Source organism: Agrobacterium vitis (genome assembly GCF_037039395.1).
Lineage (GTDB): Bacteria > Pseudomonadota > Alphaproteobacteria > Rhizobiales > Rhizobiaceae > Allorhizobium > Allorhizobium vitis_E.
The window spans coordinates 115344-173014 of the sequence record NZ_CP146245.1 but is presented as its reverse complement, the minus strand read 5'-3'; the positions used below and the strand labels follow the sequence as shown (position 1 = coordinate 173014).

Below are 57671 nucleotides of genomic sequence, written 5' to 3'. Positions count from 1 at the left end.
CCAAAGCGCCAGGCGCTCGATTGCCAAGGCGTCGCCGGCCGGATCGGCATCGACCAAATGTAGGCCGGATATCATCGCCTGGGCTTTGGCGGCGGGCATACCGACACGCACCCCGACCTTGAAGGCCGCCGCGTCGACTGCGGCCACGGTGCGTTTCGATCCGCTGTGGGAGACGACAACGACCGGTGTTGCAGGCAAAATTCCGGGATCGGCGCGCCTGATCCTGTCCGTCGCGAGCGTGGGGAGAAAGACTGATACGACCCGTGGCATCGCAGGCACCTATTTCAATTTCTGCAGCCTCGCCGGCTCTCGCTCTGATTAGTTCGGCCAGCCAGCGCGCCCGCCCGATGCCCGGCACGGGAAGCGGCTCGGAGGGCAAAACGCTGATGCGCCACCGTGTCGTTGCTGCCGTCGGCTGTCCAAAATCGGCAGCCTCCGCTGGACGCCGCCATCGTCGAAGTGCAATGCCAAGCGTGCCTGAGGCCTCGGCCGCCAGCTGCAAGCGCCGCGAGGCTGTCATCGGCAAACGCACCAGTTCGGCGACGACCGCGCCAAGCCCGCCAAACCGAAGACCCTCCTCGAAATTCGTGAGCACATCCTCTTCCCGGTCGGCCTCGACATAGATCACCCGATCATGATGGAGGCCTGCTTGTGCCAATGCCGGCGCGAACAGATCCGGCCGCGCCAGGCACCAAAGGATGTCGCCCTTGGTGCGCGCTACGATCCCCGCGACGAACAGAGCGGCGGCGGCACCATGGACCGCGTCGGCGCCACCACCAGCCACTTCGTGCAGTGCACCGCAGGCAAGCCCCCCACCGGGAAGCTTTGCGTCGATCTCGGCTATTCCGAACGACAGCACCCCGCCCTTGCGCGCAGCTCCGCCCTCAAGCCGCCGGATGCGGTCCTGAAGTTCGGAAATGACGGGGTTGGCGGCGGTGACTGGCATCGGTTTCCTACGTCAATAGTGCATTTGCATAGCCACAAAAAGCTGATATGTTCTGTTTTTGTTCTTTAATCGGCGGTGAGTCAACGGGCAAGAATCGGGTGGACTGCGGCCAGCATCACGAGACGGCTGTTGCTCAATCGATTCATCAAGCAGATTCAATTCGATGCTGAATGTGACGAAAAATATCGTAGATGAGAAAATAGAAATATGGCCGGCCTGCTGACGCTCAGAGATTTCAAGGGACCGGTGATTACCGTCGAATGCAAGCCGTGCGGGCAAGAGGGCGAGCTTGATCGCAAGGCGCTGGTGAAACAGTTCGGCGCCAGCATGCGTTTTGTCGATCTTCGCCGTCGCATGGCAATGGGTTGCGACAAGATGCACGGTTCTGACGGGCAGGATAGATGCGGGACGGGATTTCCCTGTTTGCTGGAGGCGGCCGTGGTTTTTGAGCCGCAAAAGCCCACGTGATCGCTGGAGATTTCAAAGATTGATTGCGTTCCGAAGGGGTCGGAAACTTCGCCTTGACCAGCATTGGATAGGAGGACGGGTAGTGTGCAATCTCTATAATGTGACGACCACGCGCGACGCGGTTCTACAATTTACAAAGGCGTTCCGGGATCGAGCCGGCTGGAATGAAGCCTCCTTCGATGTTTATCCAGGCTATCAGGCGCCGATTGTCCGCGTTGCCGAGGACGGACAGCGCGAGATTGCCCGGGCGACTTGGGGAATGCCGTCGCCGCCGGCCTTTGTGAAGAATTACGACCCCGGCGTCACCAATATTCGCAATGTGAGTTCGCCGCACTGGCGGCGGTGGCTCGGCCCAACCAGCCGCTGCGTCGTGCCGTTCACCTCCTTTGCCGAACCGGATCCAGCCAGCAAGATTGAGGGCGGGCGCGTGCCGAACGCCTGGTTCGCCGGCAATGAAGATCGGCCGCTGATGTTTTTCGCGGGCTTCTGGACGCCCTGGAAAGGCGTACGGAAGGTCAGGGATGGCGAGCAGGAATACGAGCTGTTTGGATTTCTGACGACCTCGCCCAACGAGATTGTCTCGCCGATTCATCAAAAGGCTATGCCGTCCATCCTGACTACGCCTGAAGAAGTCGAGACCTGGCTGACAGCACCGTGGGATGAAGCCCGCCACCTACAGCGTCCGCTCCCGGGCAACATGCTGGTGATCGTGCCGCCACAGGCCAAACCGAAGCCGGACGAGGAAGGTCTGTTGCTTTGATTACCAGCACCCTGCACGACCAAAGCAGTCAGATTCCTGTTCACGAAATGCCGGTTTACCGTCTGGGAACTGACGGAAAGGGTGGCGTGCAACCCGTGCGCAAAATCGTCCATGTCGATATGGATGCCTTTTATGCCTCGGTCGAGCAACGTGACAATCCGGAGCTGCGCGGAAAGCCATTGGCCGTCGGTGGATCCGCGGCACGTGGCGTTGTGGCGGCCGCAAGTTACGAGGCCCGTGTCTTCGGCGTGCATTCGGCCATGCCGTCGGTGACCGCCAAGCGCAAATGTCCGGACCTGATCTTTGTGCCTCCACGGTTCGACGTCTATAAGGCGGTTTCCCAGCAAATCCGCGAAATCTTCGCCGAATACACGCCGCTGATCGAGCCACTGTCACTCGACGAGGCCTATCTCGATGTCACGGAGAACTTGAAGGGCATGGAAATCGCCACCGAGATCGCGCTGGAGATCCGCGCCAAGATCAAAGAGGTCACCGGTCTCAATGCCTCGGCCGGCATTTCCTACAACAAGTTCCTCGCGAAAATGGCAAGCGATCTGAACAAGCCGAATGGACAAGCGGTCATCACCCCGAAGAACGGACCAGGTTTCGTCGAGGCCCTGCCCGTGAAGAAGTTCCATGGGGTCGGGCCGGCCACCGCCGAGCGGATGAAACGGCATGGGATAGAGACCGGCCTTGATCTCAAGTCGAAGTCCCTCGCGTTCCTTCAGCAGAATTTCGGGAAGTCCGGTCCTTATTTCTACGGCATTGCCCGTGGGGTCGATGAACGCCGGGTGAGACCCGATCGCATTCGAAAGTCTGTTGGCGCCGAGGACACGTTCGTTGAGGACATCGACGATCTCGATCTGGCCAAAGCCGAGTTGCGGCCGTTGGCCGAGAAGGTCTGGCGCTATTGCGAGGCGCACGACATCACGGGAAAGACGATCACCGTCAAAATCAAGTATTCGGATTTCAGCCAGGCGACACGCAGCCAGACAGTGTCGGGAGCCGTCTCGGGCATCGACCAGATGCTGGAAATTGCGGAGTACCTCCTTGCCTCGGTGTTCCCGTTCAAACGTCCAGTGCGGCTCCTGGGGATCACCCTGTCGTCCCTTAACACGGAAGAAAGCGGGCAAGAACCGCAGCTAGCTCTCGGGCTCTGATCAGCAAGTCCGCAAAACGAAAAAGCCTGCCGCGGGAGGAGGTGCGGCAGGCTTTCCGAAAAGAACCGAACAACGGCTGGGAGGAGGAGTGCCGCTGTTCCGACAGACGCCCCTTGAGAGAAGGAGTGGGCCGTCTGAATTCGAAGCTCTGCGGGAGGAGGTGCATCACTTCGATGAAAACCAAGATACCCATTCTCGCCGCACATTAAATAGACTTTGCTGCAGTGCAGCTATGCGGAAAATGCACGGCCCCTTCCTAACGAAAGAAATCTCCAGCGCAGCGCCTCGCGGCGGTCAGACACAAAAACGCCCGCGTCATCGGCGGGCGTAGTGTCATTCAGGATGGGCAGGAAAACGTCGCTTAGCGAGCGACCGACTGGCGGGCAACGCTGTGGATGTCGGCACGATTGATGCCGAGGTCCTGCAGCTCACGCGAGCTCATGCGGCCAAGTTCGGTAACGGTCTGACGGTACTTGCGCCAGTTGTTGAAGGAGCGTGCTACGTTCATGATGATCCCCTTTCGTGAGGTCACTTGACGCCAGCAACCTCGCTTCGGTTCCAACGTCGTTTCGATGATTGGAATATAGGCCCTTGGACGCCCGTCGATAAGGCACAAGGTCTCAGGTCGGCCATGCGCTCAAAGCATGGGTCCAATCAGAGATGAGCTGAAGGGGCTATCAGGCCCGGAACCGGTCGAAGGCAGTGAGGCGTTTGATTGGAGGATCTGCGTCTGGATAACGGTAGATTTCAGCCCTGAGATAGCGAAGCTCATCATCGAGCGCTTCTTCCCCAACCTCGATCCACCAGGATTTGGGACGGCCGTCGCTTCCATCCGACCAGCGATAGCCTCGCGCCTTCAGGTGGTCCTTCATGTCGAAGGGGCTGTTCTCAGCAAATATCCGGACACGCGACCGTTGGCTTGCTTCGTAGAGTTCCGCGAACGCGGTGGAAGCCGATCCATCAGCCTCTCGGGCGAGGACCTCCAGGAGCGCGAAACAGTCATCGACCGCGCGATGACCATCATGGAAGTAGCCCGCCTGCCCGATCAGGTAGCCGAGCTTGGTCCCTTCATATCCCCTCGACGACCAGTCGATCTCGGAGTTGGAGCAGGCCCAGGCCTTACCGGAGAACAGATCAGAAAACGCCTCGCAGAATGGCCGGTCGAAACCGGCATTGTGGGCGATCACCAGATCCGCTGGTTCGATCAGCGCCTGCAACGCAGTCATATCGACTGACTGCCCGGTTACCATATCATTGGTGATCCCGGTGAGCCTGGTGATTTCGGCGGGAACGGAGATGGTCGGCTGCTGAAGCCCACCATAGATGCCGGTCACGTCACCAATGCTACCTGTCGCATCGAAGGTGAAAGCGATCACGCCAATCTCGATGATCTCATCCTTGCGCGCATTGAGGCCCGTGGTCTCGGTGTCGAGAATGATGCCCTTGAGGGAGTATTCCGGACGCGGGAATGGCGCAATCGTCCGCGGCACGAGTTTCGTGAGGATGCGGTAGCGGCCCGTCTGTGAGAGATGCTGGACCATCTCCTCTTCACTCATGGAGACGGTAGGTTGTTCGGGCTTGGCGTGTTTGGAAATGTCACGCTTGACCACCCGGTCGCGCGAAACCTCTTCCGAAAACATATCGAATTGTTCTGCCATTCTTGCTGTCATCAATCCTGCCGCCGGTTCCCACCCTTCAAAACACAGCAGGATTGTTAGATCAACCATGTTGGTGCCGGGCATCGTCAGTAAGCCAGACGGTCACCGGCGATACGGCGCAGTTCGTTGTGACTGCCCTCGGATGTCACGAAAGCGCCCAAACTGGAAATGGGCATACCAGCTGTAGCGAGCAGCGCGAAAGCCGTTCGCCTCCCGCAAGACCGGTTAAAAGGGTTGCCGCAGGAGGTTCAGCATAGCGACTGCAACGCTGGAACCGGGACCGACAGCCCCCGGTGCGCGGGTCCGCTTCAAGAGGTCTGCCGCACCGATGTTCGCAGATATTCTGTTCGCGCTGTTGTTCGATGCACCCCTCCATTCATACACGCAGCGCATCGATGACGGCGCGCAGGCCGGCCGACAGGTATTTCCGCGTCGGGTAATAGAGATAAAGCCAGTCCTCGGGCGCACTCCAGGATGCCAGGCATTCGACAAGGCTGCCATTCTCGATATAGGGACGCGCCCGCTCCTCCCAGACATAAGCCAGCCCCACGCCCGAAAGCGCTGCCTCGACCATCAGCTCATGGTCATCGAGCGACAGAGAACCGGTAGGCTCGAATTCGATGATCTTGCCTGCACGACTGAACTCCCAGGCGTATGGCTTGCCGCTTGGATAGATGTTGCGGATACAGACATGGTCACGCAGATCATCCGGGGTTTTGGGGAGCGGATGACGCTCGAAATAGCTTGTTGAGCCCACGACGGCAAACCGCAGCCGGGGCTTGATCTTCACAGCCGTCATGCCATCGCGCAGGCTTTCGCCGAGACGGATGCCAGCATCGAACCCCTCCTCCACAATGTCGACAAGCCGATCGGTGGCGACGATTTCCAACTGGAGACCAGGATTTTCTGCGATCAGCGGGCCGATGACCGATCGGAAGACGAACGGCGCGACCGAATTGGGCGCGTTGATCCGAACCTTGCCGAACGGTGTGTCCCGAAACTGGTTGAGGGCATCGAGCGCCGAGCCGATCTCGCCGAAGGCGGGCGACAGTTGCGCAAGCAGCATAGCACCGGCATCGGTCAGCGACACGCTGCGGGTTGTCCGGTTGAGCAGACGGATACCGACGCGTGCCTCAAGATTGCCCACCGCATGGCTAATCGCCGAAGCGGTCACCCCGCGCTCTTCGCCGGCCCGGCGAAAGTTGCGGTGACGGGCAACCGCATCGAATGCCGCCAATTCCGAAAGATCCGTGCTGCGCATTGTTAAATCTCACTCATCATTGAGAGGAAGATTATCTCTCTAATCATGATCGTCGAAAAGGTCCAGATTTCTCCTCGCAAACCGGCGCTGGTACCGGACCAGACAGGAGACAAGACAATGGCCGACTTCATTCCTCCCGCCCGCAACACGGCATCGCCCTTCTCTGACATGCGCGGACATCACGTTGCCGTTCGCACGCCGGACCTCGAAACCGCCAAACGCTGGTATGTCGAGAAACTCGACTTTCGCGTCGTTGCCGAGTGGGACTATGCCGACGAGCAGCTTGCCTATCTCGCACCTGCCACCGACGACCATTTCTATGTGGAAATCCTGGGTGGCGGCGATCCGGCGCCGGCGGAGGTCCGCCCTTATACCGATCTCGGCGACAGTCTCAAATATGCGGGCTACCACCATTTCTGCCTGAATGTCGCAAGCGTTGACGCCACCGTCGAAGAACTGCGTGCGCGCGGCGTCACTATCGTCACCGAGCCGTTCGAGCTATTGGCGATCAACCGCCGCCTCGCCTTCTTCTGCGATCCCTTCGGCAATCTGATCGAGCTGGCAGAAGTCCTGCCGTGACCCTTTCCCACCCGGTTGGCCATCCCGATATCGCGGTGGCCAGCCCCCCTCCCTTATGTCATCGAAAATCAAGGAACGTCCTCATGAAAATTTGGTTCATCACCGGCGCCTCACGCGGCTTTGGCGCCCTCATCACGACGCGTGCTCTTGCACAGGGCGACGCCGTCGTCGCCACCGCCCGCAATCCAAAGGCGATCACCGAGCGGTTCGGCGAACACCCCAACCTGCTTCCGGTCGCCCTCGACGTGACCGACGACAAACAGGCGACTGCAGCGGTGAAAGTCGCGATCGATCGCTTCGGCCAGATCGATATCCTGCTTAACAACGCAGGTTTCGGATTGATGGGGGCTGTCGAGGAGGCGACGGTATCCGAAATCGAGGCTGTCTATCGCACCAATGTCTTTGGTCTCCTCAATGTGACCCGGGCCGTTCTGCCCTCGATGCGCCGGGCGCGTTCCGGCCGCATCCTGAATATCTCATCGATCGGAGGCTATCGCGGCGCCGCTGGCTTCGGTGTCTACTCCTCGACGAAATTTGCCGTCGAGGGCCTGAGCGAAGCCCTTCATGACGAACTCGCGCCACTTGGCATCCACGTCACCGTCGTAGAGCCGGGCTATTTCCGCACCGACTTCCTCGATAGCTCTTCCTTGTCGGTAAGCGGCAATATCATCGGCGATTACTCAGAAACTGCCGGCAAGGTGCGCACGATAGCAGCCGGCGTCAGCCATAACCAACCCGGCGATCCACAAAAGCTGGCAGAGGTCCTGATCGCCTTCACTGACGCCCCCAATCCGCCGGTGCGCCTGCCGCTCGGTAGCGACACGGTCGCCGCGATCGAGAAAAAGCACGCGCATGACGCCGCCATCCTCTCAGAATGGCGCACCGTCTCGGTGTCGACCGACTTCGCCGTTGGCTAATGACGACGCTCGTCTGGTTAAACTTCGTCCGATGGGAGGTCGCCTTCAAGGCCTCCCATCGCCTTGACGGGAATCGAACTTTCGGTTCCAGTTGTTTCGGTTAAGCCTTTGATCTGCAAGCCTGCTACAGCAACTGGGCGGCGAAAGTTTATTATAGAAAATAATCACACCATTCGGCGTTCGCGAAAGAAGGTAGCTCTCACACCCCATAACTTGAAAACTCGCCCTGGCGCCCGAGGACATGAAAATGCCCGGCATCAGTCGTCCTCCACGAACACTTGATCGCGCTTGGAACGTATCGACGGTAGGAGCGCTAGGATTACGCAGACCAGACCCAAGCCGAGCAGCGATGCAGCGATCGGGTTTGTGACGAACACCGTCGCGTCGCCGCGGGAGATGATCATCGCCCGCCGGAGATGCTCCTCGAGCAGCGGCCCCAGAACGAATCCCAGCAGAAGGGGTGCCGGTTCGCAGCCCACACGGATCAGCACGTAGCCAAGTATGCCCGAGACGATGATTGCATAGACGTCGAAGGGGTTGTTGTTGATGGAATAACATCCAATCGAGGCAAAGATGACGATGGCCGGAAACAGCATGCGGTAGGGAATGGTCAGCATCTTCACCCACAGCCCGATCAGCGGCAGGTTGAGGATCACCAGCAACAGGTTACCGATCCACATCGATGCGATGATGCCCCAGAACAGCGCCGGCTGGCTGGTAATGACGTCCGGCCCCGGCGTGATCCCCTGCAGGATGAAGGCGCCAACAATGAGTGCCATGACTGGATGGGCCGGAATGCCGAGGGTAAGCAGCGGAATGAAGGACGTCTGAGCCGCTGCGTTGTTGGCGCTTTCGGGTCCCGCCACGCCTTCGATCGCGCCATGGCCAAATTCGGCCGGATTTTTCGACAGGTTCTTCTCGACCGAATAGCTGGCAAAGGACGCCAATACGTGACCGCCGCCCGGCAAAACGCCGAGAAGCGAGCCAAGCGCCGTTCCCCGCAATACAGGGCCGATAATCCGCCGGAAATCGTCTTTCGTCAGCCAAAGGTTCGTGACGTGTTTCACCCCGATTTCGCGCGTGTGTTCGTTCTGAAGGTTGCGGAAGATTTCGGAGACCCCGAATATTCCAACAGCAATCGAAACAAAGTTGATCCCCTGCGACAATTCCAGGCGACCCAACGTGAAGCGCTCCTCGCCCGTATAGATGTCCTGGCCCACCGTCCCAAGCAGCAAGCCGATGACGATCATGCCCAGCGCCTTCAGGACGGAACCGTGAGCGAGTGAGATCGAAACGAGCAGCCCGAGAACGATCAGGGCAAAATATTCCGGCGCGCCAAATTCGAGCGCGATGGAGGCAAGCGGCGGAGCCGCGATCGCCAACAGCATAGTTGCCACGCAGCCTGCGAAGAAGGATCCGAGCGCCGCGGTTGCCAATGCCTGGCCGGCACGCCCCTTTCGGGCCATCTGATAGCCATCGATCGCTGTGACAGCGGAAGAACTTTCCCCCGGCAGGTTGATGAGGATTGCTGTTGTGGACCCACCATACTGGGCGCCGTAGTAGATGCCCGAAAGCATGATCAGGGACGTTACCGGGGAGAACGTAAACGTGATCGGCAGAAGCATCGCGATCGTCGCTGTCGGCCCGATGCCGGGCAATACGCCAACGAGCGTGCCGAGCAGTACGCCAACGAAACACCAGACGATGTTTATCGGCGTGAGAGCCGTTTCGAAGCCAAGGGCAAGATTCGAGATCAGATCCATCATGGTGAGCACCTCATAGTCCGAAAACCGGCCCGAATGTCGGAATGGCAACTGCCAGCCCGACCTTGAAGACCAGATAGCAAAGAGTGGCGATGACGGCGGCCATCATAGCCGCCGATACCAGCGAATTTCGGCGGGACGCGAGTGCCGTCATGAACGTGCACAGCAGGACGACGGGTACGAGCCCAAGATTGCGGGCTCCGGCGCCAAAGATGGCAAGTGCCAGACAGATGAGGACCAGTCCGCGCCAGGGGACGGAACCATCTGTCGGCTGCGGCTCACTGTGCAAGCCATCAAGGCCGATGACGACGCCCAGCGCACCCAATACGAAAGCAAGAACCACCGGGAAGAAGCCCGGCCCCATCTGTGTCGCGGTTCCGAACTCATATTGTAGGCCCTGCGCGGCGAAAGCGGCTGCGATGGCGATGAATATGCCACCGGCAATCAGGTTTTTCCGGGCATGCTTTTCGAGTATAGCCATGGTTTCCTCCCCTCTGGCCCCTCTGACGGTGTTCCGTTCAGATGATATTCGATCCTGCGATTGCGTTGCATACGGCTTCGGTGACTTGGCTGGTGTTGGCGGTGCCACCGACATCGGGGGTCAGGATGCCCGCTTCGGTCACGCGCTCGACGGCGCTCATCAGCCGTGCGGCGGCGTCGCGTTCACCGAGATGCTCGAGCATCTGCGCGGCAGTCCAGAAAGTGGCGATCGGGTTGGCGATACCCTTGCCGGTAATGTCGAAGGCAGATCCGTGGATCGGCTCAAACATTGATGGGAAACGGCGCTCCGGGTCGATGTTGGCCGTCGGCGCAACCCCGAGGCTGCCAGCGAGAGCACCAGCCAGATCCGACAGGATGTCGGCATGCAGATTGGTCGCCACGATCGTATCCAACGTCTCCGGCTTCAGCGTCATGCGCACCGTCATTGCATCAACCAGCATCTTGTCCCAGGTGACATCCGGGAACTCCGTCGCCACTTCGGCCGCGATCTCGTCCCACATCACCATGCCATGGCGCTGGGCGTTCGACTTGGTGACGACAGTCAGCAGTTTACGCGGGCGCGCCTGGGCCAGCTTGAAGGCGTAGCGCATAATGCGGGTCACGCCGACGCGGGTAAAGATCGCCACTTCCGTTCCAACCTCTTCCGGAAGGCCCCTATGGGCGCGGCCGCCATGGCCGGAATACTCGCCTTCGGAATTCTCCCGCACGATGACCCAGTCGAGATCGCCTGGACCGCAATTGCGCAAGGGCGGCGTGATGCCGGGCAGGATCTTCGTCGGGCGCACATTGGCGTACTGGTCGAACCCCTGGCAGATCGGCAGGCGCAGGCCCCAGAGCGTGATATGGTCGGGAACGTCAGGGGCGCCGACCGCACCGAAGAAGATGGCATCGAACTTCTTCAGCTTGTCCAGCCCGTCGGCCGGCATCATCACGCCGTGTTTCTTGTAATAGTCCGAACCCCAGGCGAAGGTCTCGGTATGGATCTTGAAGTCACCGCTGCGCTGTTCCAGCGCCTCCAGAACCTGAAGACCCGCAGCTATAACCTCAGGACCAATCCCATCCGCAGGGATCGCTGCAATCTTGTATTCACGCATGGGAAGTTCGCTCCTGTTCAAGGGCTAGCGCTCAAGGTTCAAGCGCCGGACGCATGGCCCGTGGCCACGACGAATGATGGATCGGCGGCTTAGTCTCAGCCGCCGACCAAACCGAGGTTACTTGCCGCTTTCGCTGATCAGCTTCGTCAGTCGCTCGACTTCAGACGCGAACTTCTGGTCAAGCGCCGCCGGTGTCGCCAGATCTTCCGATACCGGTGCGGTTCCAAGGCTCGCAAAACGCTCGATCACGACCGGATCCTTGAGTGCGGCGCGCAACGCTTCCGCAAGCTTGCTGCGGATGGCTTCAGGCGTTTGCTTGGGTGCCCAGAGCGCATGCCAAGCACTGAGCTCGAACCCTTGCAGGCCGCTCTCTTCGACGGTCGGAAGATCTGGCAGCACGCCAATCCGCGCCTTCGTTGTCACCGCATAAGGATGAACCTCACCGGCCTTGATCTGGGTCGTGGTGTTGGTCGTCTGGTCGCAGGCGAGATCGATGCGGCCTCCAATGAGATCGGTCATTGCGGGGCCCATGCCCTTGTAAGGCACCAGAGTGATCTTGGTGCCGAGCGCGTCTTGCAGCAACCTGCCGCAGAGATCGGAAACGGCACCCGTGCCGGCGGTCCCGAAGGTGACGGCAGGCCCGTTTGCCTTCACATAGGAAACGAGATCGGTGAACGTCTTCGGCTCGAAGTCCTTCCTGCCGACGACCGTCATCGGGACCTCGGTAATCAGCCCGACGCTCGAAAAGTCTTCGATCGGCTTATAGGTCAGGTTCGGGTAGAGCGCAGCGAAGGTGGCTACCCCGATATGGTAGAGCAGCAACCGGTAGCCATCGGGGTCCGCCTGAGCCACTGTTGCGGCACCAAGCGAGCCGCCGGCTCCGCCCATGTTTTCGATCAGCACCTGCTGGCCAAGGGTCGTGGACATCGACTGCGCCACTAGGCGCGCCACGGTGTCACTCGGTCCACCTGCCGCTGCAGGCACCACGATTGTGATGGGTCGATCAGGATAGTTCTCCTGCGCCAGCACCATTTGGCTGGACATGGCAAACAGGACACCTGTGAGGGACAATTGTACCTTTTTCATCGCGCTTTCCTCCCTGAGATCGCGAAGGATGCCTCCACATCCTTTTCCATGCTACCTTGCATGCAAGCTTACATTTATTGATGCGCGCCCGTTTGTCAAGCTCCAGGAGAGCGGCTATAACGAGCCTTGAAACAACGACAGGCAGTTCATGATCAAGACGATCGACATTCCCGGAGCCGCGCCTCGCGATCCGGCCACAGAACAGAATTCAGCAAACGCCGACATTAACGGTTCGGGTCGGGTTTCTGCCGCCTATCTCGCCATCAAGGAGGCGATACGCTCCAACGCGTTTCCCCCTGGGTACCAAGCCGCGGAAATTGAAATTGCGCGTCAGCTCGGCATGAGCCGAACCCCGGTGCACGAAGCCATGGCGCGACTGCAGGAAGACGGACTGGTCCGGATACTTCCCAAGAAGGGCATAATCATCTGTGCCCTGTCTCCTGCGGACATTGAGGAAATCTACGAAGTCATCACCGCGCTCGAGGGTGCAGCGGCAGCACGGCTCGCCCGGCTGCCGATGGAGGAACGAGCGCCCGTCATCCAGCTTCTGAAGGCCGCCACAAAGCGGATGATTGAGGCATTGGCGGACAACGACCTTCCACGATGGGCTGTGGCAGACGAGGATTTTCATCAGGCCCTCGTAATAGAGAGCGGAAACAGCCGCCTCATGCGGATGGCGGGGACCGTCGCCGATCAATTGCATCGCGCCCGCATGTTCACCCTCAACCTACGCCCTTTACCGCTGCACTCGGCCGGTGAGCATGCGGCAATCATAGAGGCAATCGAGCAGGGTGATGGGGATGCCGCAAGCTGCTCCGCGCGGCTGCACCGCAAACACGCGCATGACGCATTGATCCCCCTTATTGCTCGATACAACCTACGCAATCTCTAGGTTGTCGGTTGCGGCGATCTGCACAACACGAAGATTGTTGGTGCTGCCCCGTTGCGCGAATGGGAATCCCGCCACGATGACAATGTGATCGGAGGGACTTGCCAGCTTTGCTTCCTGCACCGCCTGTTGCGCATGAATCAGCGACGCCTCATAGGTGTGGACATCTTGTGATCGTACGCCGACCACCCCCCAGAACATGTTGAGCCGGCGCGCGACTTGTTCGGACGGAGTGAGAGCCAGAATTGGCAATGCGGGTCTGGCACGCGAAATCCTGGCCGCGGTTGTTCCGCTCGATGTGTAGGCAACCACAACCGGCGAGCCCAGGGCCACGGCAACATTGGCAGCCGCGGTGGCAACCGCGTGCGGCGGTGACTGAGCGACATCGGGCTCCGTTGCCTCAAGGATTGGCCGGTAGTGCTTGTGCTTCTCCGTCTTCTCGATGATCCGGTTCATCATTTCGACCGCCTCCACCGGAAAGGCGCCTGTTGCGGACTCAGCCGAAAGCATGACCGCATCCGCCCCATCATAGATGGCACCGGCAACGTCCGAGGCCTCAGCACGCGTCGGCGTTGGCGAACTGACCATCGAGTCGAGCATCTGTGTGGCGACAATCACGGGCTTGGCCGCTAGCCGGCATGCACGTATGATTTCCTTCTGCTTGCCCGGAACGTCCTCCGGCGGGATCTCAACGCCGAGATCACCTCGCGCAACCATAATGCCGTCCGAAAGCCTGACAATATCCTCGATGTCATAGAGGGCGGACGGCTTCTCGATCTTGGCAATGAGGCCAGCCCTGTCTCCAACGAGGGACCGGGCTTCGATCATGTCGCGTGCCCGCTGAACGAAAGAGAGTGCGACCCAGTCGACGCCAAGCTCAAGCCCGAATTCCAGGTCCTCACGATCTTTCGCCGTGAGCGGGGAAATGTCGAGGATCGCGCCGGGCACGTTGACCCCCTTGCGGTTAGACAGGGTTCCTCCATTGATGACCTCGCAAACAAGCCGCCCGTCCATCACTTCCATGATCCGGACCTTTACTCTGCCGTCGTCGATAAGGAGGTCCATCCCGGGCACCGCCACCTCGAAAATCTCCCGATGAGGTAGCGGAATGTCGTTCATTCCTTCGCCACCCTCACGGCCAAGGACAAATCCGATCGTGGATCCACGTGCGAGATCGAGCCTGCCATGTGCCAGAACTCCGATCCGGATCTTCGGACCCTGAAGATCCTGCAGCACGGCGATAGCAGCATCATGCTCCTGCTCGAGAGCTCGGATGTTCCTATAGACTTCCGCGTGATCGGCCCGGGCACCATGGCTGAAATTCAGGCGGAACGTATCGACACCGGCGAGAAACAGTGAGCGAAGCATGTCGGGCGAACTTGACGCCGGTCCGACCGTCGCGACGATCTTTGATCGCCGGTTGTTGCGTATGAACATGTCCAAACCTAACCTATGAGAATTGCGCGGATGTCGTTGACGTTCGTAAGCGTTGGGCCTGTGACCACCAGGTCGCCGATGGCCTTGAAGGCCGTGTAACTATCATGGGCAGACAAGGTCGCCCGTGGATCGATACCAGCATCGCGCATTCGGATAAGACTGTCCGGCGCGACCAGCGCACCGGCAGCATCCTCGACACCGTCGATACCATCAGTATCACCGGCGATGGCCCAGATGCCGGAAGCTCCCTTAAGGGCAACCGCAAGGCTTAGAAGGAATTCCGTATTTCTTCCACCTCGCCCGTCGATCATGCCACCAAGGGAAACAGTGCCCTCACCACCGGACAGGATGATGGCAGGTGCTGCTACAGGCAGGCCCTTGTCGCGCGCGGACAGCGCGATGCCCGCCATGACACGCCCCATTTCGCGAGCCTCACCTTCCAGGGCATCTCCGAGGATAAGTGGACACAAGCCGGCATCTAGCGCAGCCGCGGCGGCCGCATCGAGCGCTATCGAGGGGGCAGCAACCAGCCGAATCTCGCCTGCGACCTCCTCTGCCTTAGGCGTCTCGTTGCCTTGCACCAGCACTGCGCGCGCAGACTCGGGCAGGTCAATGCCGTAGCGGGCGACGATGGCTGCTGCGTCTGCCAAGGTGGTCGGATCCGCGACCGTTGGACCCGAGGCGATCTCCGATGGATCATCACCCGGCACGTCGGAGATGACCAGTGTCACCAGTTTTGCTGGCAGTGCTGCGCGGGCCAGACGGCCTCCCTTGATAGCGGAAAGATGCTTACGGACGGTGTTCATCTCGGAGATGGTAGCACCGCTGGCAAGCAGCGCCTGATTGACCGCCCTTTTGTCGGCCAAAGTCATCTTGCCCGCAGGCGATACAAGCAATGACGAACCGCCGCCGGAGATGAGAGCCACCACGAGATCGTCCGGACCAAGGCCCTGAACCGCAACGAAAATCTTCTCTGCAGCCTTGATGCTCATCTCATCCGGGACGGGGTGGGAGGCCTCCAGGATTTCGATGCGTCCCGCCGGAACGGCGTGGCCGTAGCGAGTGACCACGATGCCCGAGAGATCGACATCGGGCCAGGCGGCGTCGACCGCAGCCGCCATCGCAGCCGACGCCTTGCCCGCTCCCACCACAACGCAGCGACCTCTGGGACGCTCTGGGAGGTTGTTGACAACAGCTATTTTCGGATCCGCGCTGGCAACGGCTGCGTCGAAAATTCGACGCAGCACCTGGCGAGCGGACACATCGTTCCAGGTCATTCTGCAGCGGCCATCTTCAAGATATTCGATCCTGCGATTGCGTTGCATACGGCTTCGGTGACTTGCCTGGTGTTGGCGGTGCCACCCACGTCAGGGGTCAGGATACCCGCTTCGGTCACGCGCTCGACGGCGCTCATCAGCCGTGCGGCGGCGTCGCGTTCACCGAGATGCTCGAGCATCTGCGCGGCAGTCCAGAAAGTGGCGATCGGGTTGGCGATACCCTTGCCGGTAATGTCGAAGGCAGATCCGTGGATCGGCTCAAACATTGATGGGAAACGGCGCTCCGGGTCGATGTTGGCCGTCGGCGCAACCCCGAGGCTGCCAGCGAGAGCACCAGCCAGATCCGACAGGATGTCGGCATGCAGATTGGTCGCCACGATCGTATCCAGCGTCTCCGGCTTCAGCGTCATGCGCACCGTCATTGCATCAACCAGCATCTTGTCCCAGGTGACATCCGGGAACTCCGTCGCCACTTCGGCCGCGATCTCGTCCCACATCACCATGCCATGGCGCTGGGCGTTCGACTTGGTGACGACAGTCAGCAGTTTGCGCGGGCGCGCCTGGGCCAGCTTGAAGGCGTAGCGCATAATGCGGGTCACGCCGACGCGGGTGAAGATCGCCACTTCCGTGCCGACCTCTTCCGGAAGGCCCCTATGGGCGCGGCCGCCATGGCCGGAATACTCGCCTTCGGAATTCTCCCGCACGATGACCCAGTCGAGATCGCCTGGACCGCAATTGCGCAAGGGCGGCGTGATGCCGGGCAGGATCTTCGTCGGGCGCACATTGGCGTACTGGTCGAACCCCTGGCAGATCGGCAGGCGCAGGCCCCAGAGCGTGATATGGTCGGGAACGTCAGGGGCGCCGACCGCACCGAAAAAGATCGCATCGAACTTCTTCAGCTTGTCCAGCCCGTCGGCCGGCATCATCACGCCGTGCTTCTTGTAATAGTCCGAACCCCAGTCGAAGGTTTCGGTATGGATCTTGAAGTCACCGCTGCGCTGTTCCAGCGCCTCCAGAACCTGAAGACCCGCAGCTATAACCTCGGGACCAATCCCATCCGCAGGGATCGCTGCAATCTTGTATTCACGCATGTCTTTTCTCCACTTTGAGATTTAACGATGTTGGACCGGGGCGACTTTGCCCCCGTTTTCCGGTGCGGTATGCGACAACACGAGCGTCACGATCGCGGATACGACCAGCAGGCCGGCGACGAAGTAGAGCCCGCCCGCAAAGCTGCCCGTAGTGTCTTTGATCCAGCCGATCATCGAGGGACCAACGAAGCCGCCCAGGTTACCGATCGAGTTGATGGTAGCGATACCGGCTGCGGCCGCTGGTCCTGACAGGAAGAGCGTGGGCATGCTCCAAAGCGGCGGCTTCGAGCAGCTGATGCCGATGTTAACGAGCGTCAGCGCAATAAGGACGGTGAAGACGCTTGTCGCACCCGTGGCAAAGGCAAGCCCGACGGCGGCAAGCAGACACGCGCCAACCACATGCCAGGTCCGTTCACCGGTCTTGTCGGAATGACGCGCCCAGAGAACCATTGCAACAACTGCGAAAATGCCCGGTACCGCGTTGATAAAGCCGACCTGAAGGGACGATAGGCCGAACTCCTTGATGATCTGCGGCGCCCAGATGCCGAGGGTGTAAAGGCCGGCGGACGTACCGAAATAGACAAGGGCGAGCGCGATAACCCGAATGTCAGCGAGCCCTGCAAGAATGCTGTGGCTGGCCTTGCCCTTTGCGGCCTGCTCAGCGTTCATCGTCTTCACAAGCCAGTTGCGCTCATCTTCCGAGAGCCACTTGGCTTTTTCCGGACGGTCGGTGAGGTAAAAGAGGACGACGACGCCGAGGATGACCGCAGGAGCGGCTTCAATCAGGAACATCCACTGCCAGCCGGCAAGACCGAGGAAACCATGCATCTCCATGAGCGCTCCGGAGATCGGCGAACCGAGGACGGTCGAAAGCGGGGCTGCGGCCATGAAAATCGCTGTCACTGCCGCACGTCGGCGAGCCGGAAACCAAAAGCTCAGGTAAAGGATAATCCCCGGGAAAAAGCCCGCCTCGGCAACGCCGAGAAGGAAGCGTAACGCATAGAAACTTGTTGTTCCCTGTACGAACGCCATGAGGCCGGACACGATCCCCCAGGTGATCATGACGCGGGCAATCCAGATGCGCGCACCGACTTTGTTGAGAATGAGGTTGGACGGAACTTCGAACAGGAAGTAGCCGACGAAGAAGATGCCTGCTCCGATACCGAAGACAGTCGAGGAAAATCCAAGGTCCTCGTTCATGGTCAGTGCGGCGAAACCGATATTCACCCGGTCCAGGAACGCTACAAAATAAAGTAGCATGATAAATGGCACGATGCGCAGAGTGATTTTGCGCAGAACGCGCGTCTCCAGGTCGCTGTTCATAGCGAACTCCTCCCAATGATCCGTTGGGCGCACCTCCTGCGCCTTCGGGAAAGACGTTAATTCGTACTTTCCTCCCAAGCGACAATGCTGTAATTATATAATCAAATGATATAAAGGCATGTCATGGAACTGGAACAATTAAAATGCTTCGTCGCTGCGGCCGAAGAACTGCATTTCGGTAGGGCTGCACAGAAAATGGGAATGCTGCCGGCATCGCTGGGACGGCATGTAAGACTGTTGGAGGAGTCCCTCGGCACTCGCCTCATGTCACGGACAACCCGAAGTGTCGCCCTGACCGAAGATGGAGTCGCCTTGCTAGAGGAGGCGAGGCCCCTTCTCCATCGTCTCCAGACACTTGCGGAAGAGTTTCGATCAAGGAGAACTGAGCAGGCGACCGTGCTCCGCATAGGTGCGATAGACAGCGCTGCAGCAGGTCTTATACCGCCGCTGCTGCATGATTTTCGGGAGCGATTCCCCAGGATCATCACGCAACTTGTCGAAGACAAGTCGATACGTCTCATTCCAAAACTGATTGCCGGGCGTCTGGATATCGTCTTTATTCGACCTCGAGATGGACTGAACCGGAACCTGGTCGTTCGCACCCTCACGCAGGAAACACCCGTTATTGCACTGCCTGTCACGCATCCGCTCGCGAACCGCGAGCGGATCTCCGTCGATGAACTGCGCGACGAGCCCCTCATCGTGCCAGAGCGCCGCTCTCGCCCCCACAGCTATGACCTGACCATGAAACTTTTCGAGGACGCCGGACTACACCCGCGCATAGCCCAAATTGCTGACGAGAAACAAACGATTATCAACCTCGTTGCGGCAGGAATCGGATCTGCCATCGTCCCACGCTGGACCGCGAAACTCGCGGTATCCGGGGTGACTTTCGTTCCCCTCATGACGGTTGGCGGCATTTCACTCCGGAAACTGCCTCTTGCCGCAGCCTGGGCAAAAGCTGTTCGTGATCCCGGACGCGACCAGTTGCTGGAACTTCTCGACGCAAATGTCGACCGATATGCCGAGCAGGCGTAGGCTCGCCCGCCTCTTCATACCGTCTGTCTGCACCCGATAGAGAGGCGGGCGCCAACCTCTGGTTCCTCTTCGCTCTTGATGGGATCCGAGCCGCCGACCCGCTGTTCAGCACTGCCAAACTATTGAAAAATCTTGCTCCCGCTTGTCAACGAGCGGATCAAAGGGATTTGGGTTCAACGAGAGGAGTAAGATCCACTGCGTTGCGGACAGCGCTGCTCGCGTCTAAGGTGCAACCACATCCCCTCTCACACGAAAGCCGCAAGTGACCACCTCCATTGTTCTCGGCAAAGACCTTCCGCCCCTGCCCATGGATTTGCTCACGGCGAGAGATCATGGCGAAGTGTTGTTCATTGTCGGCGCCGGAGCCTCTTACCCGGCCCCCTCCTCACTTCCGGATTTCGGCGGTTTGGTCGCAGACATCTACGCGGAAGTAGATCCCGCGATGAGCGGACCACTCGCGGCCGTGCAGAAGAAGGGCGGCCCTAGGTGGGACACCGTGCAGGATCTTTTAACCCACCAGCAGCGCACGGAGCTAAAGTTTTTTGCCCAACACGAATATGATGTTGTTCTTGGCATGCTGGAGCGTCGCATTGATGGCGACCCGAGCAAAGCCAGTACCCTTCGGCGGGCAGCGCAGACGGTGCTAGACCGGACGGTCGAGCCTAACCCCCTGCACTCGGCCCTCGTGCGTCTTGGCCAACGCTTCGGGCAGACGCTGCTAGTGACGACCAACTTCGATCGTCTTCTTAGCATAGCCGCTAAACGCGAAAAATATTCAGATTCCGCCTTCGCCCTCGGTGAGATTCCAAACCCCAGCCGAAACACTGAATTTGCAGGAATTCTGCACATCCACGGAATGCTGCCGCTCAAAACGCAAAGGGGCTCGGCGCTGATACTCACGGACCAGGACTTTGGCGACGCATATCTCAGGCGCCATATCGTCACATCCTTTCTCTACGACGCAGCCCGCATCTTTCACCTAGTTCTAGTCGGCTACAGCGCCAATGACTCCCCCGTGCGCTACCTACTGAACGCTATTGCCGCCGACGAGAGGCACTTCAATGACCTCAAGCCTCGCTACGCGTTCGTCGGTTGCGCAGCGGGAGATGACCGCACGGCGATCGAATGGCAGTCGCGCGGTATTACGCCGATACCCTACGATCGAGCCAATAAACATAAAGCCTTGACTGAGGTTTTGTCACGGTGGTCGGAGATCATCCCGGACAAGCGCAACACGGCGCGCGTGCAAACGTATCTGAAAACCGTTGCCAAGCTGGATCCTGATGGGCCAGACGGGGTCGCAGCCCAATCCTTCCTTCGATACTACATCAGCCGGTGCAACCCAAGCGAACAAGCAGAACTTGCGCGGCTCCTTGCCTCCTGCAAGGCATCACCGAAATGGCTCACGACGATGAACCAGGTGGTTCGCGATGCGCCGAGGAGACGTTAAGGTGAGAACACCGCGATTGTCGGATAACGATGCAATCATCGCGCAGAACACGCGCGTGTTTGCGATGGAACGTCTCGAAGACGGCGAATTCCTCGAATGGGCGCTCGCGTTGCGGTACGATCAGCTGGCGGAACGCGCTGCCCTCAAGGACCTTCTCGAGTTCCGCGTCGCAGATGTTGCAGAACCATACAGGCAGGCTTGGGTTTACCTACTCGAATATTGGGACGATTCAACGACTGACGGTGCATATGATCGGCTGCTTCTTAAGCGAGAGCTGAAATCAGGCGCCTCTCCATCTCAAATGATCAAGCTCATTACCGAAGCTGTTCGGCCGCGGATAAAAGTCGAGAGCGGCCAAAAATACGAAGCGTTCGGCCGCAAGCGCGCAAAGCATCCCAAAACCGTCGGAGATATCTTCTGGGTTTCGATTGATGGCGCGGAGCGGCTTACCCCCGAAGAGATTGGTTTGGCGGACATCAACGACCGCGACTTTCTCTTCGAGCTGGCGACCGCGCTAAACGCTGTTCTGCTCGCTGGGCTTAACCAAGCGCGGCGGATCGGGATGATTGCTAGCGATGCGGACTCGACGGTCTGGCTCGTGCATCGCGTCTATTTCGTGCCCGCGGGTCAGTTTGCTGAAGGGGGAGGAGAACCGGACCGCTACAGTAAAGGGTTTGCACCGACCACAAAGCTGCTTTACGCGGTTTTCGAACGCTTGGGCGAGATTGATCGTCCAGCTGCACTGCGGGTAATGGCAGTCTGGGATGCCGATCGCTGGAAACTGTACAAGCGGCTTTGGGCAGCTGCTGCCCGAGATGAAGCCGTCGTCAGCGGCACCGAGGTGGGTCAATTCCTGGCTTCCTTGGACGATACCGAGTTCTGGTGGACGGATGCGTTTCCCGAGTTTGCGGAACTCCGTGCAGTCCGATGGTCTTCGCTTCCCGATGATGTGATTGCGCCAATCGAGCGGCGGCTCGTCAATGGCGAACCGATTGCAAGACTGAAAAAAAGAATGGGAAAAGACAACGCCAAAAGAGCGGTTGCGCGCAGGAGCGTCACCGAATTGCAGCGAATTAAGGCTGGGGGCGGTCATCTTTCGATACCGACGGAAGCATGGCTAGCGAAGACTCTTCTTCAGCACCCCCGAGAAGGTGACGTGGCCTCCGTCACGGAGGGCTTCAATCCTGGCGTTAGAACATTGATCGACGATCGAAGCGGCGATCCAACCTTTGGAGATGTTCCTTCTGCAAAACTTGTTGACGAACTTGCGCGTCATCTGAGTGACGAAGGATGGGAAAGCAAAAGTCGCGCGGCTTCAGACTTCATTGGACGGAATCCTGATCTGATTCTTGATCTTCTTGCCGAAGCGCCGAAGTCGCTGGCTCGTGAAAAGGTGTGGCAGGCCTTCGGCTATGGTTTCAGGCCCTCCGATCTGAATGTTACGATCGACACGGCAAGCCCTGAAGACAAAGAGCTGATCCCCGTGGCCCTCAAAGCCTGTATCGAGATTGCGCGTCTAGACGAGGCGACGATCGAAAACGCGCTACAGGGGCTCACGTCCTGGATGTCGAACTGGGACCGGCTATTGAGTGGCGAGGACGATCTCATCCGGGCGTGGTTGGCTCTTTGGCCCACCGCAGCTAAAAAGACGAACCAGAGCGCCGAAAAGAATGTTCCCCTGCGGGACCGCAGCTACTCTAGCGCTGTCGGCAATCTCGTTTCTGCTTTTATGCGAGCGTGCCCGAGCTTCAAGAAAGACACGAAACCGCTGGCTGACCCACCATGGCGCGACGCGTTGGCCGGCATCGAACAGACGAAAGGCGAAGCGAAGCTACAGGCACAATATCAGTTGCTCAGCAGCTTCAATTACTACTGGGCGGCCGACGAAGCTTGGTCACGAGTGAATCTCCTTGAACCTCTGATCTCGGCGGCTGGTGCGAGTATCGAACTCTGGCATGGTTTCGTCCATAGTCGCTTTCTGCCTCCGAAAAACGTCCTGGAAGAGTTGGGACCGCACATGATCGCCGCGGCGGCAGGAAACGAATTGCTGGACGAAGCTCGGGGCTCGCTCAGCCAGCGGGTGGTGTTTTCGACGATCATTGATACGCGCGACGGCCAGAAGCTGACAATTCCCTCTCACCTGACGCAGCAGATGCTGCGTATCGGGGGAGATCCGGTACGAACCCGTGCGCTTGATGCGATGAAAAACTATCTCAAGAACGACGAGGCGGAGCCAAAGGATGCCGGTGAAAGATTTGGGCTAGTCAAGAAGCTCTTTCAGGAAATTTGGCCGAAAGAACTGACGCTCTCATCTCCGATATTATCGGACGCGTTCGCCGATTTCCCGGCGGCAGCCGGCGAGAACTACGCTGAGGCCGCGGAACTCATTCTGCCGTACCTTACACCTTTTCAGTGCTGGTCGCTCTGGGACTACGGCATACTAGACCGCAGTGCCGATGAGCGAACGATAACGGGTATAGAATCTGCAAAGGATGCAGGGGCTTTGCTATCAATATTGGATAAAACGGTTAGTGCCGAGGATGCCGCCATCATCCCAAATGGGCTCGACAAAGCGTTAAAGCACATCGCTTCGAAGAGCCCGCGTCTTGAATCGGACATTCGGTTCCAAAGGTTGCTAACGCTATCCCGCCGGTAGATCTTGGAAAAGTTCGGCGTTCGCACAAGAGATCTGGTGGCGATGGGATGCAAACGACTGCAACGCGGCGCGAAATGTCGGATCACATTTCAATCCAGAGGTGGTCAATCCTAATCGGTTGAAGGCCTGATCGACGAACGTGGTTCGACTGCAATGCAGCCACACGTTCGGGGTCGTAACTCTGGATCAACGCGAGTTTATCTTCTGCGGACCATCCGAGCGTTGGCTCAGCGACCATTGCATCAATCCAAGCATCTATCTGCCGAACCCAGTGATGGACATCGCCATCTTGAATATAGCCGATCATTGCCGCCCGTGAGTGAGCCGCACCGTGGTGACCCGCCTTGAAGCGTTGAACTCCGCCAGTGGAAGTGTACTGGCTGATCAGGTACTCGCGCTCATCACGATCGATGCCTGGTGGAGTTGGCAGCCGCTTGCACTCAATTGGAAGCAGAGTCTGGTATTCGTTGTACTCACGCCCCGCTAACCAGATGATCTGGCCTCGCGGCGCGGCGACCAGATCAACCGCGCGTCTCGCATCAGTGTCGTCTGGCTCTTCACGGCGGAACTGGAGAATATCCCAGCCCGGAGAGTGACGGGTCAGGCTGTTCAGCCTTGCGCACAGCTGTGCCGTCAATCGAGTTTCACCATGAACGGATTCCCTCGCAGGATCATCTCGCCAGGCGGGTAATGCGGCAGCAATGAACTCAAGAAGGGACGAAAGCCACTCGCCGGTAACCTGAACATCGGCATTAAGAGCGCCGGCTTGACTTGAATACTCCCCGTTTTCAGCCAGCATATCAGAAACCTTGAGCCCTTAGATCGGCGAGCATATCGTCAGCGTCGCGCAACGCTACAGAACGTGTCCAAAACCGGTGACGGTCCGGCTTCAACAGGAAGACGAAGTTGCGATCATAGAGCCTCATCACCCTTGCAATCGTAAGCCCGGACTGCCGGCGCTCATGCAATAACTCATCCAGCTTCAGATGAAGCTCTTCCGCGCCCGACCAATCGACGGCACCATCGCCGAAAGCATAGGCTTTGCAGATAGCTCCAGCCCAGTGATAGCTATGCAACGACCGCAGCGGATTGCGCCGATAGACGGTATTTACTTGCCCTGCCAAAATCTTATCGAACGAAACAAGGGCCTGCTCCGGAGCCCTGCGCATCAAGGCTGCGTCTGTCCCGCGACGAATGAAATCGCGCTGAAACTCAACGATATCCTCGGCAATGATCCGCTCATTTTCGCTTAGATCCAGGTCGTGATCTGCGGGATAGGGGAGGGACAAAATATCCGCGCTCAAAATCGCCGTGGCTCGCTGGACGAACAAGCTTGCACTCACGCCTGCAACGTAAGCTTTTAACACGACACGCTCTTTCTGCAGCCACGACTCGACCGCCCTCAGCTGGGACAAGTCGTTTCGGCCAGAAGCTATGCCGACGATACGATGCTTATAGGCGAGGTAATGACCTTCCCAAAGCCCGTGATGAAGGTCTTCGTTTTCTTTGATCAAGAGATAAGGCGGCGTAAATCTTCGCGCGGTTTTGGTATCCTTGATTGGCCGATCGGGAACAGTAGCGATTGCCTCGGTGTCAATACCGTTCTCCGAGAGGGCCTCCGTCGGCAGGAGGGGTTTGCCCACCAAGTGATCGGCCGGCCTTGAGATCCCTTTCAGACCAGCGATATAACCTTCACCGAAATCCCATCCACGTTCAACTGCGTAGTCGCGCAGCGTAGGGAACGTCCGCAACCGTTCAATCAAGACTCTTACGCGACTTCCGCCTAGCAGGTTTGCGCGCCAGACGTCGCCAGATGCACCAATGTCCGCACTCCTAAGCCAATGAAGATCATAGTAATCAATATCGAAGCCCTGTTCAGCGGTCGCTCTGCCGTTACGGCGAAACACAGCATGTAGCAGCTTGCCGTCGGGGGTCGCCTCTTGCGCTTCAGCTAAAACCACAACGATTTTCGGATCCGCCTCGCCTTTTTTGAACAGTCCTCGAACCGAAACGAAATCCAGAATTTCTCGTACACGCCAATTCGCGAAAAAGCGTTCTCGGAATGGAGAAACGTTTTGATTGTAAAGAAATCCCGCTGGCTCAATCATCGCCAATATGCCGCCGGGCCGCAAAGAAACCATCGCCTCATGCAGGAAAAGGTAGGCAAGTTGGTTGTCAGCTAGAGCGCCGTAGCGTTCACTGTAACGCTTGTACGCGCGCTTCGCACCCTCAGTGGTTAGAGAAGACTCGAACGGAGGGTTGCCAACAATCACCGCGACGTTGTCTTTGAAGAGACCTTTCTCTTGGGCCTCGAAGAAACAGCTTCCATGCAATGACACACCGTTCAATTGCGGAAACAGCTTGATGCTTGCTCGGATCTCCTCGGGGTCAAGCGCGTCGCATAAGCTCAGGCATAGGCTGAACGCAGCGAGCTCGACCGCGCCATCCTCTAAATCGATACCGTGTATACGAAGCAACAATTGTCGGAGCGTACCGACGTCTGGCTTTTTCCAGCCGTGGCGCGATCGCCAATGAAGGACAAGCCTCTTATATGCTTCGACAAGAAAAACACCCGAGCCACATGCCGGATCGAGCAACACGCCGTCGCTCGCCATAAGCTCATCCAACCTATCCCAGCTGAGCGCCTCTTCGAGCATAAGCCGAACGAGTGCAGGCGGAGTGTATATAGAACTCGCGGCGTCTTTGACGAAGAGCTGATAGATATTGCTTATGAGCTCTACGGGCAGGTCCCGAAACGAATAGAGCCGCCAAAAATTGCCTTGCCCGTTCTCATCCTCGTATCCTTGCACAAGCTTCGCATAACGAGATAAGTCCACGCTGCTCTGCAGCGCAACGCGTTCGTCGTCCTGCAATCGGAAGACATGTCCGTTAAACCGCGCCTCCAGCATCTCCAAGAGCCTTATCAATGCCGGAGCGCTAGCTAGCACCTGAAAGAAATGCTCCGCGCCAGGAAGCACTTTCCCGAAATCATCGGGAAGCAAGACCGACCGTTCCTCCAAATATGCGATCAACAAGGTAAGGATAAGCAGCCGGCGGCGCAGTTGTGCATCGAGGAGATGGCTATCTGTAAGCTGACCAGCCAGCACACGCACCCCAGCGACCAGCTTGCGATGTGCTGACTTTGTCGCCGAGAGCATTAACTCGCAAGCTTCAGGATCGTCCCAGATGGCGCCGTTGCGAATCTGTTTCGCATCCCACCAGATATCCGCCGCGGTGATTTCGGCACCCAACTGGAGCGTTCGGATAGGATTGCAAACGGGGACATCGTCAGGCCCTAAGAAGTCCGGCGCATGCGCGCACCTGAACAGCTGGATCAGTCCAGGTCCAACCCGATACAGCAGCGGAACGCCCCCCCAGCTCCAAAGACGTTTATGGAGCTCGGCGAATTGCTTTTCGTCAGGATGATCTTTTGCGTCGAATATTAATGCTTGAGCGATAGGAGGACGGCCGTTTCGCTGGGCTTCGAAAAACACGGCCCGAGCACCGTAGCTGAGAGCACGCTCGATTACTGCGACGACCTCTGGCAGGTGGCTCGTCGCATCAAAATCTCTAACAGCGACCAACCCCTCAACGGGGGAGAGTGTCGTTTTCACCGATGGCAAAAAGCCACTCAGCCGACTTTGCAGCGGCTGTGTCAGCGACCGGCGTCATGACCGCACCGTAAGTACGTCGCTGCGCGGTGTTTGGCGGAGACGATCAAGCACCTTTACGCCTCATCTTAACCAGCTCGAACCCTTCTTTCAGGAGGTCCGTCATCGTGATTCCATGAGCAACGGCGAAGCCCTTGAACTCCCGCTTGAAATCATCGCTTACTTTGAAATTGAGAGACTTGCTATCCGCGTCAGTCACGTCGCGAACTTTATCTTTGTCTGCCTGAGCCAATCTTGACACCTCATGCAAATAGTTCGCGCAGCCATCGGATTTGACCAGTATAATGATTTCCAGCTTTCCGACAAGCGGGATTTATTGAATTATGGAAAGCATGAAATAAAGATTTCTTTATTGCTGAACCATTGCCGCTTTAGGTCACGAAGCCACTTCCATATTGGCGCCTCGATAGGGCCATCAAATCACTCCCCATGCCCGAAACCTCCCCCTCCCCGTCATCTCCCGCAGACCCAGCTCCAAAACAATCCGCCGCGCCGCCTGCGGAGTCACCTCAAGCGTCTTCGCCACCATCCCGGCCGACACGAGCGGTTTCGCCATCACGAGCTCGACCAGCTCCGGCAGCTTTGAAGACGTCCGGCGTCCGTCCAGCTTCCGCTCCAACATCGTGCGCGCCAACGCCAGCCGGTCATGCTCTTTCAGACCGAGCTCGGCGGCCGCGATCAGGCCGTGAGCAATGGCGAGCCACCGGGTCTCCCGATCACGGTGCCTGCGCCGATCGACGGGAATGGTTTTGAGGCCGAGATTAATGGCGGCGAGATGGGAGCCCGACGTGATGCCGGCCTGGCGCAGGATGGAGGCGGCAAATAGCCGGCCGAGCCAGGGCGCATGCTGCAGCACGGCCAGCTCGTTCCAGGCATCGAGGGCGACGATCGCCTGCAGCGCCGCCGGCAAGTTTTCGGCCTGCCGCAACACAGCGCGCCATTCCTCGATCCGCGCGTCCTCGTCCCAATCGAGATCATAGATCATCGGATCTTTCTCTTGGCCGCCGCCACGGCCAGGCCGCGTTGCGTTCTCGATCGCCGCCTCCGATCGGGCCAAAACTGCATCGATGGCGGCATAGTCGATGCCGGGAAGATTCTCGATGTCGTCGATATCTTCCCCCTCCCCTTCCGGATTAATCGCGGCCGCGGGCCGAATGACGCCGGCCGTTGTTGTCTCGTCCCCGCCGCCCGACCCGATATCCGAGGTTTTCCGCAGCGTCCGGATGCCATCGGGGGACAGCGCCCAACTTGGTAGCTGTGAGGCAATGCGCCGGCGGGTGCGCAGGACATCGCGGGCGATGGTGAGTTCATGGGAGGGTGTGCGAATATCGCGGGTGGCGTCATGGAGGACGAGATCTTCGAGATGGACGAGTTCGCCGTCGATCCACAGCGAGGCGCAGGCATCGGTGAATTGGCTGCGCTCAATCCATCCTTGGCCGACAGGTGAACGGGCGATGCGCTCATCCAGACGCGCGAGGGCGATACCAGTGTCGCTTTTACTTTGCGATTTCAAACGGCAGAACGTCATACGTCTGTTAGAGTTAGCGCGCAAAAATAGCCCCGATTGTCGCTAACGATTTCGATGGGCTGTGCATGCCAAAGCCATTTCAAAATTGTGGAAGCAGCTGTGGCCCATCCCAGGCAGACTGGTTGAAGGCACGCCGGACAGCCCGAGAGCTTGACCGGGTCTTGGATGCGGGACGAGCTAAGAAAGACGCGATTGTCAGGGCGGCGGCTGAACTTCACCTGACGACCCGACAAATCTATAATCTCTTGGCCCGATATCAGGCTGAGCGAAGAATAACAGCATTATTGCCTCGGCTGCCTTCCGAGCGACGCAAGCGGCTATCGGAAACGGCGGAAGACATCATCCGCACGACGTTGCGCGACCAGTGGATGGTACTTGAAGCACCACCTCTTGCGCCGGTCGTTGCCGAGATCCGCGCCCGATGTGAGGAGGCGGGGCTCGCAGCTCCCTCCTATGTGACGATTTCCCGGCGCATCCCGTCGTTGTTCTCGGCCGAAGAGATCGCCAAAAAGCGATCGGCCAATCCAAAGCATCTGATGCGGCTGAAGCCACGGCCAGGTTATATTCACGCGCCGAACCCGCTCGATGTCTGCCAGATCGACCATACCCCAACCGACATCAATTTCGTGGAGGTGGTCGACAACGGCGGCGTATTTGTCGGCCGCCCGTATCTGACGATTATAACCGATGTCGCGACGCGTGCCATTTTCGGCTTCTGCCTTACCCTGGAAAAGCCATCGGTGTTGTCTGTTGCGCTCTGTCTGGCGCAGGCGATCTGCCGAAAAGACGCATGGCTTACATCGCGTTCCATTGAACATGCTTGGCCGATGTTCGGCCGTCCGAAACTTCTGCTCACAGACTCCGCGATGGAGTTCAAGGGCAATGCATTTCAGCTGGGCTGCGACGATTACGGCATTCGCATTCGCCATAGGGACCGCGGCAGAGTCCATCAAGGCGGTGTCGTCGAGCGGCTTTTGGGCAAGCTCAATGGGGTGCTGTCCACCTATCCCGGTTCTTCAGGGCGTTCTGTGGCCGACCGCGACGGATATCCGTCGGAGCGGCGTGCATGCCTGAGCTTTCCCGAACTGGAACGCTGTATAGCACTGGCGATCCTCGATCATAACCGACAAGAAAACTCCAAGACGCTTAGAGTACCCATCACGGAATGGCTTTACCGTAGCGCGGGTTTGCCAGAGCGGATGGACGCGCCGGAACAAGTACTTTTGTCGTTTCTACCCAATGCGGAGCGGCAATTGTCTCCGCAGGGCATCAGCATGTTTGCACTGCATTACTATTCGCCTTGGCTCGGCTCCCTCGTCCCAGAGCGCGACCGGCTGGGGAAGCTTGAGGTTCGATACGATCCCCGTGATATCACCCATATCTATATTCGTGATCCGGAAACCCGATCGTTTCGATCAGTCGAACGACGTGATGGCCGGCTCGAGCCGATGACGCTCTGGGAACATGATGCTGATCGCGCGCAGTTGCGAGCTGCCAATCACCGCTCGAGCATAGCGAAGGTGGTTCTGCGCCGTGAAATTTCTGCCATAGCCGATGCTGCCAAGCTGTCCAAAAAGGAGAAGCGCGACGCCGTTCGCAGGGCGCATGCGGCTTCAGCCGAAAAGCCATATTCGACAAACGGCTCCGAAGAGACTTCGGCCGACGGAAATCACCCAGTACGGCAAAAGAAACGGCTGCCGGTGGAAGACTGGTGAGCGCCATGTCTGATCATTTATTTGACCATGTACGTCCCATCCTTGATCTGAGAGATGATGAGCGTGTCGCCTATATGCGGGCTCCGAGGTGGATAGGCCATGACATCGCGAGAGACAGCCATCAACGGCTGGCCGACTTGGTAGCCCGACCCGTTTCACTGCGAACCCAGGGTTTAATGCTCATAGGCCCGTATGCGAATGGGAAGACCATGATCGCAGAGCGGTTCGCGGTCGAACACTTGCGCGCCTCCTCGAACCAAAGGGTGTGGATCGTTCAAACGCGCGAGGGAGCAGGGCTCGGCCATCTCTACGCCAGTATCCTTCAGGCCTTTCAAGCGCCCGGTGGCGACATCTGGAGTGTTAGCCGGAAGGCGGAGCAGTTGGACCACTTGCTGGCGAGCATCAAACCCAGGGTGTTGATATTTGACGAGTTCCACAATGCTCTGCGGGGACGATCCCGCGACGTTGAAGGGGTGTTCGCCTTTCTCCGCCGGATTGGCCGGCAATACGATATCTCTCCCGTTCTCGTCGGCGAGGTCGCCATCTACGATTTCGTCAACGCCACAAGCGAGATGGCAACTCGCTTCGAGCTGGTCCCCATCCCGAGATGGCAATATGACGAAAGCTATCTGATGCTTCTGGACAGCCTCGAAGCGGCACTGCCTCTGGCGAAAGCCTCCGATCTGTCAGATGAAACATTGGCTCGACGAATTTTCAACCTATCGGAAGGTTTGATAGGCGAGGTTGTCTCCGTTGTGACCAAAGCTGCCGTAGCGGCGCTCCGCTCGGGGGCAGAACGCATCACCAAAGCCGGTATCGATGAGCTTGGCTACATCCCCATTTCGCATCGACGTAACGCGACGTTGCGAAAGCAGCTGATTTGACTGCAAGAGAAACCAATGCTCCGTTCATCGAAGTCGGTGAGCGCTATCGCGATGTGGTTTCGGCACGCTGGCCCATCACGGTTACGCCACAGCGCGACGAGCTATTGTCGAGTTGGCTACACAGGCTTGCCTACGCCAACGGTGTGCCAGGGCGTGCTTTCGCCCGGGTGCTTGGCCTCACACCTGAGATGTGGTCGGCCAGACTTGATTTGAAGCGTTCGATCACCCTGGCAGATCAGCTGCGGCAGTATGCAGATATTACGCCAGAGCAACTCGCAGCTATGACGATGCCGGCCGGTCTACCAAAACAGCTTTTTCTACCTCTTCGAAAATTCCACCGACGGTCCGGATCGACATGGTTACAATTCTGCCCACGATGCCTCGCCACTGATACACATCCATATTTTCGACGAGAGTGGCGGCTGGCAACCCGACTTACTTGCGATAAACACAACAGCAGACTGCGCGATCGATGCACCGCCTGCAATCAACCCGTGGCGGCCTTTAATCAAAGCGCACTCGTTCCACACCATTTTTGCACCCGCTGTGGTTACGACCTACGTCGCGCATCGACTATCTATCTATGCCCAGCGGTGCGAAAGCTTGACCAATGCATCCATGAAATCTTTGGCTCCAATTTGTCTGTCGAAACCCCAATCGACAATCTGCTCGTTCGGCGGCTTTTGGAAATTCCTCAGCTTGCCGGCATCCGTCAGCGAGAACCCTTGACTGGTTTGTCCACGTCATTTCGGGCCCGATGCTACGAGAAACTTGTATGCCGCCCGAACGAAGGCGACATAGGCCGGTGGCATGTTCATGGAGTTGGTCAGGTAACCACATCTCCAGTCATAAAGGATAGCGGCCTCGATCTTCTAACCCGAATGCTTTCAGATGCGCTCAAACCTAGACAAGGGCGTCCGACCGCAGGCGGTCGCCGGCCAATTTTCGATCTCACGCACTTCCTAATGACCGCTCAGCAGATGAGCCTGATTTCAACGAGGCCGAAGTCCCGCAGGAGGGACGCAACCGCGATCGTCCGTTGCCAATGTTGAAAATTTCAATATCCGCCCGGGTACTTTGAGCTCTGGTATAGCAGAACAGAAATCCAGCATATGCTCCGGCCGTCGTACGTTTACTGAAAATTAACGCCTCCACTCCAGAAACTGGAGTTTCTTCGTCTAGGAGATCTCATTTGCCAGTTTCGCGCGCGCGTGCCCATGAAGAGTTTGTGAACGACGCCGTCGATCTGAGATCGGTGCCAACTCGGCGCTATGTTAGCCAGCATCCATTTATTGAAAGGCTCCGCAAGGCGGTGCCATTCGACTTTTTTGCTGTGTCGGGACTGGATTTGAACGGATACCGTTTCGGTAGCGGACACTCGATCGACACCGACCTGCCGCCAGCCTTCCTGGATGCATATTACGGCGACAACCTTCTCAAAACCGATCCTTTCGTTCGCGCGTCCCTGGCGGCGACAGACGTCATCATTGAAGAAAAGATCTATGAGCTGTCGGCTCCGCCGCCGCGACTGATATACCTCACCCGCACCTTTGCGGTTTTGAACCGGACACTGTTTCCGATACGACGGGGCGATGTTCTATTCGGAGCTACAACTTTTTCGAGAACGACGCCATTCGATCAGGATGAAATCAGCTTCCTTAAGGAACAGGCTGAGGTGACGCACCGTGTCATTACGCGTCCGATTATGGAAAGGTTTTCCGCGCAAACGTTGAAGCTGATCGATGGTGAAATTGCCTGTCTGCGATATGCGAGTCTCGGCAAAACCACCGATGATATCGCGAAAGCAAGCGGCTATACGCCCGATACAGTCAATAGCTATATCAAGACGGCTATCCGAAAACTTGGTGCAGACAACCGTGTTCACGCCATCGCAGAGGCGATCCGCCGCGGCTTGATTCATTAGTATTGCTGCGCCTTTAACCGCAAAGCGAATTCGCAACCGCATGAGCATGGTTGTGTGCCGTCACGACAGCGCTTTACTCATAAGCTACGAGCCAAATATTGAGCAAACCGCATAATTAATGGGCGAAAGCTCAATTGCGGATGCCGTGGTTCAGGATTTGGTAAGAATTCGCCCCTAAAACTGGGGGCGTCAGGACGAACGCATCCCTATAAAGTTCACCTTGCCCTGATAGTACCGTGTTCGGCTTGCCCTGGCCCAATTGCCCGAAATCAAAATGGATGAGGCATAAATGCTTGCGGCAGACCAGGAGTGTCTTGAGAATGATGTCTTTGAGTTTCTCTTCCGATGCCAAGGCCGTGTTGGCTGCAATGAGCAAGTCTCAAGCAGTGATCGAGTTCGACCTCACCGGAAAAATCCTGACGGCAAACGAAAACTTTTGCGCCGCGCTTGGTTACGAGCTGCACGAAATCACCGGTCAGCATCACCGTATGTTCGTTGACCCGACCGAGGCCGCCAGCGCCGAATACCAGCAATTCTGGAATGAACTTGCCGCCGGCAGATTCCATCGCCGCCAGTACAAACGGATCGGAAAGGGCGGCAGGGAAGTCTGGATCGAGGCGTCCTATAATCCTGTGTCACGGGGCGGGAAACCCTATAAGGTTGTAAAGTTCGCGACAGACATCACCAAGCAGAAACTAAAATCTGCCGAGGATGCAGGCAAGCTCGATGCCCTCTCCCGGTCTCAGGCCGTCATCGAATTCACGCCGACAGGCGAAATTCTTACAGCCAATCAGAACTTCCTGACTGTCCTCGGCTACGAGTTGGCCGAGATCCGGAGCAAGCATCATTCAATGTTCTGCGACAAGGCGTATGCCGCCAGCGATGAATACCGTCACTTCTGGTCCCGTTTAGCGCGAGGAGAGTTTGTCGCCGACGAGTTTTTGCGGATCGGCAAGGGTGGCAGAAAGGTGCATATCCAAGCTTCCTATAATCCGATCTTCGACATGAACGGGAAGGTCTTCAAGGTGGTTAAGTTCGCGACCGATGTCACGGCTCGCGTGGAAAATGTAGACCAGCTTGCAGCGGTGCTGCAGAGTGTCGCGGAAGGCGACCTGACGCCGCAATTATCGACGCCATTCTTGCCGACGCTTGAGAAACTCCGCACGGATTTCAACATTGCCGCCACAAAACTGCGCTCAGCCATGGAAGCGGTATCGCAAAACGCAGGCGCCATAGCGGCCGCGTCCCAGGAAATCCGATCTGCCTCTGATGACTTGTCGCGCCGGACGGAACAGCAAGCTGCGTCCGTCGAGGAAACCGCGGCGGCACTCGAGGAAATAACGACGACTGTTTCCGATTCAAGCCATCGTGCGCAGGAAGCGGGAGGGCTTGTCCGCAAGACGAAGGAGAATGCCGAGCGCTCTGGTCTTGTTGTTCGCCAGGCTGTTGATGCGATGGGCAAGATAGAGTCGTCTGCGTCCGAGATCGCCAATATCATCGGTGTAATCGACGAAATCGCCTTCCAGACCAATCTTCTAGCCCTGAATGCCGGTGTTGAAGCCGCACGCGCAGGCGACGCGGGCAAGGGTTTTGCCGTCGTCGCCCAGGAAGTTCGCGAGCTTGCGCAGCGCTCAGCCAAGGCCGCCAAAGAGATCAAGGGGCTTATCGGCACCTCCAATGGGCATGTCAGGAGCGGTGTCGCGCTTGTCGGCGAGACCGGAAAGGTATTGGAGGAGATCGTCGGACAGGTCGCTCAAGTCGATACGAATGTCGTCGCAATTGTCGAAGCGTCAAGGGAACAGGCGACGGGGCTGAAGGAGGTTAACACCGCCGTCAACACGATTGATCAGGGCACCCAGCAGAATGCTGCCATGGTCGAAGAAACATCCGCCGCCGCCCACAGCCTTGCAAAGGAAGCAGACGCGCTCTTCCAGTTGCTGTCGCAATTCAATATCGGCGCAAGCACGAATTCACGACGCTCAATGCCAACACCGGTATTGACTGCCTCTCGCCCTGTTGCTTTGCCAGCCCGACAGATGTTGGCGAAAGTATCAAATGCGTTCCACGGGAACGCTGCCATCAAGAACGACAGCTGGGAGGAGTTTTGATGTCCAACCTTTCGCGCAATATCAACGGTCAAACGACGCTCGACATTATCGCTTTCCAGCTCGGGGAGCAGACATTCTGCATCGAAACCACCTCGGTTCGCGAAATTCGCGGATGGGCGGCCTCGACACCTCTGCCACATTCCTCGCCGGAGATACTTGGGATTATCAATCTGCGCGGGACCGTCATTCCGACGATCGATCTGTCGCGTAAGCTTGGCATGCGTTCGGGTGAGACAACGGAGAGAAGCGCCATCGTCGTGGTCGAGGTGAGCGGTAAGCCGATGGGGCTGGTGGTCGATCAGGTGACAGATATGCTGTCTGTCACCGCCGATCAGTTACAGCCGACGCCGGATATTGCCGGCTCCTTCGACCGGTCTTTTTGCGAAGGTATCATTACCCACGTATCGGGCATGATCTGTTTTCTCAATCTGAATTCTATGTTCGCGCCTGCGGACGCGCTGGCGGCTTAGCAAGGTTCCAGCACACGTTGAAGGCGAGATCTCTTAACGCCGCTTCAACGCATATCCACTAATGTAAATCATCTGGGAAGATGCATTTCCCATAGTACCGGCATGACGCCATTTTGGGCTCCAGGGGGATCCTCATGCCGTCAATGCATTCAAACCGTGCCAAATGGGAGGCAATGGTCTGGCTCTTCGTGTTTGCGATAATCTACGGAGCGGCCCTTTTTTTCAACGCGCATGAAGCGCTTGATACATATTTTCGCACACATGAGCACTATGATCTCGACGAGATATTCACCGCGTTGAACATAGCCGGGGCTCTCGGTCTGATCTATTCGGTGCTTCGCATCAAGGACATGTCTCGAGAGATCCAGCGACGCCAGACGGCTGAGAAAAATGTCGACTGGATTGCCTGCCATGATCCCCTGACAGAGTTACCCAACAGGCGATACTTGGCCTCCACCCTCCTGAATCCGCAGATCATACCGTGCAAAGACGGGACTGCGATCTTTAGCATTGATCTTGACGGCTTCAAGAAGGTCAACGATCTCCTCGGGCACGATCAGGGAGATCGCGTCCTGAAAGTCGTGGCGGAACGACTGACCACCACCTTCCCCGACGACAACGTCTATCGATTGGGAGGTGACGAATTTGTCGTGGTTATCGAGAGAAAAGGTAACCAGGATCTGACGGCCGTCGGAAAACGCATAGTCGCTGCGATCAGCAAACCAATCACAATAAATGGCGCCACAGTCGATATAGGATCGAGCGTCGGTTTTGCCCGCATCCCTGAAGATGGCAGCACACTGACCGAAGCAATTCAATATTCCGACTGCGCAATGTACGCGGCAAAGAAGACGGGCCGCAACGTCGTAAAGGCGTTCTTGCCGGCAATGCAGGAGGAGTTGATCCGGCGGATCGAGATGGAAGCGAATTTAAAGCAGGCTTTGAAACTGAAGAAAATCCGCCCCTATTATCAGCCTCTCGTAGACCTCAAGACCCAACAAATCGTCGGATACGAAGCTCTTGCCCGTTGGGAGACTTCACCGGGCAAATTCGTGCCGCCGTGCGAATTCATTCCGCTGGCCGAGGACGCCGGATTGATTGTCGAACTCACTGAGCAATTGTTCCGTATCGCCTGCCAGGATGCTCTGTCGTGGGCCGCTCACACTGTTCTGTCGTTCAATATTTCTCCGGTCCAACTGAGCGATCGCCTGCTTGGACTTCGCCTCCTTAAGATTCTCGGCGAGGTCGGGTTACCTGTCCATCGACTGGAAATCGAAGTCACCGAAAGCGCGCTCATTAACGACGCCGAAACGGCCCGCGGTGTTCTCGACGATCTTGTAAAATCCGGCATCAATATCGCACTGGATGATTTCGGAACCGGCTATTCCAGTCTCTCGCAGCTATCGAGCTACAAGTTCAATAAGATCAAGATCGACCGAAGCTTCGTGGCGACGTTCGAAGACAGCGACAGGCAGGAGAAGGTCGTCCGGGCGATCATCGCACTCGGGGTCGCGCTTGGGGTGAAGATCACCGCCGAGGGCATCGAAGACGAAACCCAACTCCGTCGCCTACAAGATCTCGGATGCGACATAGGCCAAGGCTATCTCCTCGGCAGGCCGTGCCCGATCGAAAATACGTTGAGGGTTGCCGAACCAGATCTTGCAGAGCCTGGCGAGCGCGTTCGACATCATAAACGTCGATGAACGGAGGAACGGCGTCAATCGGCATCATCGTCGTCCCGTCCGCCGGAAGTGAGGTCGGCGAGATCTTTGTTGGTGGCATCGAACGCGCCTCGCCTGCTCAGAAGTCCAGCATCCTCAAGTGCCTCGATGTTGGGAAGGTCACGCAGGGTCTCAAAGCCAAACACAGACAAAAATCGGGGTGTTGTCACATAGGTGTAAGGCGCACCGGGTGTCGGACTTCTCGGCCCTGAGAGGATAAAGCCCGCATCGCGCAGGCCGGCGATCGTGTCACGACTGACCTCCTTGCCGAAAATCTCCGACAGTTCGGCCCGGGTGATCGGCTGAAAATATCCCACCGCCGTCAACACCATTGTCTCGGTCTCGGACAGCGATGCTGCAATCGATCTCGCCGGAGCAGTCGAAATGCGAATTGTCTCAGCAAACCGTGGTCGGGTGCGATGCTGCCAGCCACCCGCGACCGAAACCAATTCGTATGGTCGGTCTCTAAGCTCGTTGGAAAGGTCGTCAATCAGCAAATCAATACTGCAGTCCCTGCCAACCACAGCCGCCAGCATCTCCCGGCTGACTGGCTCAGCAGAAGCGAAGATTACCGCCTCGACCCGCAGCATCCATTCTCGCCACCGCAACTCCGACGGCAAATCCTCAAGCTCGCGATCAAAGAGAACGTCTTGTCTTCGATCTCGCGATGGCCGCCTTTTGGTTCGAGTTTCCAAGGATCTTGCCATCTTCATAACCCGTACATGCGGAATGATGAGCGGCCGGAAACTTCTCGTACAGCCTCGAAAGCCTCCAGTCGCTCAAACAGTCGGGTGGCTGCCCAGCGTGACAGATTACAACCTGGCGCCGAGGCCGGAAGCGCGTCTTCATTAAGTAGCTTTTGGATAACCGCATCGCCCCCCTTGGTCCTCACCTTTGGCACTGCTGCCATCAAACGAGCGGCACGGCGATCAATGTCGGCGGCAGATTGGAGCGCCGCCTCGGCGCTGCTGACCACCGCCAAGCAGATTGCTCTCGGATATGCTGGCTCACCCGGCCGCACTCGGCCTCTTCCGCCTATGGTGCGGAATGCAGACCCGAACCGTACAGGTAGCAACAGCGGCACGGGTTTCGCCCATTTCAGCTTCCGGGCCAGCACGATGTCTGCCAAAGCCAGAGCCAGGATCTCAGCGTCTGGACGAAACGCCATGATCGCGCATACCAGATCAGCAACAGAAAGGGGGGCTGCGCGCGCTGACTGGATTGCCACATCGGCGAGATCCGCGATTGAGGACGGATCTGTGTCCGATCGGATAGACAGAAGCTCGGCTAATTCCCCGACGAATGCAGTACCCGGCGCGGCTGTTGGACGTGCCAGCATTCGTGTGGCCAGAAAAAGCTTTCCGGCCGGTCCCGGATCGCCATCCACGGGTGTCAGCAAAACGGCATCGCGCAGCGCATCTTCGTCTTCATTCCGACCGAGCATGCGGGCCGCGACAGCAGCTGATTTAAGGGCCAGGCGATCGCGCCAGCAGCCGAGCCATGGAGGATCGGCGCGGATCAAATCGTCGAGGGATTTCAGCGCGATACCGGCGGCGAAGACGGCATCCATTTCGTCGATATCACGGCCGCGTGCGAGCGTCCATCCCGGCAGGTGAGCCGACCATGTCGGTGATGGAAGTTGCTCTTTGGTGATCGAGTCCATGCTCCGGAGCATAGATCATCTGCGCGGTTTGTGCCATTACATTTGACTAGAACCGCACAGCCTGTCGGCATTAAATAATGTCCGATAAGATTGCATTATCGGACATTATGCGCATTATAAAGAAATGGCCCAAATCATCGCGCAAAACACCGATATTCCCCTCCAGGAGAGCGGCGCGCCGTCGCTCAGCACGGCGGCTGAGGGTGATGTTTGCGCGCCGCAGGTGTCGGCCGCTGGCACCTCGATGCAGGCCCCTCCCCTCTCCTCCACCGACGAGCAGATGCCAACGCATCTTGCCAGCCTGGCGGACCGCGCCCGCGACTATGTGGCGGCGGCAAGTTCTGCCAATACCCGAAAAGCCTATGCCTCCGATTGGAAGCATTTTAGCGCCTGGTGCCGGCGTTTGAATTTGGCTCCCCTCCCCCCGGACCCACAGACCGTTGGCCTCTATATCACCGCCTGTGCCTCAGGCGAGACCGTTGGCACGCCGACACTTGGCACACCGGCACTTGGCACATCGAAACCTGGCGCCAAGGCAAATGCTGTCTCGACCGTTGAGCGTCGCCTCTCCTCATTGTCTTGGAACTACGCGCAACGCGGGCTGATGCTCGATCGCAAGGATCGGCATATCGCCACCGTCATGGCCGGCATTCGCAACAGCCACGCACGCCCACCCGTGCAGAAGGAAGCGGTGCTGGCCGAGGATATTATCGCCATGATCGAGACACTCGATCGAGGAACATTGCGCGGCCTGCGCGATCGGGCCATGCTGCTGATCGGCTATGCCGGTGGCCTGCGGCGGTCCGAGATTGTCGGGCTCGACATCAAGGCTGACCAGACCGAAGACGGGCGCGGCTGGATCGAAATATTCGACAAGGGCATGCTCGTCACCCTGCGCGGCAAGACCGGCTGGCGCGAGGTCGAGATCGGCCGTGGCTCCTCCGACACCACCTGCCCGGTGGTGGCTGTTCAAACCTGGATCACCTTTGCCAGGCTTGCCCATGGCCCCCTGTTCCGCCGCGTCACCGGACAAGGCAAGTCCGTTGGCCCAGAACGCTTGAACGATAAGGAAGTGGCAAGGCTGGTGAAGCGGACTGCCATGGCTGCCGGGGTTCGCGGCGATCTCAGCGAGATCGAGCGCGCCTTCAAATTCTCCGGCCATTCCCTGCGCGCCGGTCTCGCCTCCTCCGCCGAAGTCGACGAACGCTATATCCAGAAGCAACTCGGTCATGCCTCAGCCGAGATGACCCGCAGGTACCAGCGGAGAAGGGATCGCTTCAGGGTCAATCTGACCAAAGCCGCTGGGCTATAGTTCCCTCCCCCACCCGGCGAGCCGTCTCAGACCTGCGAACCGGGGCGAGAGCGCTCAGCGATGCTGGAAAGATCAACTTTCTCGCCCGCAACATCAGCAACGATCTTCAACGTATCGCCAAGGGATTCGGCATAATCGCGAAGGGTCGACAACTTCATATCGGCGCGCTTCTCCAGTCTTGAGACGTTGGTCTGCTTGAAACCTGTCCCAGCAGACACATCTTCCTGCGTCCGTCCAGCAAATGCCCCCAGTTTCCGTAGATTGTGCGCCGCAACAAGCTCGTCGGTGCGCTTCGCAACGGCGCGCTGTTGATCTTCAGGAAGCGTCTGTACCACTTATCGACATCAGCTATGTCTCTTATCCAACGCGCTCATGTGCTCGTCATACCATTTGTCCGCCAGGTCGATCAGCCGCTTGTGGACGAGCTTCTGGCTCACACCGCTCTTCGCACCACCGCAGAGAACCACAGCCTTTCGCTCCGGATCGAAGGCAAAGGCAAACCGCCATTGCACCTTCAACACGTTGATGCGCAGCTCTTCCATGTTCGAGTGTCTGGATCCTGCGAAGGTGTCGACTTCAGACCGTCCAAGTCGAAAGCCCATCTCACAAAGCAGCACACCCCTCCTTCATCACTCGCTGATGCTTGCTGATCATCGTGTAAGGCAGGCAAGACCCTTCCCGTCAGCTGATGCGAAGCTGATAGGAGCATATCAACCTGACCAGCATCTATTCCTGGGACACCGAGCAGCAAATTCCCGAAAGCTTCAGATCCTTACGGCTTGCCGGCAGGATGATGCGGGCCGCCTAGCAGGGCGTGTTCACAATAGGGATATGCTCTCTAGCCTTGGATTTAATAAACTGCAGGCAACTCCGTAGTTGACTCTGTTTTCGCCCTGATACAGCATCAGCAAAGGTTGATACGACCTGCTGGTTGCTCCCGTGAGGGAATGGTGAACGTATCACGCCTCGACGGCTTTCCCTTTGCCCGAGCGACTAAGTCAGCTAACGCAACCATCTGGCGCTCTTGGTTCGCTCATGCAAAGGACACGTCTATGCGCGATTACCGTGAAGCAAAAGTCATGGCTCGGACTCTACGCGATTCTCTTGCCATAAAAGACCTTACGATCAGTCATAGTGAAAGCCTCGAGCTCGTTTCGAAGATGCTTGGGCTCCCCGATTGGAACACCTTATCGGCGAAGATCCAGGGAGAACGCAATGGCGCGGCATCCAACCAAAACAACGCCGACAGTTTGGGGATTTCAACAGATGAACGCAGCCAAAAATTAGCGGAGCAATCCGCGCCGCGAACCGCGATTCCGTTCGCTTCTCAACGTTTCGATAAGTTCGTGGGTTATTATCAGCTGGAACCGGGCATCCTCTTTAAAATCTATCGCGAAGGCGGAAGATTTTTCAGCCAAATCACAGGGCAAGCACCCATAGAAATCTTCGCGGAAAGTGACAAAAAGTTTTTTACAACTGTTGTTCACGCTCAAGTAAGCTTCATCACCAATTCACGTGATCAAGTGACAGAGCTCATTCTGCACCAGGATGGCTTTGAAAGACATTGGAAACGTATCGATAAAAAAACAGCAGACCAACTGATCACTGCGCTTGAGCGTCGCATCAAGAATAATCTACCTGGAGCAGGCACAGAGGACGCGCTCCGCCGATTTATCGACGGAATAACGTCAGGAAATCCGAACTATGATGAGATGGCGTCCGAGCAAGCTCAAGCGATACGCGATCAACTAGAGGGCGTCGCGCTGCTTTCCCGCCAAACAACGCTACGAGTGAACAAATTGCGACCTCCGAAACAACTGGGACCCGAATTTTGACTTTGACGTGAAGTTTGGAGCCGCTTAAGTTGAGGCGTGCGCAACTGGCGATTTGAGGTGGAGGACCACCGGGGAGCGCACGAAACATGCGCCGTTCGCCTGGGCCGTCGGACAATCCGATCACTTTCTTAAGAGAGAGCCCATATGCGCGCGAAAATCATTGATGGAAAAGCCTATGCTGACGGGCTGGCAGACCGAATAACTGCCGCCGTCCCAGCTTTTATAGAAAAGACCGGACGCGTGCCGGGTCTGGCAGTGATACTTGTTGGCAGTGATCCGGCCAGCGAAATCTATGTCCGAAGCAAGGGGCGGAAGACCCGGGAGCTCGGCATGGCCAGCTTCGAGCATATTCTTCCCGCCGAGACGGGCCAGGACGAACTCTTGGAACTCGTCAAAGAATTGAACGCCGATAATAAGGTAGACGGCATACTCGTACAGTTGCCGCTTCCCGCTCACATTGATGAGTTGGCGGTTATTCAGGCAATCGATCCGAATAAGGACGTTGATGGTCTCCACCCCGAAAGTGCCGGTCGTCTGGTCTCCGGGCGACCTGGGCTGGTCTCCTGTACCCCGCTCGGGTGCCTGATGCTGCTTCGTGATCAACTGGGCGATCTAACAGGGCTCGATGCAATCGTTATCGGTCGCTCTATCCTAGTCGGCAAGCCGATGGGACAGCTATTGTTGGGAGCGAACTGCACGGTAACAATGGCGCATTCTCGAACGCGAAACCTTGCTGACAAAGTGCGTCAGGCGGATATCGTGGTAGCAGCGGCGGGCCAAGCCGGGATGATCAAAGGTGATTGGATCAAGCCAGGGGCAACGGTGATCGATGTGGGAACCACGAAAGCAGTTTTGGATGGCAAAAAGCGGCTGCTGGGTGATGTGGATTCCTCAGCCGCTCTTGAGAGAGCCAGTGCCATTACACCAGTACCCGGAGGCGTTGGGCCAATGACGATTATGGTTCTAATGCACAACACTGTGTTGGCAGCATACAACCGCGAGGGACTGCCGCATTTGCAACTCTGGTAGGAGACGTATCGCTTACGATAGCGACGGATCGAAACGACGTTTACGCAGGGCGGCTGAGACCTAGGCGACGCATTTCCCTGTATATGGTTGATCGCCCGAGCCCGAGTTGCCGTGCAGCTTCTGTTGGCGACGTTTTTGCTTCGATGAGTTTAATGGCGGCTTCGACTTTCTTCAGGTCAAGTGGCTGGCGACCAGGCTTCTTTCCCTTCGCCCTTGCTGCGGCGATACCGTCCTTCGTCCGCTCCGAGATCAGCCGTCGCTCAAAATGAGCGATGGCGCCGAATACGTGGAAGATAAGCTCGCCGGAGGCGGAAGACGTATCGATCTTTTCCTCCAGGCTCAACAGGTCGATCTGGCGCTCGCGGAGCATCTTCACGATTTCGAGCAGTTCAGCCAACGACCGGCCAAGGCGGTCGAGCCGAACGATCGCCAGTGTGTCGCCAGCGCGAGCATAGGCAATCAGGTCTGTGAGACCAGGCCGGTCCATGCTCTTTCCGGACTTCACGTCGGTGAACACCTTGATTGCACCGGCATGCTCAAGGCGTAGCGTCTGACCCGCGACATCCTGATCGCCGGTCGAGACACGTGCATAGCCGAGGATTGCCCCCATGATAGCGTCTCCGAAACGGCCGTTCTGTGGACGGTGGCAGTCATCCTCATTCCGACACTGAAAAATCGTCCATAGAATACGTCTCTTTATTCCCTGCTGTCCATAGATTATCAGGGCCTTTTGTGGACGATTTAGGGGTAGAGATGCGCAAACATGAACTTCTGACCGAGCATGAACGGCGACAGCTCTTATCCATTCCTGAAAACCGAGACGGCCTGGCTCGCCTCTACACCTTTGAGCCAGATGATCTCGACCTGATCCGGTATCGGCGCGAGGATCACAATAAGCTTGGCTTCGCCTTACAGCTTTGTACCCTTCGTCATCCAGGTGTGCCTTTGGCTCGAATCCTTGGCACGATCCCGGCTTCAATGGTTTCCTTCGTGGCAGAGCAGATCGACGTTCGACCTGACGATCTAGCCAGCTATGGCCTTCTTCGAAGCCAGACGATGACGGACCATGCGCGTGAAATAGCGCAGATGATGGGCATGCGGGCGGCCGAACGCGGTGATATCCCTACGATGATCGAAGCGGGAGCGGTCGCCGCGACGGCGACAGATAAGGGAATGCCGATCGCGATTCACATTGTCACGACATTGCGGCAGGCGGGCATCGTGCTTCCCACCATTTCGACAATCGAGAGAGCAGGAATTGCCGGAAGGGCGCGAGCTCGTAAACATGCCAGCCAGGAGCTTATCAGGGGCTTAAGTTCCCATCAGCTCGGCATGCTCGATAGCCTCGTTCAGATTGGTTCGAAGACTGGCCTGTCGTCTCTGGCGTGGCTGAAGGCCATGCCCGTTGCTGCGAAGGCCGACAACGTTCGCGATATTCTGGAACGTTTGTCCTTTGTCCGGGCGATCGGCATTCCGGCAGCCAACAGTATGGCCCTGCATCCCGACCGGTATCGCCAATTTGTCCGTGAAGGGCGTATGTCGCCGTCCTATATGATCGAGCGCTACACCCTTTCACGACGACGAGCGACATTGGTAGCATTCCTGATCGACGCCGAAGAGCGCTTGACAGATGCCGCAATCGATATGGCGGACAAGCTGATCGGTTCTATGTTCACCCGCGCCAAGAACGCCAAGGCCCGAAGATACGAGGCGACAGCCAAGGATGTGTCGCGATTGATGCGCCTGTTTCGAGGCACAATTGACGCGTTGGCGGATGCCATCGAGACTGACAGCGATCCGATCGACACCATCAATGCATCGGTCGGCTGGGCAAACCTGTTGCGAGCGCGCCAAGAGGTGGCAGAAATAGCGGACACTGCGGATCAGGATCCGCTGATTGTTGCCGCTAACCGATACGCGACATTGCGAAAATTTGCGCCGGCCCTGATCGAGGCGCTTGAGTTCAAGGCCGGAAGAGGCAGCGCGCGGACCGTTTCCGCTGTCAGGGTGCTTAGAGAGGCTCATCGAACGGGAAAACGCGAATTACCTGCCGACGCGCCTATGCCGTTCAAAAAGGATTGGCAGAAGATCGTGGTCGGCGCGGACGGCAAGATCAATCGTAAGCTCTACGAGGTCGCGACACTCGCGCATCTGCGCAATAAGCTGCGGTCGGGCGACGTCTGGGTAGAGCGCTCATCGTCATATCGCCGCTTCGACAGCTATCTCCTGCCTCCGCAAATGGCGGCGCCAGTCGTCAAAGATTTAGGGCTGCCCGCATCTGCTGACGATTGGCTGGAGCAGCGGGGCCGGGAACTGGACTGGCGGCTGAAGCGGTTCTCAAAACGTCTCCAGAAAAATCAGGTTGAAGGCGTCAACTTCGATGGAAGCCGCCTGAGCATCACTCCTTTGAAATCAGTGGTGCCCGCGAGTGCGGAAACTCTGGTCAGCCAAATCGAAGGTATGATGCCGCGCATACGGATCACCGAGTTGCTGCACGAGGTCGCCGGTCAGACCGGCTTCCTTGGAGCGTTTACGAACCTGAGGACGGGACAGACATGCCCGAACGACAGTGCAATGCTGGCCGCAATCCTCGCCGATGCCACCAATCTCGGCCTCTCCCGCATGGCCCGCGCCAGCGAAGGCATCACCCGAGATCAGTTGATATGGACCAAGGACGCCTACATTCGGGACGATACTTATACCGCCGCCTTATCAACGATCATCGATGCGCACCACCAGCTGCCGATCGCGTCGGTCTGGGGCGATGGCACGACTTCAAGCTCAGACGGTCAATTCTTCCGGGGTGGAAAGCGTGCAAAAACCGGCGGTGATGTGAATGCCCGATACGGCGTCGATCCGGGGTTCGGCTTTTATACCCATGTATCGGATCAGCATGGCCCTTACCACGTGAAGGTCATCTCGGCCGCTACGCATGAAGCGCCCTATGTCCTCGACGGTTTGCTGCATCATGGCACGAGTCTCAATATCTCGGAGCACTACACCGACACTGGCGGAGCCACCGATCACGTCTTCGCTCTCTGCACTGCTCTGGGCTTCCGGTTTTGCCCGCGGCTGCGCGATTTCCCGGATCGACGTCTCATTCCGATCGAGCCGACCGGCAGCTATCCGCACCTAGCGCCCCTTCTCGGAAAGAGGGTCCGCGCGGACATCATCCGAGAGCATTGGGATGATGTCCTGCGGCTCGTTGCCTCTCTGAAATCGGGTCACGTCGCACCTTCGGCCATGCTGCGAAAACTTGCTGCGTACGAGCGTCAGAACCAACTCGATGTCGCCCTTCAGGAAATCGGCAAGGTCGAGCGAACCCTGTTCATGCTGGATTGGCTGGAGAATCCGGCACTGCGCCAGCGTTGCCAGGCTGGCCTGAATAAAAGTGAGCAGCGTCATGTCCTTACGCAGGCTATCTGCACGTTCAGGCAGGGCCGTATCATCGATCGCAGCCATGAGGCCCAACAGTACCGCGCGTCCGGCCTTAACCTCGTCATCGCCGCGATCGTGTACTGGAATTCGACCTATATGGCCGACGCCCTTGCGCATATACGTTCGACCGGTAAGATCGTGGATGACGCGATGATGGCACATACCTCACCCGTCGGATGGGAGCATATCGCATTCTCCGGCGACTTCCTCTGGGAGCAGGCCGCCAAAAGCAGGTCCCGGAAAACACTTGTCATCTCTGACGGAGCGCGGGCAGCCTGAGTGTTCTGTCCCTGTTCACGCCAACCGTTGTTCAGCGGGAAACCAACGCGATGCCCTCCAGGAGCTCAACCGCTCCTCCGGCAAGGGCGGTGGTACGATCGGAAGCGGCGTTCTCCCCTCCTCTCTCATGGCTCAGGCCGTAACGAAGGGCGGCGGCACGGCGACGCGGTGATCGAGGATCGCGGCTGGCGTAATCCGCTCGGTTCCGGTGTGGACGGCCTGCACGGCAAGGTCAATCACCATTCGGAATATCGATGCCGTGACGCCGCTATTGACCTCGACCAGGCGTTTGAGCGCGCTGTCCGTAAGCTCGGACGGCAAGCGCAGTGGCAACGACCGCAGAAGGCCTCCTACCAATCCATGAAAGTCGGCGTCGTGCCGCCAAGGTGGCAGGCCATAAGGCTCGAAGCGGCTGTTGAGATGGGCGTCTCCCCGGATCGCATCCCGTGCTTCGTGAGAGCCGAGGCAGATGAGCGGAATGCGCAACTCGTTGCCGAGGAAGCGCAACAGATTAAGCATCCGGCGCTGCTCGCGATAGGTACCGGCAATCAGGTTCTGGACCTCGTCGATGACCAGCATGCAGGGCGCGGTTTCCTGCAGCAGTCGGAGCGCTTGCGTTTCCAGCTGTCCGATCGTGGCTCGTGTCGGCGGCGGGGCGCCGATCACCGAAAGCAGGCGATGATAGAAGCGGCCCTCGTCCGGCGAGGCGACCATCTGCACGGCAATGATGGGCCGATGGTGGATGCCACTACTTTCATCGAAGCTCGGAGGATGCGCGCGGACGAACTTCTCAATGATCATTGTCTTGCCCATGCCAGACGCCCCGAAGATCAGCAGGTTCGGCATGCGGGCACGCTTGGGAAACAAAAGAAGTTCCTCAAGTTTGTCGAGCGCCTGTCGGGCACGCGGATAATCGATCCACCGGTCTACCCTCATATGCTCGATGCGCTCTCGATCCGGCATGCTGGCATGGGCCTGTACAGCGGGATCAAGGTGCGAACAGGCCGTCATTCCCACACCTCCACCGGAAAATGCGGTAAGGCAATCACCGGTTCGTCCATTGGCACGCTTGGCGAGATTGCGGGCCTTTCCTGCAGATGAGCACGCCGCGCACGCCATCTGCGTGTTTGGGTGGTTTCCCGGCTCGCCTGATCGACAAGTGCACGTTGCGCAGCGATAGTCTGGAAAATCGTCTCTTCATCGATCTCGTGGCGGCCGCGGGCTCGCTGCACGCGGATCGCCGCCTTCTGCTCCCACAGCGTGATGGCGGGGCGTCCAGGACTACGCGTTGGCACCATCAGATAGTTGTCGCCCAGCTTGACGAAGACCCGATGGAGATCCCGCGGGTCATATTTGACCAGAACCTTGTCCTCGCACCGGCCGATCCAAGGTGCAAAGCCGTCAGACCAGTAGCAGATGTTGTTGAAGTGGATACCGGTTCGCCGCAGCACACGTGCTTCGAACGGCAGGAAGTCGATCAGGAAAGCAAGCGGGTCAAGGACTTGCCGCCGAGGATAGTCGGATATGGCTTCATTCCAGGCCGCGACTGGCGGTCGGCCAATGCCGCGATGCAGGTCGGAATGGTAGGCGATGATCTCCAACGCCAGCCAGGCCTCAAGCTCCCGCATTGTCATCACCGCCCGCGCCTCGGGATCGTAATCGCCCCGCTCAAGCACATTGGAGAAATGCGTGCCGGGAAGCAGATGTACCGCGCCCATCATCGTGCCGATCAGGCGTTCGATATGTCCGCCAAACCGGGGCGTTCCTGGCGGTCGGTAGGAGACGATGATGTTATGGTCGTCGCAGCCCCGCTTGAACGCGCGCGCATGGAATTCGGCGCCGTTGTCGACATGAATGCATTCTGGCAAGCCGCTTGTGGGCCACTCCAGGGCTATCCCGCGATCCTCCAGCCACCGGGCCTTATCGATGATCGCGTGCGTCAGGCAAAGTGCCACAGATGTCACCGACGGCGCCTCTAAGGAAAGATAGAACCCCAGCACCATTCGCGTGCAAACATCGATGGCAATGCTCAGTATTGGCCGGCCAATCGGCTGCCGTTCAATTGGATCGACTACCGTTACGTCGACCTTCGTGTGATCGATCTGGACCACCTGCAACGGACGCTGAGCTGAAAACTCGCCGGGTAACGCCAGAAACTTCGCATCAGCCCGCGCTTTCCCCTCGCGGCGGCGCGTCATGGCCTCCACATCCAGGGTCGCAAGATAGCCCTTCAGGCGTCTGATCGACGGTGGCGGCAACTGCTCTGCGCGACAGTCGGCAACGATGTGCTTTCGTAGCCGAGTTAACGTCGGCCGTTCCGGCATGGCATAGAACGTCGTAATGTTGCGATCGACGATTGTCTTCAGCGCGGGATCAAAGGCGTCGATGCCCCCGCGTCGCCCCGACTTCCGGTGAATGAGCGCCGCGACACGCTCCTCAGCCCTGAACCGCTTCAGCCAGCGGAACAGGGTCGCACGGCTGACTGCAAGCTCCACCATCGCATCGGCGACGTCCCCGGCCGTGGGACGCTGCGGTAGACGCCGCAGAACGTCCGCATGCCGAAGCACTTTTTGCCATTCGACTTCGTTGAGCTGATCACGTCGCATAGCCTTCACGCGCCTGGCATATCGAGGTAATCTCACCATATCTGAATCGCGTGACAGTTCAGTCTCAACGAAACCGAAACGGTCTCACGAAATCTGAATCGGCTAATCCTTTGGAACCAAATGAACTCCAGTCTCGCGAAAAACGGTCAACTGACAGGATGACCGTAAACGCCTGGTTTTCCGGCCTTCTAGGATGATTTCGGCGAGGATCGGTGGAACATGGACTGTTATAATGGCCGCTCACGGCCACCCTCCCCTCCCGGTCGAACGCAGATTTCTCTGTAATCATTATCTCAGGCGACAGCCTCTTATCCCTCCCTTCCTCCAAACTCCTTAGTTTCAGGCATTTCCGCCACAGATGACCGCCAGGGCGCGTTTCACGCTGGTTACGGCCGGATGCCCGTTCGAGGCCGTGTTTCGAGTCTGGTGGGGCTGCATTTACCCTATAAAACGCGCTTGCAACTGGTCGTTTATCCTTATCCTCTACGTTTGGAAACGCGCTCTTCAACACTCCTCAGGCACTACAAATGGCTGCAAACACCAAGAACAGGGCTTCCCGTCGACCACAGGGCCGGCTGATCGGCTATGCACTCGTCTCTACGGACGAGCAGGCGACGGAAGCCCAGGAAATCGACTTGCGATCGGCGGGGTGCGATATGATCGTCCAAGAACACGGATCCGGGGCCTCGCGTGCCCGCCCTGCTCTCTCCAAACTGCTTCGGGAGATTAGCGCTGGCGACACGCTTGTTGTTGTACGGCTTGATCGGCTGGCGCGCTCGGTCAGTCATCTGCTCGAGGTGATCGAGGATCTGACGGCGAAGGGCGCTCATTTCCGGTCGCTGCGCGATCCCATCGACACGTCGACGCCGCAGGGAATGTTTTCCCTTCAGGTTCTCGGCGCCGTGGCGCAGCTCGAACGCGCGCTCATTTCCGAACGAACGAAGGCGGGTATCCGGGCAGCCAAGTCCAAGGGAAAGCTTTCCGGCAACCCCGGCATCCGGGAAAAACGCCCCGAGGTGTTGGCCAGGATGACCGCGGCCCAGAAAGCGGCATATGGCGATCGCATCCAGGCCTCGGCGAACCAATGGCTTCCGACCGTTCGGCGCATGCGGCCGGATCACACATGGGACGACATCGCACGAGTGCTCAAGCAGCGCGGCCTCGAATGGACGCCAGAACGTCTTCGCCGAGCTGTGAAGTGGATGGTGTCTGAACGCATGGCGGATCCGGCGCTGCTGAAAAAATCTCTGCCCCGTCTTCCCGAAGACCGCCTGATGACGCTTGTGGCTGGCATTCATTCTTCGAACCCGGACCTCAAGCTTCGTGAGATCGCTGTCCAGCTTGAAAGATTGCACGAACGCACGCCGCGCGGTGGATCCAAATGGTCGCCCTCGTCCGTCAAGAACCTGATCGATCGCGCCCGACGTTCCGGGTTGATCACCGAGGTCGACATCGCGGCGGCTGAATAGCGAGGGGATCACCATGATCTCGGCTTTCGCAGGTTTTTCAGCAGCGATTCCGATACGTGGAGGCGGCTGTCATCCTCGACCTCCTGATCAGTTCGCGGCTTTCCAGCGCCGGCTGCATTCTTCTGCTCGTCCAGCTTCGCCCGGAGCAACGCCATGACCATCGGCCAGGTTGAAAACTTTCCGTCCTTGGCCCGATCGGTCAGGCTGCGCAGATAACCGCCTGCGTTGTTGATCTGACCGGCCCGCTGATAGATCGATGCGAGCGTGATCGCCGCGTGTTGCTCACCCATGGTTTCGCGGGCCTCCCGCCAGGCGCTCGGACTAATCCCCAGCATCGGCCGGGCAAGTTCAGCCGCCACCAGTAAGTCGCGCCAATGCCGGATTGTCCCTCCCTGGGCCAGTTCCTGCATTTCGGGGCAGGCATCCAGCACGATTCCCAAAGGCAACTCGCGTTTCGGCAAGCTCCGCACGTTGTCGGTTTCCGCAACGCTGCCGCCCGCGTCTACTTTTTTTCCAGAGCCGTATTCAGATTCAGATTTAGAGTTTGGTTTTGAATTCTGTTTGTGGCGACCGAAATGGGACTCATTGCCGTCCAGTTTCATTGCTTTTGCAAATGATTCCAATACGTCACGTATCTCGGTGCAGAGGTCCTGAAGTTCGTGACCAATACTCTCGACAAGCTGCCGGGGTGCAGAGCGCGGCAAGCGGCCGATGATCCCCTGATAGGTCTGTGTAACTCTTCCCCAGTCTCCGGGAACGCCTTCTTCGACGCCAGTCTCGATCATTTTGACGATGTCGCGGCGAAGTAGAGTCAGCCGTTCCTTGGAGACCCGGAAAGCCTTCTTTTCAGCTTGCACCGCCTGGGCCAAATCTCGGAACTCTTCGGCCCGCGCTACGATCGGCGACAGATCGAAGCCGTAGGCCTGCTCGATCTGCCCTCCCCTTCCCTTGCGGGCGAACCGCTTGCCGTTGGGACTGTCGCGGCGAATGATGAGCCCGCAATCAACCAGTACGGCAAGATGCCGGCGTAGTGTCGTGGCGGGCATGCCGTTGGCGCGAGCCATCAGCTGCTCGTTAGAAGGCCATACGACCAGTTCGGCGCCACCAGTCAAGGCGGTCTCCGGGTAAAACGTCAACAGCGCGTTCAGGATCGCGAGTGAGCGGTCCGTGGCTCCGATCAGTTCCCGGGATTCACGGATGTGCTGGAAGACCTGCCATTTGTTGGCGACAGCGTCTGATGCGACCGCTTTTGCGGCCATCTGGCTTGCAAGATGGCCGAGTGTCATCGGCCGCCGGCCAAAGGACGTCGTTGAGATATGCGTCTGCATTTCCTTTTACCTTTTGTTAGGCAATAGAAATCCGCCCGTCGAAATGACGCTTTCCCTTACGGGACCCTTGACTACGATTTCTGGAAATGCGATTCTCTTAGCTGCGAGACTACAGAGAAGGTCTTCCGGAACGCCGTTTCGGGGGCCTTTTTCTTTTGCGGTGAGAGCCAGTCCATCTCAATCGAGCGAAGCTTTGAATTGGATGAAACCCTGGCTAGTGGTCGCGCTTGCCTCCTCCGGTTGTTTCAATGAATTGGGCGTACAGACTATCCAACTGGTCAGCGACATATTCGCCAAAAGTTGGCACCAGTCTCTCGTCGAAAACCAGAGCCGTTCGTCCGGTTTCTTGTCGGATCGTCGCAGCCTTTTTCCCCTTTGGCGTGCTCCAGGCCCTTACCTTTTTTGGAGCCTTAGCGGGCGGCTTTGAAACGGCGTTGAAAATGAGGGCAAAGCGGGTATCGCTATCGGAGTGCTTGAACTGCTCTGACTCAAGCACCGCTTCGATTGCGTCCGTTGCTTTAGGCTTCCCAAGCCCCTCGGCAAGTGCGACCCAACGCGATCGACCCGCTTTCGATGCTGGACCGATTTGTGTGGCGAGGTTCAGCGGTATGCCCCTGGCTACCGTTATGTAGCGGCTGAGGTCGGCCTTGTCAGTGGAAAGCGCGGCAATGATAGTGGCCCGATCAAAACCCGCATCTTCGAGGCGCAGGGCGAAAAGAGCCTTCTCAATGAACGAGAGGTCAGCACGGTCAAGATTTTCGCGTCCCTGGGCCACGACCAGTTCACGGTCCGTGAGATTTCGGACAATTGCAGAAACCTCTCTGCGCAGATTTACTGCCGCGCGCAGTCGCCGCCTTCCATATACGATTTGATATCGACCGGCAGCCTCAGGATGCGGTCTGACAAGAATCGGCACCTGCTGCCCCTCCTGCGAAATGCTCGCCTCAAGCTGCTCGAATTTCGGATCCACGTCCGCGGGAAGCCGATCCGCGATCGGCGACCCGTCGATCATGGATGGATCCAGGGACACGACGGCTTCGCCCGCAGCCAGTTGATCCTGCAGCCGAGCTGCAGCTTTTGCTCCCTCGGCCATCTCTTGCAAAGACGAACCCATGGCCGAAATCGCTCCGGTACGGACACGAACGGCGGATTTGTCGACTGCTGTTCTATCGGTCGCAGGCTGCTTCTTGAGGAACAAAGTATCGATTGCGTCTTTGCGGCTCATGATATAGGCCTCTTGGGTTTGGCGTCGTGGCGTCGCATTTTTGATTGCAAATGCGCTTGGTTGGGAGCTCCCAACAAGAAAAGACAACTACACCCTGGCCAATTAGCGATGGGCGTGCGTCGTTGTTTCAAATTACCCCGGCTTCTCCAGTGCCCCATGTCCAGGGGGCGACTCAACACCTCTCGGTTGGGAGCTCCCAACAGATCTGTGAGGAACGCTAAGCCTTTCATTAGACCCGCCCCCACGCCATCTTGATCAAAGCCTCGATCTCCGAATTCACCGCATCTAAAGATTCCATCGCCCGGTCGTATGTCGACCGCGTAAGGTTCTCTCGCCCTATCTCATAGAGCGTCTGCTTGGTTAAACCGGCATCAGATACCGCTGCCGACTTGACCATGGGATTTGTAAGGACGTGATCCTCAAACATGTTGCGCAGCAGTGCCGTCACTTTCGTCTGCGGCGCGTCCTGGGGTTCATAGCGCGTCAAGAGATAGCGTATGAAATCGTACTGGAGATTGCCCCCCGCCTCTTTCACGACACCCAGAAGGTCGCGTGTCATGAGGAGAAACTGGCTCATGGAAGCGATATCCAGCATCTGAGGATGTACGGTGATTACCATTGATGTTGCAGCACACAACCCGCTGAGAGTCAGAAACCCAAGCTGAGGAGGGCAGTCGATGACCACGACATCGTAATCGTCGGCGACCTCATCAAAGGCTTGGGCCACGCGAGTGAAGAACAATCCGTCGCGCGTACCTTTGTCAGTCAATGCTTTCGGGGTGGTATGCTCGAACTCCATAAGCTCGAGATTTCCAGGAACAAGGTGAAGACCATCAAAATACGTCGGTCGGATCACATCTCGCAACGGACGACGTGTCTCGTCATACCGAATAGCCGCATAGAGCGTTTCGTTTGCACCGACATCAGTTTCTGGCAGAACGCCGAGGAGTGCTGAAAGACTAGCCTGCGGATCAAGATCCACTGCGAGAACCCTGTAACCTTGCAACGCCAGATACTGTGCAAGATGAGCGGACGTCGTCGTCTTCCCCGATCCACCTTTGAAGTTGGTTACGGCAATGACTTGCAAATGCTCAGAACCGCGACGATGAGGCACAAAATCAATGCTTTCACGTCCTCGAGTCGAGCCGGCAAGCATCTGCCGGATTTCGTTTATCTGACCGAGGGTGTAAAAGCGCCGTCCGTTGCTGGCGAGTTCAGGCTGCGGCCCTTCGCCAGCCAGTGTCATCTTTCGAAGAGTTGAGTCAGATATTTTCATCAAGCGTGCGGCTTCACCCGAGGTGAATTTGCGCAAGCTCTTGTGCGACGTCGGAGGAAACAAAGCCTCGCTCATCGCTTGAAGCTGAGAGCTGAGCTGCTCAGCATGCTCACCAATGGTAATATCTACCGACGGGCGATCATTTCGGGATATGGCAGCGGCTTTGCTCACGGTGTAATCTCTTGTCACGGTTAATTGGCGCGTATTGCCATTTATCCGTGACGATTACCTAACGCGGGTGAGGTTGCAAGACGTTTTTGGTTAATGAAAGGTTACGCCCGTTTCAATCGAAATCACACTAAATGCCGATTCTTCAAATGCTATCTGTGAGTTAGACCGATTCTCTTCTTCTGTGCGACGTGGCACCAAGTGCAGATTTGCACAACCTTGTTGGTGTCTGGCCGGCCTCACCCGCTCGCATTTCGCGCCTTGGAACGCCGACTCGGTAGAATCACCTGAGGTGCAAATCTGCACGTAGGCAAACGCGCCGTGAGATGATTTCTGTCCGCATGACCTGTTCATGCGGAGATCATGATGCGGATACTGACAGTCTCGCCGGACCAATACGAACGTAATCGAAGCTTCCTCAAACAAATGCACCGTCTTCGCGCGACGGTGTTCGGCGTCCGCCTGGAATGGGAGGTCTCCATAACAGCCGAGGAAGAGCGCGACCAGTACGATGGTTACAAGCCGACCTACCTTCTGGCGATTACCGATAGTGGACTTGTCGCAGGTTGCGCCCGTCTTCTTCCGGCTGCCGGCCCCACGATGCTGGAGCGGACTTTTCCCCAACTCCTCGAAACGGGCTCACTCGTCGCGCATTCCGGGATGGTGGAGAGCTCGCGTTTCTGTGTCGATACCGCGCTTGCCTCGCGGAGGGATGCAAGCCAACTGCATCTGGCCACGCTCACCCTGTTCGCCGGCATCATCGAATGGTCGATGGCGAGCGGCTACAGCGAGATCGTCACGGCAACCGATCTTCGTTTCGAGCGCATCCTGAAGCGCGCCGGATGGCCGATGCGACGGCTCGGCCAACCGGTCGCAATCGGCAACACCATCGCCATCGCGGGAAGCCTGCGGGCCGATCGTGCCAGCTTCGAGCATGTTTGCCCACCGGAATATCATTCGATCCCGAGGATCGATGCAGCCTCGATCAGGAGCGTCGCGTGACCCAGTTGCGCTCCCATTCGCGTCTCGTGCGCAAACTGCAGGACGCTCTCGGTGATCAGCTCTGTGTCGCGCTTGATGATGCGACAGTCGTCGAGATCATGCTCAACCCCGATGGCAAGCTCTTCATCGAGCGCCTGGGTCATGGGGTTGCCCCCGCAGGCCACCTCAGCCCCGCCGCAGCGGAAGTGATCATTGGCAGCGTCGCCCACGTACTGCAATCCGAGGCCGACGACCAGCAACCGATCATCTCCGGCGAATTGCCAATCGGCGGCCACCGCTTCGAGGGGCTGCTTCCACCGGTTGTTTCCGGACCGAGTTTCACGATCCGGCGTCGCGCGTCGCGCCTGATCCCGCTCGACGATTATGTGAAGCAAAAGATCATGACCGAGGCGCAGGCCTCGGTTCTGCGCAGCGCAATCGCGTCTCGCATGAACATCATGATTTCGGGAGGCACGGGCTCGGGCAAAACGACGCTCGCCAATGCAGTCATAGCCGAAATCGTCGGGAATGCGCCGGACGATCGGATTGTCATCCTGGAGGACACGGCCGAGATTCAGTGCGCGGCCGAGAACGCCGTGGCGCTCCATACAAGCGACACGATCGATATGGCCCGGCTTCTCAAGAGCACGATGCGCTTGCGGCCCGATCGCATCATCCTCGGAGAGGTCCGCGACGGGGCGGCGCTCACGCTGCTCAAGGCATGGAATACAGGGCATCCCGGCGGGGTCACCACCATTCATTCTAACACGGCGATGTCGGCTCTCCGCCGGCTCGAGCAACTGACCGCGGAAGTGAGCCAACAGCCGATGCAGGAAGTGATCGGCGAGGCAGTGGACCTGATCGTGTCGATAGAACGAACGGGGAAGGGGAGGCGGGTCCGCGAGGTCATCCATGTCGAGGGCTTCACCAACTCCCGCTACCGGACCGAACACTACGCCCAGATCGATGAGGATAGCCATGTCGCATAAGACCAGTATTACTATTGCACTTGCGGCATTCGCCGCCGTCTCCTGCATCGGTTTGGCAGATGCGGCATTCGCCTCTTCGGGCGGTAGTCTGCCGTGGGAATCTCCGCTGCAACAGATCCAGCAATCCATCACCGGGCCGGTTGCCGGCTTCATCGCGCTCGCGGCCGTCGCCATCGCCGGCGGCATGCTGATCTTCGGTGGCGAACTCAACGACTTCGCCAGGAGGCTTTGCTATGTCGCCCTTGTTGGCGGCGTGTTGCTCGGCGCGACCCAGATCGTTGCACTGTTTGGAGCGACCGGCGCTTCTATCGGAGAGATCGAGGCCCGGACCGGGTCTGGGATCGTCGAACTGTGGGCAACACTTCGACCGGAAGGGGAGGGGGCTCATGGCTGAGCCAGGCTCCAACCTTGCCCGTTCGCGGGTGCATCGGGCGCTATCACGCCCGAACCTGCTGATGGGCGCCGACCGCGAACTGGTGTTGCTCACAGGCCTTGCCGCCGCGATCCTGATCTTCGTGGTGCTGACCTGGTACGCCGCGCTGTTCGGTATGGCCCTCTGGCTGGCCGCGGTCGCCGCCCTCCGCATGATGGCGAAGGCCGATCCGCTGATGCGCCGCGTCTATCTGCGGCACGTGTCCTATCGATCCCTCTACCGGCCCACCTCGACGCCGTGGCGCAAGTTCTGAGGGGGTGAACAT

At 58.1% G+C, this 57671-nt stretch carries 51 protein-coding genes, 2 pseudogenes and 1 riboswitch (2 of these 54 cut by a window edge); of the genes and pseudogenes, 26 read left to right on the top strand and 27 right to left on the bottom strand.

Translation table 11 applies throughout. The annotated features are described in order from the left end of the window. Nucleotides 1-270, bottom strand: partial view of a Y-family DNA polymerase gene (locus V6582_RS27460; protein WP_156634810.1) — the beginning only. Its footprint begins 1242 nt before the window's first position; the window shows 270 of its 1512 coding nt (coding positions 1-270); it begins with the start codon at nt 268-270; the stop codon falls past the left edge of the window. Continuing rightward, nucleotides 197-946, bottom strand: a pseudogene (locus V6582_RS27455) (ImuA family protein); the annotation flags it as partial. The gene V6582_RS27460 and the pseudogene V6582_RS27455, both read right to left, overlap by 74 nt. Before the next feature lie 207 nt (nt 947-1153). On the opposite strand from V6582_RS27455, the gene V6582_RS27450 reads away from it, so the two are divergent. From V6582_RS27450 to dinB, 3 genes are all read left to right on the top strand, one after another. Further along, nucleotides 1154-1414, top strand: a complete 261-nt coding sequence (locus V6582_RS27450) for a hypothetical protein (RefSeq protein ID WP_156535916.1) — start codon at nt 1154-1156, stop codon at nt 1412-1414. Between the two features lie 82 nt (nt 1415-1496). Continuing rightward, nucleotides 1497-2174: an SOS response-associated peptidase gene (locus V6582_RS27445; protein ID WP_337739414.1), complete on the top strand. Its 678-nt coding sequence runs from the start codon at nt 1497-1499 to the stop codon at nt 2172-2174. Nucleotides 2175-2221: 47 nt separating this feature from the next. Further along, nucleotides 2222-3334 carry a DNA polymerase IV gene (gene dinB / locus V6582_RS27440; RefSeq protein ID WP_156535926.1) on the top strand — a complete coding sequence of 371 codons (1113 nt, stop codon included), beginning with the start codon at nt 2222-2224 and terminating at the stop codon, nt 3332-3334. Nucleotides 3335-3695: 361 nt separating this feature from the next. Here dinB and V6582_RS27435 read toward each other — a convergent pair whose 3' ends face one another. The 3 genes from V6582_RS27435 to V6582_RS27425 form a co-directional block, all read right to left on the bottom strand. After that, nucleotides 3696-3842 (bottom strand): DUF1127 domain-containing protein, encoded by a 147-nt coding sequence (locus tag V6582_RS27435; RefSeq protein ID WP_003551724.1) that lies wholly within the window; start codon nt 3840-3842, stop codon nt 3696-3698. Between the two features lie 169 nt (nt 3843-4011). Next, nucleotides 4012-4992, bottom strand: a complete 981-nt coding sequence (locus tag V6582_RS27430; RefSeq protein ID WP_156634812.1) for a 3'-5' exonuclease — start codon at nt 4990-4992, stop codon at nt 4012-4014. A gap of 376 nt (nt 4993-5368) precedes the next feature. Then, nucleotides 5369-6253, bottom strand: coding sequence for a LysR family transcriptional regulator (locus V6582_RS27425; protein ID WP_070150010.1), 885 nt, complete (start codon nt 6251-6253; stop codon nt 5369-5371). Nucleotides 6254-6370: 117 nt separating this feature from the next. Here V6582_RS27425 and V6582_RS27420 point away from each other — a divergent pair, with 117 nt between their 5' ends. Further along, nucleotides 6371-6832, top strand: a complete 462-nt coding sequence (locus V6582_RS27420; RefSeq protein WP_156634813.1) for a VOC family protein — start codon at nt 6371-6373, stop codon at nt 6830-6832. Nucleotides 6833-6915: 83 nt separating this feature from the next. Continuing rightward, on the top strand, nt 6916-7749 hold the full coding sequence (locus V6582_RS27415) for an oxidoreductase (protein ID WP_156634814.1): 834 nt from the start codon (nt 6916-6918) through the stop codon (nt 7747-7749). 257 nt (nt 7750-8006) lie between these two features. On the opposite strand, the gene V6582_RS27410 is transcribed toward V6582_RS27415, so the two are convergent. From V6582_RS27410 to V6582_RS27395, 4 genes are all read right to left on the bottom strand, one after another. Continuing rightward, entirely contained in the window at nt 8007-9512 is a 1506-nt protein-coding gene (locus V6582_RS27410; RefSeq protein WP_197434522.1) for a tripartite tricarboxylate transporter permease, read from the bottom strand. 13 nt (nt 9513-9525) lie between these two features. Further along, nucleotides 9526-9993, bottom strand: coding sequence for a tripartite tricarboxylate transporter TctB family protein (locus V6582_RS27405; RefSeq protein ID WP_070150008.1), 468 nt, complete (start codon nt 9991-9993; stop codon nt 9526-9528). 37 nt (nt 9994-10030) lie between these two features. Further along, the gene (locus tag V6582_RS27400) at nt 10031-11107 is read right to left on the bottom strand and encodes a tartrate dehydrogenase (RefSeq protein WP_349509013.1); all 1077 of its coding nucleotides are present in this window, start codon (nt 11105-11107) and stop codon (nt 10031-10033) included. Between the two features lie 117 nt (nt 11108-11224). Continuing rightward, a complete protein-coding gene (locus V6582_RS27395) occupies nt 11225-12193 on the bottom strand; it encodes a tripartite tricarboxylate transporter substrate binding protein BugD (protein ID WP_070150007.1) in 969 nt (322 codons plus the stop codon). Between the two features lie 148 nt (nt 12194-12341). Between V6582_RS27395 and V6582_RS27390 the strand changes: the two genes are divergently transcribed. Beyond that, nucleotides 12342-13085, top strand: coding sequence for a GntR family transcriptional regulator (locus tag V6582_RS27390; RefSeq protein ID WP_070150006.1), 744 nt, complete (start codon nt 12342-12344; stop codon nt 13083-13085). Here V6582_RS27390 and pyk read toward each other — a convergent pair. From pyk to V6582_RS27370, 4 genes are read right to left on the bottom strand one after another with little or no spacing between them, the layout of a single operon-like run. Further along, complete coding sequence (pyk, locus tag V6582_RS27385; RefSeq protein WP_070150025.1) at nt 13071-14519, bottom strand: pyruvate kinase; 1449 nt, start codon at nt 14517-14519, stop codon at nt 13071-13073. The two genes, V6582_RS27390 and pyk, sit on opposite strands and share 15 nt — an antisense overlap. An 8-nt stretch (nt 14520-14527) precedes the next feature. Continuing rightward, nucleotides 14528-15796, bottom strand: a complete 1269-nt coding sequence (locus tag V6582_RS27380; protein WP_070150005.1) for a glycerate kinase type-2 family protein — start codon at nt 15794-15796, stop codon at nt 14528-14530. Continuing rightward, nucleotides 15793-16887 carry a tartrate dehydrogenase gene (locus V6582_RS27375; protein ID WP_032489007.1) on the bottom strand — a complete coding sequence of 365 codons (1095 nt, stop codon included), beginning with the start codon at nt 16885-16887 and terminating at the stop codon, nt 15793-15795. The genes V6582_RS27380 and V6582_RS27375 overlap by 4 nt, the downstream gene beginning before the upstream one ends. Nucleotides 16888-16908: 21 nt before the next feature. After that, the gene (locus V6582_RS27370; RefSeq protein WP_070150004.1) at nt 16909-18210 is read right to left on the bottom strand and encodes an MFS transporter; all 1302 of its coding nucleotides are present in this window, start codon (nt 18208-18210) and stop codon (nt 16909-16911) included. 123 nt (nt 18211-18333) lie between these two features. Between V6582_RS27370 and V6582_RS27365 the strand changes: the two genes are divergently transcribed. The 3 genes from V6582_RS27365 (at nt 18334) to V6582_RS27355 (ending at nt 23354) form a co-directional block, all read left to right on the top strand. Then, the gene (locus V6582_RS27365) at nt 18334-19248 is read left to right on the top strand and encodes a LysR family transcriptional regulator (RefSeq protein WP_070150003.1); all 915 of its coding nucleotides are present in this window, start codon (nt 18334-18336) and stop codon (nt 19246-19248) included. A 262-nt stretch (nt 19249-19510) separates the two neighbouring features. Further along, entirely contained in the window at nt 19511-20698 is a 1188-nt protein-coding gene (locus V6582_RS27360; RefSeq protein ID WP_141748722.1) for an SIR2 family protein, read from the top strand. 16 nt (nt 20699-20714) lie between these two features. Further along, nucleotides 20715-23354 (top strand): hypothetical protein, encoded by a 2640-nt coding sequence (locus V6582_RS27355; protein WP_349509012.1) that lies wholly within the window; start codon nt 20715-20717, stop codon nt 23352-23354. A gap of 82 nt (nt 23355-23436) precedes the next feature. Here V6582_RS27355 and V6582_RS27350 read toward each other — a convergent pair whose 3' ends face one another. From V6582_RS27350 to V6582_RS27335, 4 genes are all read right to left on the bottom strand, one after another. Next, nucleotides 23437-24153: a hypothetical protein gene (locus V6582_RS27350; protein ID WP_070150000.1), complete on the bottom strand. Its 717-nt coding sequence runs from the start codon at nt 24151-24153 to the stop codon at nt 23437-23439. A 1-nt stretch (nt 24154) separates the two neighbouring features. Next, nucleotides 24155-26968 (bottom strand): HsdM family class I SAM-dependent methyltransferase, encoded by a 2814-nt coding sequence (locus V6582_RS27345; RefSeq protein ID WP_349509014.1) that lies wholly within the window; start codon nt 26966-26968, stop codon nt 24155-24157. A gap of 103 nt (nt 26969-27071) precedes the next feature. Further along, a complete protein-coding gene (locus V6582_RS27340; protein ID WP_156543674.1) occupies nt 27072-27257 on the bottom strand; it encodes a hypothetical protein in 186 nt (61 codons plus the stop codon). 183 nt (nt 27258-27440) lie between these two features. Continuing rightward, entirely contained in the window at nt 27441-28553 is a 1113-nt protein-coding gene (locus tag V6582_RS27335) for an RHE_PE00001 family protein (protein WP_070149998.1), read from the bottom strand. 65 nt (nt 28554-28618) lie between these two features. On the opposite strand from V6582_RS27335, the gene V6582_RS27330 reads away from it, so the two are divergent. The 7 genes from V6582_RS27330 (at nt 28619) to V6582_RS27300 (ending at nt 37357) form a co-directional block, all read left to right on the top strand. After that, entirely contained in the window at nt 28619-30268 is a 1650-nt protein-coding gene (locus V6582_RS27330; protein ID WP_070149997.1) for a Mu transposase C-terminal domain-containing protein, read from the top strand. A gap of 5 nt (nt 30269-30273) precedes the next feature. Continuing rightward, on the top strand, nt 30274-31152 hold the full coding sequence (locus tag V6582_RS27325; RefSeq protein WP_071201971.1) for a TniB family NTP-binding protein: 879 nt from the start codon (nt 30274-30276) through the stop codon (nt 31150-31152). A gap of 53 nt (nt 31153-31205) precedes the next feature. After that, the gene (locus V6582_RS27320) at nt 31206-32204 is read left to right on the top strand and encodes a TniQ family protein (protein ID WP_233279721.1); all 999 of its coding nucleotides are present in this window, start codon (nt 31206-31208) and stop codon (nt 32202-32204) included. 140 nt (nt 32205-32344) lie between these two features. Beyond that, nucleotides 32345-33076, top strand: a complete 732-nt coding sequence (locus tag V6582_RS27315; RefSeq protein WP_070149996.1) for a helix-turn-helix transcriptional regulator — start codon at nt 32345-32347, stop codon at nt 33074-33076. A 314-nt stretch (nt 33077-33390) separates the two neighbouring features. Further along, complete coding sequence (locus tag V6582_RS27310; protein ID WP_374676588.1) at nt 33391-35184, top strand: methyl-accepting chemotaxis protein; 1794 nt, start codon at nt 33391-33393, stop codon at nt 35182-35184. Then, complete coding sequence (locus tag V6582_RS27305) at nt 35184-35654, top strand: chemotaxis protein CheW (RefSeq protein ID WP_070149994.1); 471 nt, start codon at nt 35184-35186, stop codon at nt 35652-35654. The genes V6582_RS27310 and V6582_RS27305 overlap by 1 nt, the downstream gene beginning before the upstream one ends. Before the next feature lie 134 nt (nt 35655-35788). Then, entirely contained in the window at nt 35789-37357 is a 1569-nt protein-coding gene (locus V6582_RS27300) for a putative bifunctional diguanylate cyclase/phosphodiesterase (RefSeq protein ID WP_070150023.1), read from the top strand. A 14-nt stretch (nt 37358-37371) separates the two neighbouring features. On the opposite strand, the gene scpB is transcribed toward V6582_RS27300, so the two are convergent. Both scpB and V6582_RS27290 read right to left on the bottom strand, forming a co-directional pair. Continuing rightward, nucleotides 37372-38082, bottom strand: coding sequence for an SMC-Scp complex subunit ScpB (gene scpB / locus V6582_RS27295; RefSeq protein WP_070150021.1), 711 nt, complete (start codon nt 38080-38082; stop codon nt 37372-37374). 2 nt (nt 38083-38084) lie between these two features. Beyond that, complete coding sequence (locus tag V6582_RS27290; RefSeq protein ID WP_349509011.1) at nt 38085-39050, bottom strand: DUF1403 family protein; 966 nt, start codon at nt 39048-39050, stop codon at nt 38085-38087. A 112-nt stretch (nt 39051-39162) separates the two neighbouring features. Here V6582_RS27290 and V6582_RS27285 point away from each other — a divergent pair, with 112 nt between their 5' ends. After that, the gene (locus V6582_RS27285; RefSeq protein ID WP_156634432.1) at nt 39163-40350 is read left to right on the top strand and encodes a site-specific integrase; all 1188 of its coding nucleotides are present in this window, start codon (nt 39163-39165) and stop codon (nt 40348-40350) included. Between the two features lie 26 nt (nt 40351-40376). Here V6582_RS27285 and V6582_RS27280 read toward each other — a convergent pair whose 3' ends face one another. Beyond that, the gene (locus V6582_RS27280) at nt 40377-40685 is read right to left on the bottom strand and encodes a helix-turn-helix domain-containing protein (protein ID WP_194415694.1); all 309 of its coding nucleotides are present in this window, start codon (nt 40683-40685) and stop codon (nt 40377-40379) included. A gap of 9 nt (nt 40686-40694) precedes the next feature. Continuing rightward, nucleotides 40695-40952 carry a type II toxin-antitoxin system RelE/ParE family toxin gene (locus V6582_RS27275; protein WP_156634449.1) on the bottom strand — a complete coding sequence of 86 codons (258 nt, stop codon included), beginning with the start codon at nt 40950-40952 and terminating at the stop codon, nt 40695-40697. 450 nt (nt 40953-41402) lie between these two features. On the opposite strand from V6582_RS27275, the gene V6582_RS27270 reads away from it, so the two are divergent. Together V6582_RS27270 and folD are read left to right on the top strand one after the other, a co-directional pair. Further along, a complete protein-coding gene (locus V6582_RS27270) occupies nt 41403-42185 on the top strand; it encodes a glyoxalase superfamily protein (protein ID WP_156634431.1) in 783 nt (260 codons plus the stop codon). A gap of 30 nt (nt 42186-42215) precedes the next feature. Further along, nucleotides 42216-42297, top strand: a riboswitch (ZMP/ZTP riboswitch). Nucleotides 42298-42329: 32 nt separating this feature from the next. Continuing rightward, nucleotides 42330-43214 (top strand): bifunctional methylenetetrahydrofolate dehydrogenase/methenyltetrahydrofolate cyclohydrolase FolD, encoded by an 885-nt coding sequence (folD, locus tag V6582_RS27265; protein WP_045023444.1) that lies wholly within the window; start codon nt 42330-42332, stop codon nt 43212-43214. Between the two features lie 40 nt (nt 43215-43254). Here folD and V6582_RS27260 read toward each other — a convergent pair whose 3' ends face one another. Continuing rightward, a complete protein-coding gene (locus V6582_RS27260) occupies nt 43255-43824 on the bottom strand; it encodes a recombinase family protein (protein ID WP_045023446.1) in 570 nt (189 codons plus the stop codon). Between the two features lie 143 nt (nt 43825-43967). Between V6582_RS27260 and V6582_RS27255 the strand changes: the two genes are divergently transcribed. Next, nucleotides 43968-46931 (top strand): Tn3 family transposase, encoded by a 2964-nt coding sequence (locus tag V6582_RS27255; protein WP_156634919.1) that lies wholly within the window; start codon nt 43968-43970, stop codon nt 46929-46931. Nucleotides 46932-47063: 132 nt separating this feature from the next. Here V6582_RS27255 and V6582_RS27250 read toward each other — a convergent pair whose 3' ends face one another. Both V6582_RS27250 and V6582_RS27245 read right to left on the bottom strand, forming a co-directional pair. After that, nucleotides 47064-47942, bottom strand: coding sequence for a TniB family NTP-binding protein (locus V6582_RS27250; RefSeq protein ID WP_156543679.1), 879 nt, complete (start codon nt 47940-47942; stop codon nt 47064-47066). Further along, nucleotides 47939-49537 (bottom strand): Mu transposase C-terminal domain-containing protein, encoded by a 1599-nt coding sequence (locus V6582_RS27245; protein WP_156543680.1) that lies wholly within the window; start codon nt 49535-49537, stop codon nt 47939-47941. The genes V6582_RS27250 and V6582_RS27245 overlap by 4 nt, the downstream gene beginning before the upstream one ends. 527 nt (nt 49538-50064) lie before the next feature. Here V6582_RS27245 and V6582_RS27240 point away from each other — a divergent pair. Continuing rightward, complete coding sequence (locus V6582_RS27240; protein ID WP_070149673.1) at nt 50065-51006, top strand: recombinase family protein; 942 nt, start codon at nt 50065-50067, stop codon at nt 51004-51006. 8 nt (nt 51007-51014) lie between these two features. Here the strand turns inward: V6582_RS27240 and repC are convergent, their stop codons facing one another. The 3 genes from repC to repA all read right to left on the bottom strand — a co-directional run bounded on the left by repC (nt 51015) and on the right by repA (nt 55006). Continuing rightward, complete coding sequence (gene repC / locus V6582_RS27235; RefSeq protein ID WP_156634825.1) at nt 51015-52334, bottom strand: plasmid replication protein RepC; 1320 nt, start codon at nt 52332-52334, stop codon at nt 51015-51017. Between the two features lie 214 nt (nt 52335-52548). After that, entirely contained in the window at nt 52549-53559 is a 1011-nt protein-coding gene (gene repB / locus V6582_RS27230; RefSeq protein ID WP_070149675.1) for a plasmid partitioning protein RepB, read from the bottom strand. Between the two features lie 229 nt (nt 53560-53788). Further along, nucleotides 53789-55006 carry a plasmid partitioning protein RepA gene (gene repA, locus V6582_RS27225; protein WP_070149690.1) on the bottom strand — a complete coding sequence of 406 codons (1218 nt, stop codon included), beginning with the start codon at nt 55004-55006 and terminating at the stop codon, nt 53789-53791. A 363-nt stretch (nt 55007-55369) separates the two neighbouring features. On the opposite strand from repA, the gene V6582_RS27220 reads away from it, so the two are divergent. The 5 genes and pseudogenes from V6582_RS27220 to V6582_RS27200 form a co-directional block, all read left to right on the top strand. Further along, complete coding sequence (locus V6582_RS27220) at nt 55370-56005, top strand: acyl-homoserine-lactone synthase (RefSeq protein WP_070149676.1); 636 nt, start codon at nt 55370-55372, stop codon at nt 56003-56005. Continuing rightward, nucleotides 56002-56973 carry a P-type conjugative transfer ATPase TrbB gene (gene trbB / locus V6582_RS27215; RefSeq protein WP_070149677.1) on the top strand — a complete coding sequence of 324 codons (972 nt, stop codon included), beginning with the start codon at nt 56002-56004 and terminating at the stop codon, nt 56971-56973. The genes V6582_RS27220 and trbB overlap by 4 nt, the downstream gene beginning before the upstream one ends. After that, nucleotides 56963-57367, top strand: a complete 405-nt coding sequence (trbC, locus tag V6582_RS27210) for a conjugal transfer pilin TrbC (protein WP_070149678.1) — start codon at nt 56963-56965, stop codon at nt 57365-57367. Before trbB ends, trbC begins: the two co-directional genes overlap by 11 nt. Next, entirely contained in the window at nt 57360-57659 is a 300-nt protein-coding gene (locus V6582_RS27205; RefSeq protein ID WP_070149679.1) for a conjugal transfer protein TrbD, read from the top strand. Before trbC ends, V6582_RS27205 begins: the two co-directional genes overlap by 8 nt. Nucleotides 57660-57669: 10 nt before the next feature. After that, nucleotides 57670-57671: pseudogene (locus V6582_RS27200) on the top strand (conjugal transfer protein TrbE) (it continues 2466 nt past the right edge of the window).

Bases quoted from the DNA above. Each gene is read 5' to 3' on its own strand.
- V6582_RS27285 (WP_156634432.1), top strand. From the start codon at position 39,163: ATGGCCCAAATCATCGCGCAAAACACCGATATTCCCCTCCAGGAGAGC.
- V6582_RS27250 (WP_156543679.1), bottom strand. From the start codon at position 47,942: ATGACGGCCTGTTCGCACCTTGATCCCGCTGTACAGGCCCATGCCAGC.
- V6582_RS27370 (WP_070150004.1), bottom strand. From the start codon at position 18,210: ATGAACAGCGACCTGGAGACGCGCGTTCTGCGCAAAATCACTCTGCGC.
- V6582_RS27305 (WP_070149994.1), top strand. From the start codon at position 35,184: ATGTCCAACCTTTCGCGCAATATCAACGGTCAAACGACGCTCGACATT.
- V6582_RS27335 (WP_070149998.1), bottom strand. From the start codon at position 28,553: ATGACGTTCTGCCGTTTGAAATCGCAAAGTAAAAGCGACACTGGTATC.
- pyk (WP_070150025.1), bottom strand. From the start codon at position 14,519: ATGTTCATACGCAACAACCGGCGATCAAAGATCGTCGCGACGGTCGGA.
- V6582_RS27260 (WP_045023446.1), bottom strand. From the start codon at position 43,824: ATGGGGGCAATCCTCGGCTATGCACGTGTCTCGACCGGCGATCAGGAT.
- V6582_RS27325 (WP_071201971.1), top strand. From the start codon at position 30,274: ATGTCTGATCATTTATTTGACCATGTACGTCCCATCCTTGATCTGAGA.
- V6582_RS27405 (WP_070150008.1), bottom strand. From the start codon at position 9,993: ATGGCTATACTCGAAAAGCATGCCCGGAAAAACCTGATTGCCGGTGGC.
- V6582_RS27220 (WP_070149676.1), top strand. From the start codon at position 55,370: ATGCGGATACTGACAGTCTCGCCGGACCAATACGAACGTAATCGAAGC.
- V6582_RS27395 (WP_070150007.1), bottom strand. From the start codon at position 12,193: ATGAAAAAGGTACAATTGTCCCTCACAGGTGTCCTGTTTGCCATGTCC.
- V6582_RS27410 (WP_197434522.1), bottom strand. From the start codon at position 9,512: ATGGATCTGATCTCGAATCTTGCCCTTGGCTTCGAAACGGCTCTCACG.
- V6582_RS27390 (WP_070150006.1), top strand. From the start codon at position 12,342: ATGATCAAGACGATCGACATTCCCGGAGCCGCGCCTCGCGATCCGGCC.
- V6582_RS27400 (WP_349509013.1), bottom strand. From the start codon at position 11,107: ATGCGTGAATACAAGATTGCAGCGATCCCTGCGGATGGGATTGGTCCT.
- scpB (WP_070150021.1), bottom strand. From the start codon at position 38,082: ATGGCAAGATCCTTGGAAACTCGAACCAAAAGGCGGCCATCGCGAGAT.
- repB (WP_070149675.1), bottom strand. From the start codon at position 53,559: ATGAGCCGCAAAGACGCAATCGATACTTTGTTCCTCAAGAAGCAGCCT.
- trbC (WP_070149678.1), top strand. From the start codon at position 56,963: ATGTCGCATAAGACCAGTATTACTATTGCACTTGCGGCATTCGCCGCC.
- V6582_RS27415 (WP_156634814.1), top strand. From the start codon at position 6,916: ATGAAAATTTGGTTCATCACCGGCGCCTCACGCGGCTTTGGCGCCCTC.
- V6582_RS27300 (WP_070150023.1), top strand. From the start codon at position 35,789: ATGCCGTCAATGCATTCAAACCGTGCCAAATGGGAGGCAATGGTCTGG.
- V6582_RS27255 (WP_156634919.1), top strand. From the start codon at position 43,968: ATGCGCAAACATGAACTTCTGACCGAGCATGAACGGCGACAGCTCTTA.
- V6582_RS27245 (WP_156543680.1), bottom strand. From the start codon at position 49,537: ATGCGACGTGATCAGCTCAACGAAGTCGAATGGCAAAAAGTGCTTCGG.
- V6582_RS27375 (WP_032489007.1), bottom strand. From the start codon at position 16,887: ATGCGTGAATACAAGATTGCAGCGATCCCTGCGGATGGGATTGGTCCC.
- V6582_RS27290 (WP_349509011.1), bottom strand. From the start codon at position 39,050: ATGCTCCGGAGCATGGACTCGATCACCAAAGAGCAACTTCCATCACCG.
- V6582_RS27450 (WP_156535916.1), top strand. From the start codon at position 1,154: ATGGCCGGCCTGCTGACGCTCAGAGATTTCAAGGGACCGGTGATTACC.
- V6582_RS27425 (WP_070150010.1), bottom strand. From the start codon at position 6,253: ATGCGCAGCACGGATCTTTCGGAATTGGCGGCATTCGATGCGGTTGCC.
- V6582_RS27350 (WP_070150000.1), bottom strand. From the start codon at position 24,153: ATGCTGGCTGAAAACGGGGAGTATTCAAGTCAAGCCGGCGCTCTTAAT.
- V6582_RS27275 (WP_156634449.1), bottom strand. From the start codon at position 40,952: ATGGGCTTTCGACTTGGACGGTCTGAAGTCGACACCTTCGCAGGATCC.
- V6582_RS27420 (WP_156634813.1), top strand. From the start codon at position 6,371: ATGGCCGACTTCATTCCTCCCGCCCGCAACACGGCATCGCCCTTCTCT.
- V6582_RS27205 (WP_070149679.1), top strand. From the start codon at position 57,360: ATGGCTGAGCCAGGCTCCAACCTTGCCCGTTCGCGGGTGCATCGGGCG.
- V6582_RS27430 (WP_156634812.1), bottom strand. From the start codon at position 4,992: ATGGCAGAACAATTCGATATGTTTTCGGAAGAGGTTTCGCGCGACCGG.
- V6582_RS27270 (WP_156634431.1), top strand. From the start codon at position 41,403: ATGCGCGATTACCGTGAAGCAAAAGTCATGGCTCGGACTCTACGCGAT.
- V6582_RS27380 (WP_070150005.1), bottom strand. From the start codon at position 15,796: ATGACCTGGAACGATGTGTCCGCTCGCCAGGTGCTGCGTCGAATTTTC.
- repC (WP_156634825.1), bottom strand. From the start codon at position 52,334: ATGCAGACGCATATCTCAACGACGTCCTTTGGCCGGCGGCCGATGACA.
- folD (WP_045023444.1), top strand. From the start codon at position 42,330: ATGCGCGCGAAAATCATTGATGGAAAAGCCTATGCTGACGGGCTGGCA.
- dinB (WP_156535926.1), top strand. From the start codon at position 2,222: ATGCCGGTTTACCGTCTGGGAACTGACGGAAAGGGTGGCGTGCAACCC.
- V6582_RS27240 (WP_070149673.1), top strand. From the start codon at position 50,065: ATGGCTGCAAACACCAAGAACAGGGCTTCCCGTCGACCACAGGGCCGG.
- V6582_RS27330 (WP_070149997.1), top strand. From the start codon at position 28,619: ATGCCAAAGCCATTTCAAAATTGTGGAAGCAGCTGTGGCCCATCCCAG.
- V6582_RS27365 (WP_070150003.1), top strand. From the start codon at position 18,334: ATGGAACTGGAACAATTAAAATGCTTCGTCGCTGCGGCCGAAGAACTG.
- V6582_RS27435 (WP_003551724.1), bottom strand. From the start codon at position 3,842: ATGAACGTAGCACGCTCCTTCAACAACTGGCGCAAGTACCGTCAGACC.